Raw genomic sequence first — 57671 nt, forward strand, 5'->3', positions numbered from 1 at the left:
TATGGGACACATTTCTATCTATGACAAAGAGGATTTAGTAAATGTTTCAAACACCGAAGATGCACAAAACCAAAGTTTATTATCAAATAAAGTTAAAAACGATAAATACAGATACTACATTAAATATTCATTTGATGCATCAAACTTAATTGGTTCAGGTTCACAAAATGGGCCAAGTTCTCAAGTTCCTGAAAACAAATATCTTGCAGCAAACCTTTCGCTTGTAAATCCGGGCCTTTTTGCATATAACGTAAATGTTCAAAACGGTTTAATTTCATTGGTAAGAGACTATACTAAAGCATTATTCTCATTAAGAACATTTGGAATTACACAACAAAATTACAAATTCAACATCGGAAATGATAATACAAAGAGAGAAAACTGAAATATCTTAGTAAAAGATAATTCACTTCCAGAAAACTACATGTTAGATGATAATTGAAACAATTTCTTCTACTACTTATCAGATAGTTACTTTTTAGCTGAAACATTCGGTGGAAACATCTTTGATGAAACAAGTCTTAAGCACTACATTAGTGAAATATTCTCAAGTGTAGACTTCGTTTTCCCTATTCCAGATGATATTTACAACGAATTGTTTGCTCCTAAAATTGAGAAATTGAAAGCAAAACAAATTGTTGTTGATGAACAATTAAAAGAATTTGGTAAACAAAGAGAAGAAGCAATGAATGAATTAGTTGATTTCAATTCTGCAAATTCAACAAAATTTGAACTACAACAAATTATTGATTCATACAATGCTGCAATTTCAAAAGCACTTAACTCACAACCACAACCAATTGAAATTGTTGATGGAAAAATTAAACGTGATAAACTTCACTACTTAATTCAAGCCAAAATTGGTTTAATTACTTCAAAAATTACTGAAGAAGAAAATAAAATTCAAACTGCTTCTAGAACATTTAATGATTCTAAGAAAACAGAAGAAGACCAAAATACATTTAAAGAGGCACAAGAAGCATATAAAAACTTTGATGCTAATGTAAAACCAGGTTTAGAATCTCAAATCAAAGAATTAAACACTTGACTTGATGAAGTTTGAAAACCTGTTATCGATATTCAAAACAAAGCACTTGCTGCAACTGATGAAGTTTCAAAACTTAAAGAAAACCTTTTCAAAAATGTATTAATTACATTTACACAAGACAAAAGCAAATAATATATTATGAAAAAAATATTCAATTTAATACTTGCGGCAAGTTCTATTAGTTTTATACCAATGGTTGTTTCATGTTCTAATGAAACAACAAAAAATACAAAAGACCAAAACCCATTAGAAAATGCAAAATTAATTCGAGTTTTTACAGAACATAAAGATATAAAAGAATATGTTGAGAATATGAAAACCCTTATTCATGATTACAATCAAACACAACACGAGATAGTTGTTAGTGTGCTTTATTTAGTTAAACAACAAGATCCTGAAGCTATTCAAGCTGTAGAAACTTTACTACACAAAAATTCATTCATTTACAAACATTTCTTTACACCATACTCAACAAATGATCAATGAATGAATGTTTTTGAGGAAGATTTTAATGAACTAGCTAAAAAAATAGAGCATGGATTGCTTGATACATACTCCATTAATAAAGCGCTAAATAATTTTAATACTAAAATAACATCTAGATTACTAAAAGTTATTAAGGTTTTTAAAAACGTTTTTAACTTAAATAGTGATATAACCGTCAAGGAGAGACAAGAATATTTAAACGCACAATATGCAATTAAAAAATTCTATTTCAGAAGTCTTTCAGATGTTTTTAAATTAAATGCATCTCATTCAATGAAACAAGGTTTAAACGAGTATCTTCAGCAAATAGATCAATATGTTACTGATTTTTTAGATACAACACCAGAGCAAATTACATGAGATACAATAAACAATTTAGAAACTCAATTTAGTCACTTAAGAAATGAATATATGGCAAAATATAATGAACCATATTTAAAGAAAACACAAGAATTACTTAAGTTTAAATTTGAAAATTCAAAAAGTTTTTCAATGTCTAATCGTAGATTAAATGTTTCACTTGATCCACAAAGACCTTTAAGATTTGTACAAAACTTATACTTCAACTACAATGAAGCAATACAAAATAATTTACTCCCTGAATTAGCATTGGGAGAAGTTGAGAGTCTTAAAAATCAATCATACAAAGTTATGACAGAACCATATACAATTGATAACTTAAAATATTTAGCTGTTGAGGGGACTAATAAAAAGTTAGAATTTGATCTACAAACCAACTTATATAATGGAATTGGAATATCATTTAATTTCGCCAAAAGAGACTTTGTTGAAGGCACAAATACATTACAACCATGAGTTTTTGATACCGAAAATAAAGATGAAAATCATAAATATTTAAGTGATAATGAAGAATTTAAACAAAGATTTAATCAAACTCAATATCTTGTTAAAGTTAAATTGCACCAAAGTGAATTTGAAACAAGTGACTTACAACTTGTTAATACATCATCTACAAATGACTTTTGAAAAAATAATTCTGCATTATTAGTTCAATTAACCTCTCTCATAGGTGAATTGAAATTTGTCGATGAAAATCTCACACTTAAATTAGCTCAAACATACACACCAAGATTAATGAATGAAAAATTAATAATTCCATCTGGTTGAGATGCTTATTTAAATGAAAATAAAGAAATTTATACTGCATGAAACTTCCCAACACAAGTTAAAAATACTGAACTTAATTTATATATCTCAGTTACAAAAGAAGAATTTGAAAAAATACTTTCACTTCAAGAAAATAGTTCTACAAGTGAAAAACCAACACAAGTTAAAATTGAAATTATATAAACAAAAAACTGCTTTAAGCAGTTTTTTGTTTAACTCATTTTTAAAAATTTTATTTTGCTTCTCAAAACATCTTTTTGCTTATATATTCAAAAACTTAATTCAAAGACAATAAACAATATATAAGCAGGTAAAATGACTGGAATTATTTTGCTATATTCAGATTTTTCTTGAGCTTGTTGAATGATTCTATATATTCCTAAGTTAGCAAATGCACTATAAGTTATTGAGTTTCTTAGAACATCTTCTAACTCAAAAATAGATACAGATATCATTGATAGTTTGATTTTAGGAATAATATAGTTTGTATAAATTTTAAATTTAGATCATCCTTGAACATATAAAAAGTTGACTTTTTTTGCATCTATCGTATTAATAGATGAAGTAAATTGCTTACTTAATGATCTAAACGATCCAATCATTAATGCTAATGTAATGGCGCTTTCAGAATACATCATTGGACCAAATATTAAATATCAAAAATACACTGGTGTAATCTTAATGAATATAAGAATTATTTTAGATGATATTGATAAATAATTATTAACAAGCTTTTCAGATAATACAAAAGCAAATAATAGAGCTAAAATAACCGCAAAACTCAATGCTACAAATGATTCTTGGAATAAGATAAAGTAATCTCAAGCTATTGATGTTTTTGATAAATATGAAAAGTCAGCATTAAATATTTGTTTAAATCATTCCTTAAAAACACTACCATTTACTTTTCAACCACTAAATAAATCGATAAAGGAAATGATACTAATAATCAATAAAATTAGAACTAGACAAACTTTAACATATAACCTTCAATTATATTTAAATGAGTAAATGTCACTTATATTAGACTTTTTAATGCTAGGAGCAGGCAATAAAAATTTGTTAAATATAAATAATAAAAACTCAATTAAACCAACAAATAGACCTATAAAGAATAAAGTTATACCAAGGTTATTTTTATATATTTCTATTTCTCCAGTCCCAAAGAAAAAACCTATACCTTGGATTCCCATAACTCCTAAAATTGTTGCTCATCTAATATTAGACTCATAAGCAAGTAGGAAATTCATTAAGAATTTATTTTTTACTTTAAGAAAAACATTCTTATAAAAACTAAGTATTTTGCTTTTACCTTGAGCTATATCTCTTCAATATAATCTTAAGTCTTGTGCTTCAATTAAATCACTTATGTACCGGTTCATTCATAATCAAGTGAATCAAAAGTATAAGAAAAAAATGGCTAAAAATGTACTAAATGTATTTTTGAATAAAAGAATAATGATAATTGCTGGAAAAGCACGAATTAATAAAACTATAATTTTTGCTATAACACTAAAAACTTTATGTTTATGAATATTTGTAGCAGTTCAATAACCACTGACAATTGCAAATAAAAACCCTATTACAGTACCACCTGTTGCACCCTTTAGTGTTATTCAAAAATATTTGGCATTTAATGCTCATATATTTATCCCAGGTAGTTTTTCATTTGTGCTGTTAAAACTTCAAATATTTGCAATTATATTTCAAGATCTTTTAAATCCTGGTCTTGGAACACTACTAAAAAAACGTAAGTTATATAATGAGTAAATTAGAAAAATAAATAAAAGTAATAATGTTATTCAAAAGAATAACTTTTTTTGATTAAGATAGCGATTATTAAATTTGCTTTTCATCAAAATATTTAACTAAAACCTCTTTGTTATAGGTGTTTTTTTCAAAAATATGATCAATTTTATTATCGCTTATTGCGATTAATTTATCACAATACTGCATCGCTAGGTCAATATCGTGAATAGCAATTAAGATCATTTTGTCTGTTTTGTTATTTTCAAAAAAACGCATTACTTTTTTACCATTAAGAATATCTAAATTACTTGTTGGTTCATCTGCTAATATAATTTTATTTTTTCTAAAAAACCCGTGCACTAGGTTTAAACGTTGTTTTTGACCGCTCGATAATAGTTTTACTGGAGTCAATAAAAATTCCGAAACACCAAAATTATCTGCAAGATTTCACAAATCATTTAATTGCTCTTTACTTAAAATTCTGAACATTTTAAAAAATGGATTTTTATAATTATTGAAATCCAACAAGATATTTTTATATGTATCTAATTCAACTACATTAAGTCCGTCTGGATCAACATACGAAATAATATTTTTATATTTCTTTTGTTCGTGTTTTGATAAATTTAGAATGTTACTATCATTGATAAGAATTTCACCTTTTAATACTGTGTTGTAGTCAAAAAGAGACTTTAACAAAGTAGATTTACCACATCCACTTTTTCCAATAAAGCCTATTAATTCACCGTTAACTAATTCTAAATTAACGTTATTTAAGATATTACTCTTTTTATCATAACTGATAGATACATTGCTAAATTGTATTTTCATAATTCTAATTCTTTGGGTTTGTTATTTGATCAATTAAATTTCAAAATGTTTGATCAGGATTTTCAATAAATTCATATCCAACGAAACCATTTCTCGGTCCAATTGGATCTTTGTTTTCATTTGCTACTTCTACAAATGCTTTTGAAATTACATCTGCAATTTCAGGTTTGACATTTTTACCAAAAACACCTACGTTATAAGGTAATGGGTTTGTCACAGATAAAAATTTAAATGTTTGGTTTGGTCTAACTTCCGGGTTTGCAGCGAATGCAAATTGTTTTTTATCCTTGTAATGTGTTCATGTGTATGAACCTTCATTATCAAAGAAAATATGTAAATTAGGATTTGCATTGGCTTCAGTAACTTTAGCTGCTTTAATATAATCTTTATAATCTACTTTTGCTTTTTCTAATGAAGTAAAATCATCAAAGTGAGATTTGAATAGTGCTTCAGGTAAGATGTATTTGCTTCCTGAACTAGCTTTTCCAATTCCGATTCCAAATTTTACAAATTCTGAGAATTTCTTTGAATTTCATGCAGACATAATTTGACCATGCATATCTTGATCGGCAATCGCAATTACTAATCCCCTTTGATAACTAACTTTTTCACCTACGTTGTAGAACTTTTGGTAAATTGAACCATTTCATCCATTACCATTTGTTTCATCATTTCATTCTTCGCCTCAAGGCAATCTACTAAATTCTGCATACTCATTTGATGCAATGTCTTTTAATGTTTTACCATTGTCTGTTGCATACGTTGCATTCACTACATCGCCTTTGAACATTGGGGTTAGTGTTTGAAGTTTTATTTGTAATCCTTCTGTTTTAACGTCATCTTTTTTTGACAACATACTTCCTGATGAAATGAAACCAAAGTCAATTGTTCCATTTAATAAGTTGTTTGAGATTGTTGTATAGTCATCATTTCCATTATTAATGAAATCTACTTCAATCTTTTTATCTTTAAGTTTTGTATTAATTGTATTTTTAAATTCATCAATTAAATTTTGTGGAATAACTTCGCCATTTGAATCTGTAAATGATAAAGCCATTTTAACAACTGTTTTTTGAGTTGTTTGCCCATGTTCTTTTGAACATGAAATAGGTAATGATGCAATACCTATGATTGGCGTAATAGTCGCCATTGTTAATAACAATTTCTTAATTTTAAACATAAATAAAAAACCTTTCCGGACAGGAAAAGTCAATAAGAGAAGACTCGCTACGCTGGTATTAACCAGATCAGCTAATAAGAGTATTTCTCAACAAGCTTTTATAAAATAAAAGCAAGTACCTCTGTCCTTGCTTAAAATTATAACATATACTATAACAACTTATCTAAAAGTGTTTTATCAATATTGTGTTCTGTGTGATTCTCTTCTAATTCTTTTACGGCTCAGAATAATTCATGATCCTTTTTATCTTCTGGTTCAAGAATTGCTTTATGTTGTTGGTCTGTTAAAACAATTTCTTCATCATCAAAAACCGAGAAATAATCATCTGAGCTCACAATAGTTGTTTGCGTTGCTGTTAATGCTGCTTTTTCAGCAGTATTAGCATTTTTATCAAAAAAGAAATCAACATTAGAATTATTTAAAGTTCATTTTTGAAACTCTTGTAAAGTTGAATACACAAAATGTGAATTCCCATTACCTTTATAATAAATACCTTCTTTAATGAAAAATTGTGTGAAATCTAAATTCTTTTGGAAGTTGATTGTATCAATTCTTTGATTTAAAAGCGCCTTTAATGTTGGGTTAATTGGATTTTCAAATACTTGTTTAACTTTTCCACCCTCTAATAATTGGGTGTCATCAAATATATAAACACGATCAAATTGTCTCTTAATAACATCTAAATCTGATGTAATAAAAACAATTGGAATTTTTTGTGTGTCTGAAAACTTAAATAATACCCGAAGAAACTCATTTCTAGTTTCCTTCGAGAAATCATTAGAAGTGTCATCCTCGACAAATAAAACCGAATCATTCTTTAAACGATACTTTGTGAGTTTTAATTTTGCTTTATCAATTGTCTCGAGTTGTGAGAATTTTATTAAGTAGTTATCAGGTGTAACCGAAATAGTTTCAAAGATTTCAGCAAACTTAATAATACTTGCACATTGGATTAAAAATTTATTTGACGGTGATGTTTTAGAACTAGAATAATTAATTAATTCAAAAAGTGCATTATTCATTCAATTGTTTTTTAAAAAGAATGATAAGTCATTTAAAGTCTCGTCTAAACCAGCCGGGAGTACTGAAGTTAATGAATATGATTTAGCAACATAAAAGCGTTGTGTTTTAGCAATTTCATCTTGTAATTCTGAAATACAGTTTTTTATTTTGGTAATAAATCTTGATAGTCTAAACTCTTTATTCTTTAAATAAGTGCTAAAAAGTTTTTGTTCGGAATATCTAGCTCATTCTAATTCTGCTGTAGCAAGTTTAATTTGTTCTTCAAACTCATGCACAGCAACAATATTTTTATAACTTGAAATGTGGTTGAATGGACGATATTTAATATTCCTGATTTGTTCTTTACATTTTAAAATTTCTTCATTGATCTTTTCGCTCGCCATTTTAGACTTAATAGTGTAAGTCTTAATATCAAAAACAAATTCACGAGATATGAATTCCTTAATTTCTGAGATATTCTTGTTTTTATATTTTTTAATATTTTGAGTGAAATTGTTACTAATAAAAAGATTTATTTCAGAACTAATGCTATTTTTTAAATTTATTAACTCATTAACATTTAAATATAAAAGAGAATTATAGTTCTTGTTTCAAATTTTTAACTCTAATTCCTTGAGGAAAATGTCTTTGATAATGTCAAAATAATCATCATTAACATAATCAATTAACTTTTTCTTAAGTTCGAGTGTTTGAATTTCTTTTTTAATTAAAAGAATAAAATTATTCATCATTTTTTTGGAGATTTTAAGGATTGAATTTTTGTAATTTCTATAATATTCAATCTCAAAATTTAGATCCCTAATTTTTAAATCATTCTCAACTTTCAAGATACTTGAAGTATTAATTTGATTCATGTAATTAAGTTTGATCTTAGATTCCTCAATTAAGCGAGTTTGATTGTTTAAATGGTTTTGTTGGAAGTTATCATTTAACTGATTAAAATATGTTTTGAATTCTCTAAATAAACTTAAATAAGGTTTTAGTGTTTGATTTTTAAATTCATTGATTGTGTTTTTTAAATCATTGATTAAATTAGTCTCATCATCTTTTAGTGTTGCATCACCATAAAGTGCCTTAATTCTAGCAGTTGTGATCTTGAATTTCTTAACAAATTCTTCAGTGAGAGTGATTAATTCTGAAGTATTGTTTCTAACAATGGTGTATATGATGTTTTTAAGTGAGTATTCATGAACTTTAAATTTGTTAATAAATTCTTTATCTTCAACAAGTTTTTTAGCTATTTTAAAACAGTCATTTCAAATCTCAAATAATGGAAGATTTATATCATTTTCATTAACAATTTCACTAACATTAAAGTAAGAAGTTTTTGCAATAACCTCTTTTTTATTAGTTAAAAAGTTTGAGTAATCATAATATTCATTTTCATTAACTTTATTAAAATAAGTCATTGATGAAAGTTTATCACCAATAACATATTGTGCTATGTTTCTAAAATTTAAGTTTTTATTATCTTTTGAAATATATAAAGCTAATTTCTCGTCACGTCTTACTTTTAGCATCGGAATAGAAATAGTTGCTTTTGGTCATGATATACCATTAATTTTTTTAGCATTCTTTTTAATAAAAATGTTTTTAACAACTAAAATAACGTTATTTTTGGCCATATCAAATAAATCCTCCTAATATGAAAGATTTTGTCCTTTTGTGATTAAACGAGAAATAATTGAATATGAATAATAGATAACAAAAACATTGAATCAAATTTTTACAGGCGAAGTAAGAATATGTTGTGTGATTCAAACAAACATATTTGAAGTATCACCATCACCAAGAGTAATTAAATCTGCATAAGATAAAATCGGTACATTAATCAATTCTAAAAAGGCTGAGAAAACAATAATTGGTACAAACACTAAGAAATGATCAGTATTCATTTTGAAGCGTGCAACAGTAATAAATACAATAAACAACATCATTCCTGCGGTCATAATTGCTAATAATGAATATTTGTCTTTAATAATACCTTTTTGAATTGCTTCATCAACTTTAGGGTGATCACTTAAAATTACTGATACAATGATCGCAATTGCAAGCAACATGAATAAAATACCTGTAATAAAATAAATATTTTTTAACTCTTTTTGTTGTGCCTGATCATCTTTAACAAAAATACGTTTGCTATTTAATTCAATAATTTTTAATGCAATTCTAGTTGCTTTTTTATTATCTTCCTTAGCTTTAGCAATTTTGTACTTATCAGCATACATATTGATTTTAATTGCAATTCTTGCAAGTTTGTATTTTTTTGAAAATGCATATCTAAGAAAATGCATAAAGTACATACCAAAAATACCTGCAACCAAACCATTAACAGCAGTTGCTAAAGTATAAACAGGAGTGTACCCGGCCGGCGGAACAAACAATAATGAAAGTAAATCACTAATAATTCCAACAAAAACACCAATAACAGGCCCAAAAATAAACCCAGTAATTTTAACCGGTAGACCTATGAAGGCAAATTTAAATGAAGGAATATTAGCTATAGGAATAATTTGCGCAGCAACAACTGTAAAACTAACTGAGATAGCAATTAAAATCGCAACAAATACCATATTGCGAATTGTTCATTTTGGAATTAATCCTATTTCTTCTAACTTGTTTTTTATTTTGTTTACTCTTTTTACTGCTACGCGTTTCATAGTCTAATTTTATAATATTCTTTTACTTTTTTATATTTTTAATATAAAAGCATCAAAAAAGCAAGATTTAACTTGCTATTTTGATATAAATTTTTTAAACAATTTTAAAAATTTGTCATTCTTACCGAAAACTTGATATCTAAGTTTTTCCTTAAATCATAATCTTTTATTAACAACAGGTTTAAAATGTGAAAATGTTTTAAACCCTTCATAACCTTGATATTTACCAAAACCAGATGAACCAACACCACCAAAACCTAAATTTTGATTACTTAAAAATGTCACAGCGTCATTAATCATTACATTTCCACATTTAACATTTTCAACAAGATATTTAATTTCAATATTATTTCTTGAAAATACATACATTGCTAGCGGATTAGCTTTTTCGTCTAATTCTTTAACAATTTCATCAACTTCTTCAAAAGTTAAAATAGGTAGAATTGGAGCAAATATTTCATCTTGCATTGACTTAGAATTTCAAGTTGCTTCTTCTAAAAGTAAATGCATTTTTGTTTTTTCATTATTGAAGGTAATTTTATTTGAAAGACCTTGAATTCTATTAACATGATTTTTGTTTATTACTTTGGCAAAGGCATCGAATTGATCAGTTTCTGCCAAATTAGAAATATAATCATATGCAAAATTTATTGCTTCTATAAGTTCGTCTTTCTTTTCTTTGTGCACATAAATATAGTCTGGTGCAACACAAGTTTGACCTTGATTTAACATTTTTCCTCAAACAATTTTAAGTGCAGTATCTTCAATATCAGCCGAATATGCCACAATCGTAGGTGTTTTACCTCCTAATTCCATAAGACAAGGAATCATTTTTTCAGCTGCTTTTTTGTATATTATTTTTCCGACACGTTCAGAACCTGTAAACATAACAAAATCAAGTTTTTTTGCAAAAATTTCTTCAACTACTTCAGGGCCACCTAAATGAACTTCAATTTCTTCTTTGTTAAAAATACCTTCTAAAATTTCTTTAACAAGTAACGAAGTTTTTGGCGCTAATTCAGAAGGTTTTAAAATAACTTTGTTACCTGCACCATAGGCATTAACGAATGGAATCATTGTTAAATTAAATGGATAATTTCACGGTGAGATCACTAAAACATTACCTAATGGTTCATGTGCATAATATGATTTTGCTGGAAATAATTTTAATGGTGTTGATACATTCTTATTTTTGCTTCATTTATTTACTTTCTTAATATACAAATTGATCTCAGAAATAACCGGAGCAATTTCTGTTAATTCAGATTCAATTTTATTTTTACCCAAATCTTGATATAAAGCTTCATAAATTTTTTCTCTATTATCAAAAATTGCTCTTTTTAATCTTTTTAAGTTGTTTTTTATTGTTTTTGGAGTATTTAATTTCATTTTTTCTCTTTTCTTTTTCTACATAAAATTATATTAAATTAAAAGGTAAATTAAAATATAGAATTATTATCTGTGGGTTATATCATTTAATCAAAAATATATACAATAATTTATTTATCCCTTGAAATAAGGCATAAAAAAACTTCACATATGTGGGATGTGAAGCTGCATGTTAATAAGGATAAAAATTTTAGTGCTTTGGTGCGCGAAGAGGGACTCGAACCCTCATGCCGGAAGGCACTAGAGCCTAAATCTAGCGTGTCTGCCAATTTCACCATCCGCGCATGTTGCAAAAAAGTTATAAAAAAAAGCCTTTAAATGCTTTCTGGTGCCGTTTATAGGACTCGAACCTACGACCTACTGATTACAAGTCAGTTGCTCTACCAACTGAGCTAAAACGGCATGGTGGAAGATAAGGGACTCGAACCCATGACATTCGCCTTGTAAGGGCGACGCTCTCCCAGCTGAGCTAATCTTCCATAATGGCAGTCTGTACGGGGATCGAACCCGTGTATGCATGGATGAAAACCATGTGTGTTAACCGCTTCACCAACAGACCATAAATGGCGCCGATTATTGGGATTGAACCAACGACCAACTGGTTAACAGCCAGCTGCTCTACCGCTGAGCTAAATCGGCATTTGCTATTTGCTTAAATATTATACACTAAAATAATTTTTCAAAACAAATTATTTTTTTATTTTTTTGCTCTCAGCGTTTAATTGATTAAATACGAGATTATTATAGCATACAAAAAATTAAGTCAAGTATATTTTTAAAAATATTTCAATGTTTATTGTGTTTCTAAAATAATTAAATAAAACATATTTTAAAACAATGTCATTTAATATAAAAAACACATAGATATTCTACATTATAAAATCACAAATTTAAAAGAATTTAATATAATTTATATATAAATAAAATAGTTATATGCACTAATGGTGGAATGGTAGACACCGTAGACTCAAAATCTACTGGAGAAATCCGTGCAGGTTCAAGTCCTGTTTAGTGCACCATATGCGTTATAAAAAACGCATCTTTTTTATAACAAGGAGAAAAAATGAGATTTGTTACATTAGCAGGAACAAAACATAAATTAGTTGATAATGCACCTCAAATTGGTGATGTTATTAATATTAAAGCTGCAAAAGCAGGAAGTTTTGAACAAACTTCAATCACAAGAGAACACAAATATTTAGTTCTTTTAAGTTTCCCATCAGCTGACACTTCTATTTGCGACATGCAAATTTTAAGAGGTGCTGAATTATCAGAAAAATATCCAAATTTTGACTACGCATCAATATCAATGGATTTACCACCAGCTTTAAAAAACTATCAAGAAGGACATAAAGTTGGAAAAATTCAATTATTTTCAGACTACTTAGATCGCCATAATGCTGTTGATTTAGGAGTTTTAATTGAAAATATTCAATTATGTGCTAGAGGAATGTTTATTTTAGATGAAAATAATAAAATCGTTTACATGCAATTAAATGATGAGATTAAAAAGCAAGTTGATTTCGATGAATTCGAAAAGAAATTAGCAGAATTTAATAATTAAGGAGAAAAAAATGGATAAAAAATACGAAAAATTAGCAGAACGTTTATCAGCATACATGGCAATTGAAGCTATGTCACGTCATGAAGAACCAGTTGTTGATGAATTAAAAGCTAATATCAAACCTGGTTTTGAAATTTCACGTGATAAATTAGGATCAGTAATTTTCTACAAAAAATCTAAAAAACCTAATGCACCAAAAGTTATGTTAGCAGCACACATGGATGAAGTTGGTTACATGGTGCGTGAAATCGCTGATAACGGTAATATTTTAGTTTCAACAATTGGTGGTGTATGACCAACAGTTGTTATTGGTACAAAAGCAGTTGTAGTTTCTTCACAAACAGGAGAAAGATTCACAGGAGTTTTTGGACACACATCAATCCATATTCTTGAAAGAGAAAAAGTTTCAGTTGCGCTTAAAGAATCAGACTTATATGTAGATTTAGGTTTTGCATCTAAAAAAGAAGTTGAAGAAGCTAAAATTGAAATTGGAGACAAAATCTTCATGAGTGGTGAAACAATTCACTTTGCAAACAACATCATTGGTGGTAAAGCAATGGATAACCGTGCAGGTGTTACTGCATTAGAATTTATAGCAAACAATATTGTTGATTTAGACTTAGGTTGTGATGTTTACCTTGTTGGAACTGTTCAAGAAGAAGTCGGAACACGTGGTGCTAAAACATCAGTTTCAATCATTAATCCAGAAGTTGCATTTGCAGTTGACACTGGTGCTTCACATGATACAACAGGATGTAAACCTGGTACAACAGTTTTAGGAAAAGGTGCTGCTATCTTAGTTAAAGATTCAGGAACATTACCTGATCCAAAATTAATCGATGTATTAACAGATCTTGCAAAAGAAAAAGAAATTCCAGCATATAAATATGTTGCTGGTGGTGGGGGAACTGATTCACACGAATTACAATTCGCTCCAGGTGGTGCAGCCGTTACAACATTAACAATCCCACAAAGATACTTACATAGCCCAATTGGTTCAGCATCACTTGTTGATATCCAAGCAGTTATTGATATTATGACTGAGTTCATTAAAGCGTTTGACGAAAAAATTTACAATGAAAAAATGTCATACAAATAATCCTGTGAATAATATGAGAAGTTAGTTTTCTAACTTCTTTTTCTTTTAACCCTAAGACATTGGCATTTTATTATTAAAAATAGATGGAATAAATATGAAAACAATAAAATATTTCCATATTTTGTGAAAATATAGTTTTTACTAAAAATAAAAATATGAAATTCAATACTTTAAAAACATCTAAAGAGTTATTAATACAATTATGTCTATGTGCTAGACATAAAAGTAATTTCTAATAGTGATTTTGAAACAAAATAAAATAATCAAAATAGTCAATAAATTAACCTGAAAAAACGTAATAAAAAAATAGGTAAAAAATCATCCTAAAAATTTTATTTTTATGATAAAATAAATTTACCTATTATGCAATTATACATTTAATATGTATTTTTTTCATTTTTACAGGTTAATTAGAAAGGATGACATACAATGGAGCAAAAAAAATACAAAATACGTAAATTTGGTCCTATCACAGAGAGAAGAGACTACTCAATCACAAAAGAATCTCTTCCACTTTTTGACATTCTTGAAACAAGTAAAGAAAGTTTTGAACACTTTATTACTAAACGAATTCAAGAATGTTTATTAGAAGTTTATCCAATTGAAGCTGCTAATAAAGAAGTTCGTCTTGACTTTGAAAAAGGTTCAGTAAGATTAGAATTACCTTTTAAAAAGATTACAAGCGAAAGTGAAGAAATCAAAAAATGTAAAGCTAAAGGAATCAACTTTAGTGTTAAAGTTTACATTCGTTTAAAAAGAGAAATCACAAATACAGGGGAAGTTAAAGTAGACGAAGTTTTACTTTGTGAAATTCCTTACATGACAACTGGAGGAAGTTTTATCATTAACGGTTCTGAAAAAGTTATCGTTAGTCAGTTAATTCGTTCACCAGGTGCATACTTCGGACTTAATGTTCGTAACAAACAATCAGATGATCTTTTTAACAAATTAGAAATCCTTCCAAGAATTGGATCATGACTTGAAGTTTCACATAAAGTTACATCATCAAGTCTTGATAGTGTAAAAGTTAAAGTTGATAAAAACAAAAACGTTAACTTAGCAACATTCTTAGGAGCATTTGGTTTCACAGCAAAAACTATTAGAAGCTTATTCGGATCAAGTGATTTATTAGAAGAAACATTAAGAAAAGATAAGTTAATTCTTAATGAAGATTTAACAGACGAAGAAATTCTTGATGCTTGTCAAGATGACTTATTCCGTGGACTTAGAAAAGGAGATCGTGTTTCAGACGAAGCAAAACACTCTCTTTTACCAAGCATGTTGTTTGATAAAAAACGTTATAACTTATCAACAACAGGTCGTTACATGTTAAATAAAAAATTATCACTTGTTGACCGTATTACAAATACATACTTAGCAGAAGATCTTAAATCTAAATCAGGAGAAATTCTTTTCCCTAAGAAAACTGAAATTACAATTAAGATTGCTAAACAAATTCAAGAATACTTTAATGAAGGAATTTGTGCAACAGAAAAAATTCCTGGTATTAACCCAGAAATGGTTTACTACAAACTAATCCAAAACAACAAAGCATTATCAAAACGTACACACATTGTTAAATTACGTGTATACCCAACTAAAAAATGAATGGAAGAAAAGGCAGATAGTCCAGTTCTTGTAATTGGTAACGATCCTAAATCAGTTGAAACACACTTACTTATTTCAGACATCGTTGCAGCTATTAGCTACTACTTCAACTTAATCGATAACGTAGGACGTGATGACGATCCAGATTCACTTACAAACAAACGTATTGTTTCAGTTGGTGAATTACTTGAAGGTCAATTAAGTGTTGCTTTAACAAAACTTGAAAAAGCTACACGTGAACGTATGGGGGCTAAAGAAGCAGATAAAGTTACTGCTAAAAACGTAACAAACAACAAACTTGTTACTAACCAAATGAAACAATTCTTTAACTCATCTAAACTTTCACAATTCATGGATCAAATTAACCCACTTGCTGAAGTTTCAAACAAACGTCGTGTTACATCACTTGGACCTGGTGGTCTTAACCGTGATACTGCACAATTCGAAGTTCGGGACGTTCATGCAACTCACTACGGAAGAATTTGTCCTATCGAAACACCTGAGGGACCTAACATCGGACTTATCCTTAACTATGCAACATTTGCAAAAGTTAATGAATTAGGTTTCTTAAAAACTCCTTACTTCAAAGTAAACAATGGTGTTGTTGATTATTCAGAAACACACTACTTAACAGCCGCTGAAGAAACAGGATATTCATTCGCGCAATCATCAGTTAGAGTTGACGACGACAACAAAATCGTTGAACCTATCTTAACAATTAGACGTGATTACAACTATATCATTGGTAAACCTGAAGATATTGACTTTATCGAGGTTTCATCAAGACAAATTGTTTCAGTTGCTGCTGCTGCTATTCCTTTCCTTGAAAACGATGATGCCAACCGTGCACTTATGGGTTCTAACATGCAACGTCAAGCAGTTCCACTTCTTATTGCCGAAGCACCATTAGTTGCTACAGGTATTGAAGCAGACATTGCTAGATATTCATCATATAACTTAGTTGCTAAAAACAATGGAACAGTTTCATTTGTTGATGGTTCAAAAATCCACATCAAAAACGAAAAAGGAAACACAGACAGATATTCACTTAGAAACTTTGAAAGAAGTAACCAAGGAACACTTATTCAACAAAAACCAATCGTTTCTGTTGGACAAGAACTTAAAAAAGGTGACTTACTTGTTGATGGTTCATCATTTAAAGATGGTGAAATGGCACTTGGTAAAAACGTACTTGTTGGTTTCACAACATGAAACGGATACAACTTCGAGGATGCCGTAATCATCAACGAAAGACTTGTTAAAGATGATGTTTATACATCAATTCACATCGAAGAACAAACAATCCAATTTAGAACATCACGTGCTGGAGATGATGTACTTACAGCAAACATTCCTAACGTTTCAAAACATTCATTAAGACACTTAGATGAAGATGGTGTAGTAAGAGTTGGTTCAGAAGTATTACCTGGAGATATTCTTGTTGGACGTTTATCACCAAAAGGTGAAGACAACCCATCTCAAGAAGAAAAACTTCTTATGGCTATTCTTCAACAACGTGCTACAACACAAAAAGACACATCATTAAAAGTTAAAAACGGACATAACGGAACAGTTATCCACGTTGAAACACTTTCTCGTGAAAACGGAGATATGCTTGAAGAAGGTGTTGATAAAATCATTAAAGTATCAATCGCACAAAAACGTAAAATCAAAGTCGGAGATAAAATGGCTGGACGTCACGGTAACAAAGGGGTTATCTCAATCGTGTTACCAGAAGAAGATATGCCATATTTAGAAGACGGAACACCACTTGACATTATGCTTAACCCACAGGGGGTTCCATCACGTATGAACATCGGACAGGTTCTTGAGTTACACCTTGGTATGGCTGCAAGAAAATTAGGTGTTAAATTCGTTACTCCTTCATTTGATGGGGTTAAAAAATCAGACATCGAAGCTGCATTAGAAGAAGCAGGATTAGATAAATCAGGAAAACAAACACTTATTGATCCAATTACTGGTAGAAAATTTGATAAACCAATTTCAGTTGGAGTTATGTACATGCTTAAACTTAACCACATGGTTGATGATAAAATGCATGCTCGTAGTGTTGGACCATACTCACTTATCACACAACAACCACTTGGAGGTAAATCTCAAAATGGGGGTCAAAGATTCGGGGAAATGGAAACATGAGCTATCGAATCTTATGGAGCTACAAATGTACTTCAAGAAATTCTTACATATAAATCGGACGATATAGTTGGACGTAATGCATTGTATAGTGCTTTAGTTTCTGGTAAAGAACTTCCACAACCTGGAATTCCAGAATCATTTAATGTTCTTAGTTATGAACTTAAAGGTCTTGGAATGAAACTTGAAGCTTCAGAAGAAGCTGTATCAGAAGATGATATGTCAGAACAAGATTACCAATACATAGATTCAAACGAAATGGGAGGAGAAGGTTATGAATAATTTTGATCAAAATAATAAAAATGAAGAATTGATCGCACAAAAAATCAATAAAATTACTCTCTCATTAGCAACTGATGAAGATATTTTAGAATGATCTCATGGTGAAGTAACAAAACCTGAGACAATTAACTATAAATCATATAAACCAGAAAAAGATGGTTTATTTGATGAATTAATTTTTGGACCTACAACAGATTACAAATGTCCTGTTTGTTCAACAAAATATAAGAAAAGTGATGAAAACACAATTTGTACTAAAACACCAGCTTGTGAAAAATATCAACCTGTAATATTACCTAAAATCACACGTAGAAGCAGAATGGGACACATTAAATTACACAACCCAGTTGTTCACTTCTGATTCTTCAAAATTGATCACTCAATTATTTCAAAATTACTTGGACTTAGAGTTAATGATTCTTCTAAACAAGTTACAAAAGGTGATCTTGAAAAACTTATCTACTATAAATCACACATCGTTTTAGAAAGTGGAAATTTAAAATCACTTAAGAAAAATACAATTATTGATATTAATGAAGCTGCAACAATTTATGAAGCTGCATTAGTTGAAATGCAAGGTCTTTATGAAACTGACACAGATGAATATGAAGATATTACATTTGCATTAGAAGAACTTAGAGAATACGCACAATCAAAAATCGGAAAAGATTTCGGGATTGATTTCTACCAATACAACGAAATTATCCATGAATACTCAGATGCCAAAATTGACACTGGATCACGTGCTATTGAATACTTATTAAATAACATTAATTTAGAAGAAGAAGCACAATTAATCCAAGATGAAATTAGCATCATTAATGCACAAGCAGAAAGAGATGGATTAACAACATCTAAAGAGCAAGACAGAAGCAAACTTTACAAACGTTTAACTGTTATTAACTCATTTATTAAATCTGGTCAAGACCCAAAAAGTATGTTAATCTACAACCTTCCTGTTATTCCTGCAGATTTACGTCCACTTGTTCAATTAGACGGTGGAAGACACTCAACAAGTGATGTTAACGAACTTTACCGTCGTATCATCATCAGAAATAACCGTTTAGCAAAATGAAATGAATCAGATGCTCCGATGTTAATCAAACAAAATGAGTACCGTATGATTCAAGAAGCAGTTGATGCTTTAATTGATAATGCTAGAAAAAAACCTACACCAGTTACATCAAAAGATTCACACCCACTTAAATCTATTTCAGATGCACTTACTGGTAAAAAAGGACGTTTCAGACAAAACCTTTTAGGAAAACGTGTTGACTACTCAGGACGTAGTGTTATTGTTGTTGGTCCTTCTCTTAGAATGCACGAAGTTGGTATTCCTCGTGACATGGCTGCTAAATTATTTGAACCATGAATCATTAAAGAATTAATCAAGAGTGAACCATCAATCACAAGTGTTAAATCAGCTAAGAAAATGATTGAAAGCCTTAACCCAATCATTTGACCATATGTAGAAAAAGCAATTGAAGGAAGACCGGTTCTTCTTAACCGTGCTCCTACATTACACCGTCTTTCTATTCAAGCATTCCAACCTGTATTAATTCGTGGAAAAGCTATTAAACTTCACCCACTTGTAACAACAGCGTTCAACGCCGACTTCGATGGGGACCAAATGGCTGTTCACGTTCCAATTTCAGACCAAGCAGTTAGAGAAGCAAAAGAACTTATGCTTGCTTCAAAAAACATCCTTGGACCTAAAGATGGAGAACCTATTATCAACCCTTCACAGGATATGATTTTAGGACTTTACTACCTTACAATTGAAAAAGCAAACCAAAAAGGTGAAGGTAACTACTATGCATCATATGATGAAATGATGGAAGCATATGAAAATGGACACATTACACTTCACACAAGAATTGTTTTACCAGTTGCTGCATTAGAAAAAGAATCAGTTTCTAAATTTACTAAAGCACCATATTTAGTATCAACAGTTGGTAAATTCATCTTAAACAAAGCATTCCCATCAGACTTCGAATTTATCTTCGGTAAATCAGTTAATGTTAAAGAAACAATGTTAGATGATGGAACTGTAAAAACTACAACAACAGAAAAAATCGATACATCAGCAGATGACTTATCTAAATACACATTAGAATACGGAACAAACTTCATTGAAGCAATTGCTAAAATGCCAGTTAACATTGCAGTAACTAAAAAAGATATTGCAAAAATAGTTCGTAAAGTTTACGAAAAATACGTTGCCGTAGTTACAAAAGAAGATGTTGCTGAAGTAGTTGGAGAAACAAATAGAGATAACTATTTAGATCGTTTTGAAGACTGTGCACAATTAATCGATTATAAAGGTGAAACAATTTCACCATCACACGCAAAAATCCTTGCTAACTTAATCAAAGATGAATGTGAAGCAATTGAATTTGTATTTGGTAAAAAATACAAACACATCAAACCTGCTAGCGCAATTGAAAACGGTGAAGATATCACAACAATTGCATCACAAGAAAACCCTTGAACAATCAAGGAATACACAAAAATCTTAGAAACAGTTTGATTTAACTATACAAACTTAGTTGCATCAATCCTTGACAGAATTAAAAACCTTGGATTTAAATTTTCAACAATTTCAGGTACAACTATCTCAATGAACGATATTACAACATTAAATACAACTGCTGAAAAAATTAAAGTTGGGGAAGAATATACAGATCAACTTAAGAAATATTTTGAAGAAGGATATCTTACAGATGATGAAAGATATTCATTAACAATTTCAAAATGATCAGAAGTTAAAGATTCTATCGAAAAAGATCTTAAAGAAGTTACTAAGTCAGACTTAGATAACCCATTATTCATGATGTTCACCTCAGGAGCTCGTGGTAACTCATCAAACTTTACACAGCTTGCTGGTATGCGTGGACTTATGAATAACAACACTAAAATTCTTAAAGCCGATGCTGAAAACGACCGTGTTGTTCGTTCAACAGTTGAAATCCCAGTTAAATCATCATTCCTTTCAGGACTTACAGCATATGAGTTCTACTCATCAACTCACGGGGCCAGAAAAGGACTTACAGATACTGCGCTTAACACAGCTAAGTCAGGTTACTTAACACGTAGACTTGTTGACGTTGCTCAAGGTATCGTTGTTAGACAAGATGATTGTGGTTCAGACTTCGGATTCGTTGTTAAAGATATTAAAGATACAAAAACAGATACAGTTATTGAATCATTAGTAGAAAGAATTGAAGGAAGATTTACAAACACTCCAATCCTTGATGATAATGGAAATGTATTAGTAGAAGGAAACACACTTATTACACCTGAATTAGCAGATAAAATTGTTAATGAATATGGTAAAGATCAAGTTGAAATTCGTTCAGTACTTTCATGTCATACAAGAAACGGTGTATGTAAACACTGTTATGGAAAAGACCTTGCAACAAACAGAATTGTAAACATCGGGGAAGCTGTTGGGGTAGTTGCTGCCCAATCAATCGGGGAACCTGGTACACAGCTTACAATGCGTACATTCCATACCGGAGGGGTTGCTGGGGTTGAAGATATCACAGGTGGATTTGGTCGTTTAATCGAGCTTATCGATGCCTATGATGCTCCATGAGGAAAACCTGCTGTTATTTCAAAAGTTAACGGTATTATTAAATCAATTAAACCTGCTAAAGATAAAAACGGAAAAGATACTGATATCGAAATCGTTGAAATTGAAACAAGAAACCCAGATGGTTCAGTAGAAACAGTATTCGAAAACGGAAAAGTTACACAGAAAAAACGTGTTAAAGTTGGTGACAGAGTTGTTGCTGGTCAAAAAATTTATGAAGGTCCAATTGTGCTTAATGATCTTCTTAAATATGCCGATCCACGTGCAGTTCAAAACTACTTATTAAAAGAAATTCAAAGACTTTACCGTTTACAAGGTATTACAATTTCTGATAAATATATCGAAATCATCATCCGTCAAATGCTTTCAAAAATCATGATTACAGACAGTGGGGACTCACGTTTCTTCACAGGTAGTCTTGTAGATACATTTGTGTTCCAAAAAGAGAACGGAAAACTTCTTGCACAAGGTAAAAGACCTGCATATGGAGAAGTTAAAATTCGTGGGGCAAAACAAACACCATTACTTAGTGACTCATTCCTTGCTGCTGCGTCATATCAAGAAACAGCTAAAATTCTTGTTAATGCATCTATCGCAGAAAGAGTTGACCACTTAGAAGGACTTAAAGAAAACATTATTCTTGGTCACAAAATTCCAGCTGGAACAAACTCAAACTACGAACTTAAAGGTAAATATGATATTCGTGATCCACGTTCATACTTTACAAGCAAGTTCCCAGTTATTTCAAATGCTGAAGGTGAATTAAATGGTATGGAAGTAACTTCAGAGCCATTTAACCCAGAATTTATTGATGAAGTTGATTTTGTCGATGTATTTGATGAAATTTCAGGTGGAGCCGACATGGATGCTAACGAAGAAATGTTCGTTGATGACATGTTTGGTGATGAAGCAGACTTCGAGTAATAATCTCAATTTAAAAAAGTAGCCTTTAAGAGCTACTTTTTTATTACTTTTAAATTAAAGTATTATAATAGAGGCATGAATTTAACACACATCTTTCAAATGCAAAAAGAGCTTGATGAAAAGATAGCTGCAAAAAGCAAAAAAGCAAATCCAGATCTAACAGAAAATGACTTTTTAGTCCAAAAAACACTAGCTTTAGTTATTGAAGCAGGTGAATTTATTAATGAAGTTCAAAGTTTTAAATATTGAAAATTAAATAAAAATATCGACAGTGATGCATTAACAGAGGAATTTGCCGATCTACTTCACTTCCTTGTTAACTTTGCTTATTTATATGAGTTAAGTCCAATTATTGAACCAGTAATTGCATCAGAAGATATTAACATTCAATTCCAACAATTAATTATTGCAACAGCAGAATTAATGAAAGAAATCAACAAAGATAATATTAAGAAAATTTTTGAACTTGCTCTAGGAAGTTTTGTGATGTTAGGTTATGACTATGATGATCTTTATCAAGCATACTTAAGAAAAAATACTAAAAATCATTTAAGAATCAAAAATAATTATTAAGAGCATTTTGCTCTTTTTTCATACAAATTTACAATCTTTTCGAAAGATATATAATATAAGTATGGAAACAAAAGAAACTAAAAGAATTTGGTTTTCGTTAATATCGATAATTAATACACTTGTAATTTTAGGTTTTACATCATTATTGATAATCGCATATTATGACTTATATAAAGATTTTCAAAACTATAACACAGGTGATTTCCCACCTTTATTGCCATTTTTTGGATTAAATAATTGACAACAAATTCTTGTATTTATTCCTGGTCCATTCTTACTTGCATTATTACAATCGTTTTTAGCACGTAAGGAAACGCCTAGAATTTTAGCAAGAATATCAAGGGGAATGAACACTATTGCGACATATGTATCAATTACTGTTTTAATATTCTTCATTGTTACAATAACAATTAAACTTGCAAATAGTCAAGCACTTGCTAATACTTCAGATGCAAATGTTTACGACTATAGATTAGATTTATTTGTCAATAATACTCTCTTATATGGTGGTTTTGGATTAGTGTTAGTTTTATTATCATCTATATGAGTAATCAAATTCAAAAGAAAACGTTAAAACCTATGACATAGTGAAAAATAAAAATTCAAGCCTGGGACTTGAATTTTTTGTTTGTGCTTAATATCTTTTTTTGATACTTGCAAACATCGAAATTTCTTCATTATATTTTTTTCGATTTGATCTTACAAATTTTTCAATACTTTTATCACTGATTAATTTATCTTTATATAAAACTTCTAAGTAGTAGTTAATTACGTCTTCACTAAAGAAATATTTGTAATCATTATAAAGTATCATAATGCTTTTTAATTCTTCGTAAATATTCTCTTTTATTTTTGATGGATAGCTCATCATTCTTGAATGAATATTAAATTCTTCTCGATCCACAATTTGAAGATCACGATCTGGATAGCATTTTACATCTAAGTCGTAATCAATAAATTTAATGGTTCCATCTTCAAAAATTGGTTTAGAAGCCATATTAATGTAATAATATGCTCCTTGGTCTTTTAATAAAACTATCGCATTATAAAAAGAGTTCTTAGGAATAAATCAAATTGCATTTTCATTATATCTTCAACCATTAATGTCTTTTTCATACTCGGCGACAACTGTATTTTTTAAGAATAATACGATATGTCTTTTGTTATGAAAAATTACTTTAGCATCATTTCATTGACGATATAAGTAACCATTATGTTTATATGCTTGAACATTAATCATTTGGCCGACTTTAATTTTGCTAAAATCTCATTCCATTGTTTCTCCTTTCTATATTGCGGTTATATATTCATTTTATTTAATAAAACTTAAATTTACATATGGAGCATTTTCATTGTCTTTTGATGCCACATAATATTTTGATGTATTTGTTGAACGAGCAGAAGTTGCAAGTCTTGAATCAGGAATTGTCATTTTTATATCTCTGACAATTTCATCCTCTTGTACATTTCCATCGTGATTTTTATCTTTTCATAAAAATACTTTTGTATTTGGTTTTGGTTGCACATATTTGTCCATAATATATGAAACATATTGTTTAGCATAATCTTGATTTTCTGTAATATCTTTTGGATAAATTCTATTTTGGATTTGGGCATTTCTATTTTCTGAAGGTTTATATTGATTTCCTTCTCTTGTTGCTAATTCTGCACCTTTATCAAAACCTTTGTGTCCAAAGAAATTAAATGTAGGTAAATAAGAGATAGTAGATTGATCATATACACTACCAGTGTTATCTCCATTATCTTCAACAAAAGCTAAACCTGTATAATCTGAAGTTTCTAAGTAACCACTTAGTCTAATTTTTAAACGTGTTTCCTCATTTGTTTGGACTTCTGAGAATGTACTTGATGATGAATTACCAATTCAATTTCATTTCCCCAAATCATAATATATTTGAGAGATAGTTTTTCCATACGCCATTGACTCTAAAAATGTTTTATAAAAATCTCTAGATCTATCAGTTGATATTTTTGCTTTAGCTTCGTCTGCTTCTTGATTTTTTGCTCTTGCCAATCTGTTATTTGGTACATATTTAGTTGGTTCATAACTTGGTAAGGCAAATGGGGTTAATGGTAGCATAACTGAACCATCTAAATATCATCCTTGACGAGTTGTTGTGTCAAAGTTATTCATAAACACCTTACCGTAGTCATCAGATAATGCAGATGGTGAGAATGAATATGTATAATGCGAACCGTTTTCACTAAAGTTAAATTTATATGTTCCAAAGTAACCAATTGCAGCATTATCAGATCTATTGTAATGACCTTGATCGATTTTATCAATTAAAATAGATGCCGGATTTTTATGATCAATGTTAAAGTATGATTCGAATGCATACTTTGTATATTCTCTTGGAACTAATTCAGTTAAAGAAAAGTAGTATTTAATTTTCTTAGCATTAAGAGAGAATTTTTGATCAGGTGAGTAATACATATCACGTTTACTGATTGCTTGTCTAAGTTTTTGTGCATTTTTTGGATCTAATGGGTCAGAATTCGCTAAACCTCAGATGTCACGAGGACTATAAAGTTGATATAAATATTTATCTAAATTTGTAAATGCGTTTACATCTGAACCAACACCAAAAGTGCCATCTTCAGCTCATCTCTCTCTTAAAATCTCTATAACTTCACTAGATACTCTTGCTTTTGCATCTATGTCATAGTTTAATAAGTTCTTGAAGTTATTTGTAAAATTAGTGTTTCAAAATTGTTTAAATGCAGCGGTGTCTCTAGTGGTATCATAGTCAACCCCACCATAGTAAATTGGTGTTACAGTTGATGCTTCAAATTTTTTGTTTGCTACAGTACCTATTTTTTCATCATCAATTAAATTGTTATTAAAATTAACACCTGTTTCAGCATAAGATGTCGCTCAATGGTGCATATACTCATGAAATAATGTAGACATTAATTGAGCAACTTTGTCATATAAATTAAGATTTGTTTCTAATAATGTGTAACCATTTAAGTAAATTTGTTTTATTTGCGGAATATATAATCCGTTTGATGCGCGTGTAATAACTTTGTAATTATTTACTTCTACTGCTTTTAAGTCAAAAACTTCTGTTCCAAAAGGAACTTTACGTTTAAATTCTTGAGCTAAATAAGCTAAACCATATGGTCCAAGTAAATATCTTCTAACGCCTTTGCCATCTGTTATATAAGAATAATCTCTAAAAATTAATTTCGTATATGGATCTTGATATTCATAATAATACTGTCCATAATTATTTGAATGTTCTTTTAACTCTTTCGGATCCTGAATTAGATTTACATCTTTTAAAACTTCATTTTCATTTACACCACTAAAAATTTGCATTTCATCCTTTGAAATAGGGAGAAAATTGTGTGTTATAGTAGGTATTTCATAATTTGGTTTTACATCAATATCAGGTCTATCTTCATCATCGTCATCTACTACAACTTTTGGTAATAGATTTAAGATAGAACAAGATGTAGCAATAGCTGATGTAGCCATTACTGATGCTGTTATTCCTAATAAAGCGCGTATTTTTTTCTTATTTTTTTTCATTGTTATTCCTATTTATTTAAATTTTACACTTTTTTCAATTAATTGATATCACTATGAACTCAAATAAAACAGTTTTATTTTAGTCAACTTATGTTCTTTTGTTTATCGGTTTATAAAATGAAATGACATAATGCTTAAAAGCACTATGTCATAGGCATATTAGTAATTAATAAAATTTAAATTATTTAAATGTGATATTGAATTTTAAACCAAAAGTTTCAAACTCAATTGTGTTATATGAACTTTTTAGATTTCATAAGTTGAAAAACATTTTACTTATATTATTAGTTACTTTTTGTTTCATGTCTCTTGATGTAATAAATTCAATTGGTTCAGTAATTTCACCAACATATTTGTAATCATTTTCAAAGATTTCTTTGTACACTCCAACTAGTTGAAGTTTGTTCTTTCTAATGACTTTTTTAATTAATGCAATATCTAAATCTGATAAATATTCATCATCTGTATAAATCTTTTTAAGATTATTAAATCTCATTGTAATTATCATTAATGTATAAACTAATTTATTACCTTTTTCTTTTTCAGTTTCATATTCATAGAGATTTAAAATCTTAACTCTGATTATTGAATACACAATAAATCAAATAAAGAATGAATTTACTAAAAACATCATGATAAATACGAAAATAACTAATGATCATGATATATTCATAAAAGCATCATAATTTATATATGCTAATATCATTCCTGGTATGCATAATACAGCTAAAAACACAGCAATTGATGCTAATATTTTGAATAAAGTCTTTTTACCTTTTAGATGAATTAATCCTATCACATAGGAAACAAAGTTATTTCATATACGATTTTTAGATTCATCTGGTAAGTAAATATTTACAAACATTTCATATAACTGAAATGAAAGAAATGATAATAAAGCTATTTTATAAAAGTTATCACTTAATGCATATGATTTAATCCAAACTATTATTCTAATAATTCATAATAAATTTGTGTACATAAATCCTATTGCAACAAGCGCAAAAAGAAATATTTCGCCTCCTGTTATCTCTCTTCCTCTTGATTCTGCATTTGGAAATTCATCAAAAATAACTTGGAAGAAAAAGTATGATAATAATCCATAAATTATTAAATGAATAAGTATGTGTATCGGACTTTTGATTCTATTGATAAATATTTTCTTGATTTCACTTCTATTAATATTTAACATAAATCAGTCCCCCTTCTTGCAATTACTGTAATTGCTTCAATTATCTTATTTATTGATTTCAAACTTTATGTTTGAGGGTTGATGATTGTGACTTATCTTTTATCTTATTTAATTGTGTTTAAAGAATAAATTCTTAATTTTCTAATGTATCTTGAGGCATCAATTTTTAATTCTTCATCTTCATTAAGTTTTAAAACCTTAACCTTTATTCTGTTTATTAAAAATACTCAAATTGAGATTATTAAGCTTAATGATGAGTAAATAATATTGAAAATAACCATAGGTTTTCCGTATTTTATTATGTAATCAGCATTATCTAATCTTTGTATATTAGCAATTAATGTAACAACCGAACCAATCGCTCAAAGAATTAATAATACATTAGCAAAAGATAAAATTCATCTTACATGATTAACTTTTATTCTATATACATTATTAGCAATATCTTCTGGTCAAATGCTTTGATTTTTTCATCCATCATCTATGTTGTTTGTATTGAAGTTTTTTCTAATTTCCTTGCTAGAAAGTAGTTTTAAGAATTTTTGATATGTTTCATCACTTAAATTCCCACCACTTTTGTAACAAATTATTTTGAATATTAATTTCATTAAAATATAGTATATAAACGCAGCAAATATAAATAATACTAATACTTCAAAGAATCCCACCATTGCAACTCCAACAATTTTTGCTGTTGTTGTTAAGTCTAATGAAGGTACTTTAATTCCAAAAAGTATTACGCTGTAGACTTGAAAAACAAATAATGCAAATGCAATTACTAAAAATATTGATTTTTTAACTATTTCGAAAATAGTCGCATCTTTTAATAAGTATTCTTTAATTTTTGTTTTTGTTAAGTACATCTTTTCTCTCTTTCTAAGAAATTTGTTAGCTAATAGCATTGTGTTTGTCTAGATAGTGTCACAATGCCGTTCTAAATTTCTTAGTTTTGCAAAAGCAATATTAAATAAGATGCTTTTAATGTTTTTCATTAATTTAAAAGCATTAGTAATAATATGATGATCATGTTGGCTTTGTATTAAAAGACCTGTATCAGTTAAATTACAAGCATATCAATTAAGTTTGCTTGAAGTGAAGAGCAAAATAAATCTAGATCTCCTAGATAAGTTATAAATGTCATTAGTTTTTCTTTTCCAAGAATTTTCTTCTAATATTCTTTTTGAAAACATTTGCACCTTCTTATGATTTAATTATATTTGGTTTTGGTTGCTTTATTAACTTTTAGCTCTAAATAGTAGACATTTTCCACATTTTGTTCCACAATATTATGCAAAATAAACATAAAAAATTAATCAACATATTTGATACAAATTGTGTTCTGTTTTTCATGAAATATGGAAATATATGAAAATGTTACCATCTACATTCCAAACTTGATATCATATAAGTGTAAGAAAACGGAGGCTTTTATGTATAAATACAAAGCAAAATTAATTTCAAATAACGAAGTCATTGCGCAAGCAAATACAATTGAAGAAATTGAAGGACTTATTAAAGGATTCCGTCGTGGTCAAAAACACGGTGAACACACACGTATGAATGAAAAAATCGAAATCATTCACGTGGAAAGAAACGATTTAAGAGGTAAACATCACTCAAAAGAAGTTGTTATTAAAACAGTTTAGTTCACATTTTACAAATATAAATACTTAAATATACAACATTAAATTTAATGTTATAAATACACAGTTTCGTTTAATTTATTAAATTAAAATACAGCCTTAATCAGCTGTATTTTTAATTATTGATTTTGATCACTTTTTTCTGCAATTTCAGTTTTTTCATATGTTTCGTTATTTTGCTTTGTGTAATTGTAAATTAACTCAGCAAGTTCTTCTTTTGGAAGAGATTGATACTCAACAATATTTAATAATTTTGCCATTTTGAAAAGTTGATCATTTGGTAATGATATTAATTTTTCAATTGTTTGACGTTTTTGAAGTTCTTCTACTGTTTCTTTTGTTGATTTTGTAGTTTCATTATTTGATTTTGAAGCAGATTTGTCAAATGAATTTTCACTATCATTTTGATCAATATCGCTTGCACGTAGATCTGATGGAACTTGACCTGCTAATAATTCATTTAATCAATTATTACCACCATTTGTATTATTACCATTAAATGCTTGACTTAATGATTTAAGAATTTTGGCGCTTTCTTCTTTTCTTTTGATATTTTCAAATAAGAATTTAATTCTTCTAAATTGTGTTCCTGGGAATAATTTGGTTAAAAGACCTATAACAGCTGAAAGAATTGATAATACTATAAAAGCAACTCCCAATTGTGAATATCCTGTTTGAATTGAAAACGAGGATGAAAATAGAATAATTTGTATAAATGAAATAAACCCAATTGCTGTTAATAATGTGAAATTTTGTTTATTAACATCAATGTATGTTCTGTCTTCATTGGCTTTTTTTCAATCACGAACAACACTATAAACAAGGTAAACAGAAAGAACTAATGTTGTAGTTGTGAGAAGAATAGTACTTATAAAACTCATTATAAAATTGTTATATAAACTTGTTGCATCTGCATTTTTAATATTTTTTGCTAATTCATCAAATGTTTGAGTTCAAATACCTTTCTCTTTAAAAGGTTCAGAAATACCAATCGATCCAATTATTAATGTAGAAACAGTTAAGATAATTGTTAAAGCAATTGCAGCTAATAAAATAGCTATTCAATAATTAAATGTTTTCTTACCTTTTTCGTAAAGAGAATCAGATGTATGATCTTCTCTTAATAATTTAACTAGTGGAATCATATTCCTCCTTATTTTTCTTCCTCAAAGAATTCTTTGAAATCAAAACCTGATACCTCAAATTCTTTTGGTGGTTTAGCAAAGAATGTCATTGTTTCTTTTGTAATTGGGTGTTCAAAAACTAATTTATATGCATGTAAACGTTGTCCAAAATCATCAATCGGTTTGTTATAAACTGGATCACCATAAATTGGGTTTTTTATGTGTGATAAATGAACTCTAATTTGGTGTGTTCTTCCTGTTTCTAATTCACATTTAATTAATGATTTAGGTAAGTTATCTAAATAAAAACTTTTAAGTAAAGTTATATTTGTGACTGCATGTTTTGAGTTATTATTTGTAACTTCCATTTTAAGTCTATCTTTTTGACTGCGACCAATAGGAAGAATCAACTTCATTTTGTTACTTTCTAAAATCCCATCAGCAATCGCTATATATGAACGGTGAATGCTGTGGTCTGCAAATTTTTCAGCAAGTAATTTATGTGCTTCATTGGTTTTAGCAATTATTAATAAACCACTTGTGTCTTTATCGATACGGTGAACAATTCCTGGACGCAATAATCCATTTTCATTCGATAAATTATTCTTGAAATGATACAATAATCCATTTACTAAAGTATTATCTACGTGACCGGGCGCAGGGTGAACTGTTAAGCCACTTGGTTTGTTTAAAACACATAAATAATCATCGTCATAAAGGATTTCTAACTCCATTTCTTGTGGAATAACATGTATCTCTTTATCAATTACTCTTGTAACTTTGATTATTTGTCCTTCTTTAACTGTGAATTTTGGTTTATTCACTACAACACCATCGACAAAAACTGCTTTTTCTTCGATAAGTTGCTTTATATCGTTACGCGAAATTTCTGAATGATTACTAATATATTTATCAATTCTTTCGCTGTATTTTACTTCTAATTCAATCATATATTTAATTATATTAGATTTTCCTGATTTTATGGGGCGTATCTAATTTTATTTATTTTATAAATAACTTATGCTATATAATTTATATATGTTAGATTTTTTAGAAAAAAGAATACAAAAAACAATGGCAAAAATGTCTAAAAAGACAATGTTAAATGAATCAGATATTCTCGAAGTTACAAGAGAAGTAAAAATTGCTTTATTAGAAGCCGATGTTAATTTACATGTAGTAAAACAGTTTATAAATAATGTTAAAGAAAAAGCTTTATCAAGTGAAATTATCGGAAAATTAAATCCATCACAACAAATGATTAAGATTTTTCATGAAGAACTTGTTCATATTTTAGGAGATAAAGAGCAAGCAATTAAGATTACAAAAAAACCATTTATCATCATGATGTGTGGTTTACAAGGTTCTGGTAAGACAACAGCAACAGCAAAACTTGCTTACTACCTTAGAAAAAAACAAAATATTAAAAAACCATTAGTTGTAGCAGCAGATATTTATCGTCCAGCAGCTGTAGATCAGTTAGTTACGCTTGCTAAATCAATTCAAGTTGATTACTATGAGCAAGGTGTAAACGTACCAGCAGAAACAATTGTTGCTAATGCTTTAAAACATGCATATGAAAATGATAATGATTTAGTAATCATTGATACTGCAGGACGTTTAGCTATTGATGAAACCTTAATGGAAGAACTTGTTAACATTAAGAAACTAGCACACCCAGCAGAAATTTTATTTGTGGCTGATGCTTTAAGTGGTCAAGATGTAATCAATGTTGCTAAAACATTCAACGAAAAACTTAGTCTCACCGGTACAATCATCACAAAATTAGATTCAGATGCTCGTGGTGGGGCTGCATTAAGTATTCGTCAAGTACTTAATATACCAATTAGATTCATTGGTACTGGTGAAAAAACATCAAACCTTGAATTATTCTACCCAGATAGAATGGCAGACAGAATTCTTGGTATGGGTGATGTTATGACACTTATTGAAAAGGCACAAGAAACAATTGATGAAGGTAAAGCTAAAAACATGATTGAAAGAATGTTTTCAGGTAACTTCTCACTTGACGACTTAATGGAACAAATTAAACAAATGAAATCATTAGGAAAATTCTCTAAATTATTAAAAATGCTTCCTGGGGGTCTTGCTAATAAAATTAATGAAGAAGATATTGATAAAGCAGAAGAAAAAATGAAACTTTATCAAATACTTATGTCATCAATGACAAAAGAAGAACGTAAAAACCCTAAATTATTAAGAAACGCTTCACGTAAGGAAAGAATCCTTAAGGGAAGCGGTAGAACTGCACAAGAATATAATAAATTACTCAATGATTTTGACTCTATGTCAAAACGTATGACAGAAATGGCTAAAAAATTCAAAAATGGTGCAGGTTTTGGTGGAATGTTTTAAACTCCGTATTGGAGTTTTTTTATAACTTTTAAATTGTTTGTGGTATGATGTTTTTATATGGTATTTGCCGTTATAGCTCAGCAGGTAGAGCACTTCCATGGTAAGGAAGGGGTCGCTGGTTCGAGTCCAGTTAATGGCACCATATTTTTTTATATTTTTCATAAATATGCAAATACTTACCTCTCATCTAATATTTGATATAACAAAATTAAGGAAATTGTTTTAATAAGAGGAAAAATTAAACATAATAATAAAATTAATCGCAGAATTGGTTTAATGTTAAATTTGATAAAAAATACATCAGAAATTTTTAAATATGGAACATTTGTATTAGCAATCATATTTTTACTTATGATCAGAGTTGCAACATCTAAAATTACTTTGTTCAAGTGCGAGTTGTTAACTCGTGTTTTTTGATTTTGTAATGAAACATAATATGCATATTCCTACACACCTTAATTTCACCGTTCCATAAATTTAAAAAACGCAAACCACATAATTGTGATTTGCGATAATAGATGTTTAATTATCATTTGAATCTATATCTAAGTCATATTCGTTAAGTAACTGTTGTTTTATATTCTTTGATAAATTTGCATCCGGTAATTTAATTATTGTTACTAAAATGACATAAAATATTGCCTCTAGATCTCGTTGATCTTGAATATCCTTTTTAAAATGACTAAAATCCCAAATGTCTTTTACTAGTACACGTTTATTAAGTTCAATTGGTTTTTCGCTAAATTTTTGAAATGATTCACTTAACTTAGATGTAAATTTAGCATCTAATTCAGTGTTGTTTTTCATTTCTATTAAAGATAATCTTGATTTTCCTTTTTCAATCAATTGCTTGAATTTTTTCTTATAACTAAATCAAAAATTTCATAATCCAAATAATGAAAATAATATTACCATAGGCATAATAATATAAATAAATCATAATCCTCTGTATTTATTGAGTATTTAGGAGCTATTATTAAAGCAAAAATCAAAAAACTAGAAAAACCGAATAAACTTAATGAAAGCATAATTGACTGCGATATTAAACCTTGTTTATATATCTTTTTAAATCAATTATTTTCATAATCATCAATAATTAAATTAAAACCTTTTACAAAGGTATTATTTTTATTTAATTTATTTAATGTTTGTACTTTAACATTATCAATATATAACAATATTTTGTATATATGGTCGATTTTATTAACCATTTTAGTTTGAAAAATTATCATTATGAAACCTGGTAGCAATGGCAAGAATACCATTATAAAAATCGAAAGTATTACGTATATTGAATCCATATTTACCCTAAATTATCCTTTTTATTTTTATTTGTTAATGGTGAATTTCAATGTCAAAAAATTCTTTAATTTGTATTTTGATCCTTTTAAATTAAATATTTAACAAGATGATTATAACATTTTGTAAACGTTTCACACCGCAACATAGTTTATAAACAAAAAATTTAACAAACAAGTCATAAAAACACATCCAATCAGTTTTCTTGTAAATGGTATCAAAAATGCAAACCGCATAATTGTGGTTTGCAATAATATATAGTTATTTGTTTCTATCGTTTGTATCTATACCCAAGTCATATTCATTAAGTAGCTGTTGTTTTATGTTCTCTGATAAATTCGATTCTGGTAATTTAATTATTGTTACTAAAATGACATAAAATATTGCCTCTAGATCTCGTTTATCTTCAATATTCTTTTTAAAGTGACTAAAATCCCAAATATCTTTTACCAGTACACGTTTGTTGAGTTTAACTGGTGTTTCATTAAATTTTTGAAATGATTCACTTAATTTAAATGCAAATTCAGCATCTAATTCAGCATTGTTTTTAATTTCTACTAAAGATAATCTTGATTTTCCCTTTTCTATCATCTGCATGAATTTTTTCTTATATGTAGATTTAATATATCATAAACCAAATAATAAATTAAGTATTATGAATGGGACAAAAATAAAAATGAAGAAATCAGGTCCTAATGTATCAATTGAATATTTAGGTGCAATAACTCGAGAAAAAACTATATAAAGTATTAAAACAAAAACACTTATTAAAATTGCAACTCATAATGTTTTTAGAGCTTGTCTATATATTTTTTTAAATCAAACATTTTTAAAATCATCGATTATCAAATTAAAACCGTTTACTAGGGTATTATTTTTATTCATATTTTTTATGTTCTGTATTTTTTCATTTTCGATATAAAGTAAGGCTTTATATATGTGATTTATTTTACTTGTCATTTTTATTTGAAAAATTGATATTATAATACCGGGCACTAATAATAAAAATATAAATAAAACAATCAAAAATATTAATAATGTAGTTCTATCCATTTTTATCCTAAATTATCCTTTTTAATTTTATTTGTTAATGGTGAATCTCATATTCCAGATAATTCTTTCATTTTTATTTTGCTCCTTTTAAATTGAATATTTAATGAGATGATTATAACATTTTGTAGTCACTTCCATAAGAGCGACAATGTTTTAGATTAAATTAAAAAAACCAGAAAATCTGGCTTCTTTAAAATCTATTATTATAATGCTTCTACTTCATCTTTTAATAATGCATATGGTTTGAAACCAACTGTTTCACCAACAAGTTCACCTTTTTTGTAAACTTTTGTAAATGGAATTGATGAAACACCTGCTTCTTGAGCATATTCTTTATTTGTGTCAATGTTAACTCTATAAATATTTACATTGTTTTTTGTTGCTAATTCTTCTAAAGATGATTTGTACATTCTACATGGACCACATCATTCTGCGTAGAAAACAACTAAATTTAAATCTTCTTTTTTCTCTAATGCTGCTAGAACATCATTTTTTGTAGCTTCGTGTAACATTTTTGCCTCCGATATTTGTTTTTTGTATATCAATTATATATTAAAATATGAAAAAACTTATTTAATGCTGTTTTTTTTATTATTTTTTCACTTTTTGTTATTTTCTTAGTTTTTTTAGAATTTTTAAGATTTTAAAAAATTGTAAAAAAACAGCGATGCCCTATTTTCACCATGCGGCTATCGTCGGCACTGAAGGGCTTAACTACTGAGTTCGGAATGGATTCAGGTGATCCCCTTCGCTATTATCGCTACAAATATTGTAGCACAATTTAAAAGAGTTGAAGCAAAAAAATTATTTTTTTATTTTTTATAAATTAAAAAAGCACGGTCCCAGGTTCGAAATCTGGTTCCGCGCTTTTAAGCTTCCTTTAAAATATATTTACACACTAAACAAAAGGATCTCACACTTACTATAATGAATATAACAAGAGATCAAACTAAATCCCTGTTTACATCAAGATTTTAGTTCGATTTTTTAACTTTAAACTTTGAAAGAATATGGAATATCAATTTAATTAATTCAGAATTATAACTTTCTAGCTCTTTCGGTGTTAATGAAGATTGATTATTGAAAAAGGCACTTGTTGTCTTTTTTAAACTATTTAAAAAAGCAAATAAGACTTCTTTTTGTTGAGTAGTTAAAGAACTTTTAACTAAATGTAGATTAATTTCAAATTCAATTTGTGTATTAATCTCAACATCAACCATTCTATCTGGTCCTTCAAGTTCTAGTGTTTGTACTAAGTTTAATAACTCATTTTTAATTGAGCTTAAAAATTGAATTGGATTGTAATTATTTAAATTTAAATTTGGGACATTGAACGCTATTTTCTTATCTGTTTTTATAATATCAGGAAAACCACCATACGGATAATTTGAAACAATATAATTACTACTATTTTGTTTTACATCACTATAAAAACGTTCAATAAGTTCATTAAAAATATCATTTTCAATAACAACTTTATTTGCGGTGTCATAAACACCAAACATTTGATTTAAAGCTTGTACAAATAAAGAATCTGTTGCATAATAACCTTTATTTAATAAACTAAAAATAATATTTAAAGATTTAGATAAAGAATTATTATCGTAATTTTGTATTTGGTTGTCAATGTAACTAATTACATTTTTAATAATTTCTTTTTGCTTTGTTGCGATTTCGGCAATATTAAATGGTGCATTTTCATTATTAGGATTAAATGACAACATTGGTAGTTCATATACAAGATTAAAAATATATTTCTTGGCTATTGTTTTATTTGAAGCATTGTCACTTTTAAAATACTCAATTAGTTCATTTAATTCTTGATTTATTTCTCTACCTATTGCTAATAAATTATTATTGTTAAATTTATGAATTTCAGGTGAAGTTGATTTTTTATAATATAAATTTATAACACTTGTTTCAGGAGTTGTATATTCTGTTTTTAATGGTAATTTTGGTAAATCAGGATTAAAATACTCTGGAACATTTTCTAAACCACTTTTATCTTTCATTTCAGGTTCTGGTGTTGGTTGAATTGTAGAAGGATTTTTGATGCTTGGATCACTTAGAATTGGATCTTTTGGTTTTTCTGAGTTATCTGAATCATCATTTTTTGTATGGTTATCAATTGGGTTACTTGTATCTTTTTCATTATTTAAATCATCATTATTTGGATTTGTTTCTTTATCACTTTGGTTATCTGCGTTAGTATCTTGATGATCATTTTTATTTTCAACATTTGTTTGATCTTGGTTATCTTTTGGATTATTAGGCGGATTAATGCTTATTAATGGTTTTTCTGAATTATTTAGATTTTCGCTCGGTGAAATACCACAAGATATTGTCATTGCGGGGATGAGTATCATTTGTGACATTGCCACTAGTAGTGATTTCCTAATAATTCGTTTCATACTTAAAATTATACTAAACCCATATAAACAAGAGCAAAGAAAAAAGGGAATTTTCCCTTTCTTTTTCTATTAAAAGTCAAGATATTTTTCAATTTTTGCATATGCTTCTGGATAGTATTTTTTAGCAAAATATTGCCCAACTTTTTTAAATAAAACGATGTTTGTAACTTGATATGTTGAAATATTTACTCACTCATTTTTAGGAGTAACTGCTTTTAATAATCTCATCTCATTATTAAAGTTTTCTTCAGTAATCGCAATTCCTAATTTCTTTTGGAATACATTTGTTCAGAAATAATTTGCAATAAAACTTTCTGCGTATGCATACATTTGCATAATATTATCTTGATTTACTGGTACCTCAAATAAGTTTGCTTCATAATCTAATAGATCTGATGGGATTTTTAATTTTGATCCATTTGTTTTAAGAATTTCACCAACTACTTCTTGACCATAATCAAAAATTGCTCTTGTAGAGTTTGCGTAATATGCATCGTGTTCAATGAATTTAATTACATCATCAAATGTTTTGAAGTTATCAATTTTTAATAAATGGAAGTTGTCTTCAGTAATAGGCATGTATTCTTCCTTAAAGATTGATACAGGTTTAATAATATAGGTGTGTTCTTCAATTACATATTCATATTCTTTGTTAATTTCTTTACCAACAACAAATCTTTCATATTCATTTTCTGAATCATTATTCGCATGAGCCACATATGTTGTTTTTTGATTTGCTTGGTTTGCTTGGTTAAGTGGATAAATTTCGAAATGAATAAAATCACCAGCTTCAATTGTTGTTTTATCTACATCAATTAAAAATCTGTGTTTTGTTAAATAACCTTTAACAAAGTCTTGAACTATTGAATCAATATTCTCATTAATTTTAAATTCTGCAGTTGGTTTTTGGTCTATGTCATAAATTGATAAATCATCTACATAATAACTTCTTAAATCAACTGTAATTTCGCTTAATGAAATAACCGGATTTTCTTCAACTCCCATGAAATAAACTCTATCTTCATGTTCTTTGATGTTTTCTACTAATAATTGAGCTCTTTTTTCTCTAATGAATAATTTTTTAGCAGCTTCAAGAATTGATTTTTGATCAATCTTAATATCTTTTGATACTTCTTTTTGTGCTTCTAATTGTTTTAAAGCTTGATTTTGTAAGTTAATTCAGTCTAATCCGTCTAAATGAATTGTTTTAACGTCAAATTTCATCATATCTCCTAGGTGTTATATATCTATGTTTAGATTATAAAGTTTTATTTGTAACATTCTAAAAATTACTAATAATTTCCATTTTTGAGTTTCATAAATTTAATATTTAGTTAGTTTAAAAAATGCAATAATTTATAATTTAATTATGACTAAATTAGACGAAATTCAACAAAGAATTATTGAACTTACAAATGAAATTAATAAACTAAATCATGCTTATTATAATTTGGATAAACCTTTAACTGAGGATTATATATATGATCGTTTATTACGTGAACTAGAAGAATTAGAGATTAAATATCCTAAGTTCATCCAAGAAGATTCACCAACTAAAAAAATTGGTGGTGTACCAAGCATTGATTTTTTCAAATATACACACAAAAAACCTATGCTTTCTCTTGCTAAAGCTTATAGTTTTGAAGAAATTAAAAAATTTGTACAAGACATACAGGATTCAATTCCAAATAATCACGAATTAACCTATAGTTTAGAACCAAAAGTAGATGGATTATCTATTTCATTAATTTATCAAGATGGTAAATTAGAACGAGCAGTTACACGTGGTGATGGAAAAATTGGTGAAGATGTTACAAAAAATGCATTATTAATCAATTCTATACCTAAGAGAATTGATTATTATGAACCATTAGAGGTTCGTGGTGAAATTTATATTTCTAAAACTCAATTTAATAAAACAAATGCACAACTTTTAAAAGAATTTGATGATAAAATCAATCATTATACACATGTTTTATTGCCAGAATATAATCAAAAAATGTTTCTCTTTAACAATGGCGAATTAAAGAAAGAACCTAAGGAACCGAAAAAACCAACTGAAAATCTTTTTGCAAATCCAAGAAACATGGCTGCAGGAACATTACGTCAAAAAAACTTTGAATTATTAATTGAACGTGACTTGCAGGTAGTCTTATATGATTTAGTTGACCCATTAGAACACGGAATCTTAACACAGATGGACGCTATCGAATTTATTAGCAGATTAGGTTTTGCAACAAACCCATATAAATATATTGCGAAAAATTCTGATGATATTATTGACGCAATTAAAAAGTTTGAAGATCTTAAAGATAAATTTGAATATGAGTGTGATGGTTTTGTTATTAAACTAAATAATCTAACTTATTGAGAACAACTTGGTAAAACAGCAAAATTCCCAAAATATGCAATTGCATTTAAATATCAAACCGAAGAAGCCTATGCCACAGTAAGGAAAATTACAACAACCGTTGGTAGAACTGGAAAAATTACATACGTTGCAAACTTTGATGAAGTAAATTTAAACCAAACAAGAGTTTCTAATGCAACGCTTCATAATTATGATTTTATTAAATCTATTGGTTTGAATATTGGAGATGTTGTTACAGTGATTAAATCTGGTGAAATTATTCCTAAAATCATTATGCTCAAGGAGAAAAAAGTAGAAGGAATATATCCTAAACAACTCAATTGTCCAATGTGTCATAGTCTTTTAATTGAATATGATGGTATAGTTGATCAATTCTGTGTTAATGATGAGTGTAGTGAAAAACTTATTAAAAATATGATTCACTTTACATCACGTAATGCAATGAATATTCAAGATTTAGGTGAATCAATTGTTCGTATCTTGTTTGAAAATAATCTTATTAGCGATTATGCTTCAATTTATGAATTACATAATTATAAAAATGAACTTTTAAACCTTCCACGCTTTGCCGAGAAAAAAGTTGATAACTTATTAAACTCAATTGATCAGTCACGTAATGTAATGCTTTATAAGGTTCTTTTTGCCCTTGGAATTAAGCACATTGGTTTACAAGTTGCTCAAATTATTACTGAAAATATGTCTAAATTGTCCGATTTAACTAATAAGACTTTCTTAAATAATTTAATACTAGTTAATTCGATTGGTCCAGAAATAGTAAATTCTTTAATCGAATATATTTCTGACGAAAATAATGTTGAACAAATCCACAAATTAGATAAAGTTTTAAATTATGTTAAAGATACAACAGAAAAAACAAATAAATTAAATGGTTTAACTTTTGTAGTTACAGGTAAGCACTCAATAGATCGAGATGACTTTAAAAAACTCATAGTTGATAATGGTGGAATTGCTTCGTCATCAATATCTAAGAAAACAAACTATCTCATTGCAGGTGATAATTCAGGAGATAGTAAACTAACAAAAGCAAAAGACCTTGGCATAACAGTAATTAATGAAAATGATTTTCTAGAAATGATTAAATAAAAACAAATCCACAAAAGATTTGTTTTTTAATTTGAATTATCTTGGTTCCATAGGACCAAAAAATGGTAAAGCACTTTGAGATGTTTGTGATAATAAATAAGCACTATTCGCAGCATAACTGTCTGCTGCTTCATTTAAACTTCTAATTCCTTCATCTTGTAATGGGTTTGGATTATATGTTCTATATTGCGATGAAGCTAAAAATGATAAAGCTTCGTCATTAGTTAAATCGAGAATTTTATCCATTGCTTCTTTTGATAAGTTCATTGTTTTTTCAAAAAGAGAAACTAATGTATCGATAAACTCAACACCTTTATCTGTTAATTTTGTATCACTTAATTTTGGTATATGAATTGTAAATGTTGCTTGGATTTTACTTTTTGTTGGATAAATGTGTGTTTTATTGTCATCATTTGCAATTTGAATTTTCTTCATTTCTTCATTAATTTTTTGGAGTGATCTTTTGAAATTTTCTGTACCATTTCAATTTGATGTTCCGAAGTCGATAACATGATCTTCTAATACATATTTATCACTATTTGTAAAAATATCGTGGAATTTTAAACCTTTTAATTTGGTTTTGTCACCATTTAAAGTCGAAATAAATTCTGCGTATTGTTTTGTTGAAAATAATTCATTAACATCTACTGATGCAAGGTTTTCATTAGCATTTTTAACAAAACTTAATATTGGACTTGTTTCAAGAGCAAGATTTAAAATTGCCACAGGATCAATTTGTTGATTTTCAGGAATTCCAGCACCATATGGTGAAGATTTTAAAATTTCTTGAATATTTAAGGTGTAACCTTCAGGTGAAGTTAAAGCATTAAAGATTTCTTTAAAATTTGGTAATAATGATCCAAGAACATTACCAAAAAGAGTGTTGAAGTTTTCTTCAGAAGCTTTGATTGTATCCTTGTCAATGAAAACGAATGAATGAGTTTCTACATCTAAAGGTAATTGTAATGTAACTGCATGTGAATTTTTAATTCCATCAGCTATTTTTTTAATTGAGTCGGTTAAGAAATCAAAAAATGCATTAGTAACCTTTTTCATTTCATTTGAAATTGTTTTCCTTCTCCTTTTGAAGGTGTTTTAATAATTTCGCTTAAATTAATGTTTGCTTTTAATTCTGTTTTTTGTTTTGTTTCTGATGAACATGCTACTGTTGTTGCAATAAACCCTGTAGCACTAACTGCGGCAAAAGCTGGTAAAATAAATTTTCTAATTTTTCTTTTCATAGTACTTTAATTATAAAATAATTAAATACTCTTAATTTAATTTTCCACAAATATGCTTTTTACGCCTATTATATAGGCATAAAAAATATGAAAATAATTTTATTAACCACTTAATTTCGATATGAAAACTATAAACTTAATGTCAAATTATTGACTAATTGAAAAAACAAAAAATAGCTAGACTAGCTACTTTTTTTAGGGCAAATTGATTTATTATTTTGTTCTTTTAATTTCTTTAAGACGTGCGCTTTTACCTCTACGGCTTCTCATGTAGAATAATCTTTTTCTACGAACTTTGTTTGAACGAACTACTTCAATGTGAGCGATTAATGGTGAGTTAACAGGGAATGTTCTCTCAACACCTACACCATATGAATCTTTTCTAACTGTGAACATTTCTCTTGTTCCAGATTCTTTTTTGCTAATTACAAGCCCTTCAAAGATTTGAATACGTTCTTTTTCACCTTCACGGATACGAACGTGCACTTTAACGTTGTCACCTGTTGTAAAAGCAGGTAAGTCTGTACGTAATTGTGATTTTTCAACAACTTCTAATAATTTATTTCTCATTTTTCTTTATCCTTTCAAGAATATCAGGTCTATTCTTACGAGTTTTCGCAATTTGTGCCTGTTTTTTTCATTCTTCTATTTCCTTGTGATTTCCACCAAAAAGCACTTCTGGAACTTTCATTCCTTTATACTCGCGTGGTCTAGTGTATTGTGGATAATCTAATAATCCAACACCTTGAAATGATTCATACACATGCGATTCTTCTCTAATTACATTAGGAAGTAATCTAGTAACTGCATCAGCCATTACCATCGAAGGTAATTCGCCACCAGTTATCACATAATCACCAATTGATAATTCAATATCAACTAGCTCAACTACTCTTTCATCAAAACCTTCATATCTCCCAGAAATAAACGTAATTTGATCATATTTGGTCATTTCTTGAGCGATTTCTTGAGTAAATTGTTTTCCTTGAGGAGTTACAAGAACTTTATAACCACCTCTATCTTTTAGCGAATCTAAAGCTAAATCAATTGGTTCTACTTGTAAAAGTAAACCGTGACCACCACCATAGATTTCATCATCTACTTTGCGGTGTTTATTTTTGCTGAAATTTCTAAAGTCAACAACTTCAAAGTTGATAAGGTTTTTATCTTGAGCCTTTTTCATAATGCTTTCATTAATAAAAGGTTCAAAGTAGTTAGGAAATAATGTAAGAAAATTAATTTTCATTATTTTTTAAGTTCAGCTGTTAAGTTGTGAGCTTTGAATAAGTTAGCAACTGTAATTGTAGGTTGTGCACCTTGAGCGATTCATTTAGCTGTAAGTTCTTTATTTAAAACAAATTCTTTTGAGATTGGATTGTAGTGTCCTAAAGCTTCGATAAATTTTCCGTCACGTGGTGCTCTTGAGTCAGCAGCAACAATTTTGTATACTGGTCTGAACTTGTCACCCATTCTTTTAAGTCTGATTTTAACCATATTTGTCCTCCTTTGTCTGACAAGCATAAGTGCTTGACAGTAATCAATTTATGTATATATTATACTAGATAAAAATCGAGTTAGATAAATTATTTTTTCCAAAATTATTGTTAAATGAATAACACTATATTTTAGGTGAAAACATAAAAAAATCAGCTTATTTTGCTGACTTTAAAACTATGTATAAATGTTAAATTAAATAATATATGATGCAATATATCAACTTGGTAAGTAATCTGGGTAATAAATATTAACAATTACAAATGACATTAAACCTAATAAGAATATTACATAAAGTAAATCTCTTCAACCTGGTTTAATAACTCTGTATTTAACTCTTTTTGCATAAGGATCATAACCGCGAGTTTCCATTGAATTAGATAAATCTTCTGCTTTTGCGAATGATGAAACGAAAAGTGGAATAATTAAAGTTGTAAATGCTGCTATTTTTTCTTTTAAATTACCGTGTCTAAAATCTACACCACGCGATGTTTGAGCTTTGATAATTCTATTTGCTTCATCAATTAATGTAGGTATAAATCTAAGTGCAATTGAAATAATCATTGCAATTACGTGTGTTGGTACAAATAAGAATTTTAATGGATATAAGATATCTTCAATAGCTTTTGTTAATAAGATTGGTCTAGAAGTATTTGTTAATAATGCAGTAAGAATAATCATAATATAAATTCTAAGGAATAGAGATAGTGTTCTATTAATTCCATCTCAGTTTATTCCATAAGCAATATTTAATTTTGTTTCAATACCATTAATTTTCACTGTTGTGCTAGTTGATGATGCGACAATGGTTCATAGCATTTTTCCACCATTCTCTTGACCATAAAGGTATTTGATTGCATTGTTTTGTGATAATGCGTCGACTTTTAAAATACTTTGATAATCATTTATTCCAGTGATATTTGTAATTGTATACATATTCACCAGGAATATAACTACAGTAATGAATATTGGTAGTTTCATTAATCTAAAAACTGGTCCGATTTTTTTAGTTGTTCAGATGTACATGATTACTAACGGCGTTAATAAAATCAACATATCAACATAATATCTAACTAAAAAGACCATCACTAAGTAAAAAATAACTGATAGTAATTTAATTCTAGGATCAATACGATAAAGAATACTACTCCCAGGAATGTAACGACCGAAAACACTTTTCATTAGTTACCTCCTTTTTCTTTTCTGTATTGGTTTAAAAATACAACCAATTCATCTTCTGAAAGAACCTTAGGAACTGGAATATTATTTTTTCTTAATTTATTTACAAACTCAAGCAATTGAGGTGGTTGTAAGTTGTTTTCTTTTAAGAAATCAACATCATTAAGAATTTCATATGGATCACCATCTTTTACAATAGTTCCTTTTTTAAATAAAACAATTCTCTTTGAATACTTAAGAACATTATCTAAATCATGAGTAACATTAATAATTGTTTTACCTTGCTTATTTAAATTATTAAGAATTTCTAAAATTTCTTTTACACCAACCGGATCTAATCCAGCTGTAGGCTCATCAACTACAAGAAAATCAGGTTGCATTGCTAAAATACCAGCGATTGCAACTCTTCTTTTTTGCCCACCGCTAAGCTCAAAAGGACTACGATTAAGATATTCTGGTGGTAAACCAACCATTTCTAAAACTTCTTCGGCAATTTTATATGCTTTTTCTTTTTCGACACCAAAAGCAATTGGACCAAAGGCAATATCTTCTTTGATTGTACCTTTAAAAAGTTGATATTCAGCAAATTGAAACACAATACCAATTCTTTTTCTAATTGGTTTTGGTGAGTTTTTCTTAAATAGTGAATATTTACTTGTTTTCATAACTTTAGCTTCAGTAAACTTTAATCTATCAATTTCTTTTTTTGTTTCTGATGCTTGGGTGTAGTTATAAATGAAAATTTTCTTTTCTTTTGTTAATTGTTTATTAAAAGCACGTTCATCAGTAAATTTATCTTTATTTTCTTTAGAAAAGTCTTGAATAAACTTTTGTGTCTCTTGCTTTAATTCATTTTTGAATTGTTTTTGGAGTTCTTTGATTTTATATTTATTATCTTTAAACTTAATTTTTAATTCTTTTGTAACTTGTTTTAAGGCATTTTTATATTCTTGCGAGTTAATATCATATTTTGATGCAAGCACTTCTTTTTGTCTTTCAAGTTCAAGTTTAAAAGTTAAAGAAATATTATCAATGAATTCTCAATTAATTTCACCAGATGAAGGTTCTAGCAATTTATTTAAGTGTTCAATAAAAGTTGTTTTCCCTGAACCAGTTGAACCAATAACACCAACATATTCACCATCATTAATTTCACAGGAAACATCCCTAAGAGCAGTGAATTCTCAAGGTGTTTTAGGATTAAAAGTATGACTTATATTTTTAACTTTTATTTGCATATTTCTTTAATTAATTCTCTTTCATTATATGTTGGTTCAATACCATCTAGCATTTCAGAAATTCTATAAATAAACGGTGAATCAATTTTTGCTATATCAATAATCTCTTTATTTCTAAGAATTTCTTTTGGTGATCCAGATGCAACTAATTTACCTTGCGCAAAGACAAGACATTTATCAGCCAAAATAGCTTCATCCATGTCATGAGTAATTGAAATTAGAGTTTTGTCTTTAGATTTTTGGATTTCTTTAATTATTTTTAAAACACTGTCTTTTCCTTTAGGATCTAACATCGATGTAACTTCATCAAAGATAACTATTTCAGGATTTAACGCTAATACAGATGCGATTGCAACCCTTTGCTTTTGTCCTCCAGAAAGATTTTCAGGTTCACGTTCTAGATATTCGTTCATATCTACTTTTTCTGCAAATTTAACAATTAAATCTTTCATTTCAGGTTGTGGAATACATCTATTTTCAAGTCCAAAAGCAATATCATCTTCTACAGAAGAACCCACAAATTGATTATCTGGGTTTTGGAAGATAATCCCAATTTTTTTTCTAATTTCAGATAGGGTTTCACGTGCATATGTTATTCCATCAATTGAAATTGTCCCTGATTGAGGTTTCAATAATGCTACAAGTACTTTTGATAAAGTGCTTTTACCACTACCGTTGTGCCCTAAAATAGCTACATATTGACCTTTTTCTATTTCAAAGGAAACATCATCCAATGCAGATTTTTTATCATCGGGTCTATATCTAAATGTTATGTTTTCAACTTTTATCATATTTAAATTTTATTAAAAAACTAATTCTGAAATAGTTTTTTATCCTTTACTCATTTTATCTTTGTGTAATTGTTCAACCACAGGTTTATATTTTAATCTATGGATTGGTGTTACTCCATATATTTCTAATGCGGTTTTGTGTAATTTAGTGAAATAACCTTTATGCTTTTCAAAACCATATTCTGGATATATTTTTGCATATTCATCAAGCATATTGTCCCGTACAACTTTTGCAATAATGCTTGCTGCTGCTATTGAAATCGATTTTGTTTCACCTTTTACTAAATTAAGTTGTTTAATATTTGTCTCAATTGGTTCAAAATCAGTTAATACTAAATCAGGTTGGTGCTTAAGTTTTTTAATACAGTTAGCCATACCAATTCTTGATTGAGCTTTTGGGTTAGATGAGTTTAATTCATCTAAACTTCTAACATCAATTGCTATCTCGATTGCATCCCTCATGATTTGTTCGTATAACTTTTCACGTTTTTTATGACTTGTTACTTTTGAATCTTTGATGTTGTCATCAACATAACCGGTCGGTAAAATCACACAAGCAGTAACTAATTCTCCTGCTATACAACCTCTTCCGACTTCATCGCATCCAGCAATAACTTTGTATTCATTAGAATACAATTTTTCATACATTTGGTCATTTCAATACATATAAAAATTATATTACTAATTGAAAATATTTCTACACCCTTATTTTGTATACAAAATAAAAGAAAAAGCAGTATTAAACCACTTTTTCGCTTTGGAATATTTTTGCTAGAAACTCACCAGTTGAGCTATTCGGAGTTTTTGCTACTTTTTCAGGCGTACCAGTTGCTAAAACTCTACCACCTTTGATACCGCCTTCTGGACCTAGATCAATGATATAATCGGCACATTTTATTAAATCTAAGTTATGTTCAATCACAACAACTGAATCCCCACTATCAACGATTCTGTTTAAAATTGCAATAAGTTTTTTGACATCATGAGTATGTAAACCTGTTGTCGGTTCATCTAAAACATAAACAGTACGTCCTGTTGCTTTCTTTTGTAAGTAAGTAGCTAACTTAACACGTTGCGCTTCCCCACCACTGAGTGTTGTTGACATTTGACCTAATTTAATATAGTCTAAACCTACATCAGAAAGTATTTGTAATTTTTCGATAATTTTGGGTTTATTCTCAAAAAAATCAATCGCTTCTGCTACACTCATTTCTAAAATTTGTGAAATATTTTTGTTGTGATATTTAATCTCTAATGTTTCACGATTATATCTTTGCCCATCACAATCATCACATGGTACAAAAACATCTGGTAAAAAGTGCATTTCAATTTTTATAAAACCATCGCCAGAACATTTTTCACATCTACCACCAGGTACATTAAAACTAAATCTACTTTTTGTATAACCTCTTACACGTGATTCTTCGACGTTTTCATAGATTTCTCTAATATCATCAAAAACACCTGTGTATGTAGCAGGATTACTACGTGGCGTTTTACCAATCGGACTCTGGTTAACTGCAATAACTTTGTCAATATTTAGTAAACCACTAATTGAATCAAATTTAGCTTTTTTACGATTATTTCCATCTACAAGACCTAAAGTGTATTGAATACCTCTAACAAATATTTCATTAATTAAAGTACTTTTACCACTACCACTAACCCCTGTAATTGCAGTTAAGCATCCAAGCGGAATTTTTACGTCAATATTTTTCAAATTATTTTCTCTTGCGCCATGAATTATTACTTCTTTTCCATTACCTTTACGTCTATGTGTAGGAGTTGGAATGGTATATTCTTTTGAAAGATATTTACCTGTAATAGATCTATCTACAGAAACAATATCTTCTAGTGTACCATGTGCAACAACTTCACCACCATTTACTCCAGCATTTGGGCCGATATCAACAATGTAATCAGCTGAATAAATTGTATCTTCATCGTGTTCTACTACGATTAAGGTATTTCCGATATCAACCATATGTTTAAGTGTGTTGATAAGTTTTAAATTATCCTTTTGATGCAATCCAATTGAAGGTTCATCTAAAACATATAAAACACCTGTTAAATTTGAACCAATTTGAGTTGCAAGTCTAATTCTTTGCGCTTCCCCACCACTAAGACTTTCAGCACTACGATTAAGAGTTAAATAATCTAAACCAACATTTTTAAGAAATGTTAATCTATCAATTAACTCTTTTGTAATTAAGTTTGAAATTTGTTTTTCATGGTCAGAAAGTTTTTCAACTAATTTTTTTATGTTTTCTAATGCATTATCAATTGAAAATTGAGTAAATTCATAAATATTTTTACCATCGACTTTAACCGCTAAAGCGCTTTGATTAAGTCTTGAACCTTTACATTCATGACAAACAAATGTTCCCATATATTTTTTTAAATAATCACGTCTTCTATCACTTGAAGTTGAATAATAATAATTTTCTATTTTTGTAACAATACCTTCAATTTCACGATATCTTCTAGTGTAGTTTCCGTTTACCGATAATAAACTATATTCAATTTCTCTATCTGAACCGTATTTGACTATATTTAAGTCTCTTTCGTTCATTTCATCTAATGGCAGATCTTTGTCAATATCATAATAAACTAATAGTTGATTAAATTCTTGTCATTCTAAATTTGTAGTATTAATTGTATTTTCAAAATATTTTATTGCACCATTATTAATGCTTCTTCATTGTTCAGGGCATATTGCATCGAAGTCAGCTTTAAACTCAACCCCAAGACCCTTACAGTTTTCACACATACCAAACGGAGCATTAAAAGAAAACAAACGTGTCTCAATTTTAGGCATTTCAAAATCTTTATGAATACATGAGTGCAATTTTGAGAAAGTAAGTATTTCATCGGTGTCGACATTTTCGACTTTTAATAATCCACCAGATTTTTCTGTAGCAATATCAATCGCTTCAGCAATTCTATTGTAATTTTCTTCTTTTAATGGAACACGATCAATAACTAAATCAATGGTGTGTTTGTGATTTTTTGATAACTCAATTTTATCTTCCAACATCATAATTTGACCATCAACTTTAACACGCATATAACCTTCATTTTTTAATTTTTCAAATAAATTAGCATGTGTTCCTTTTTCGTTATCAACTAAAGGAGAATAAATAATTAGTTTCGATTGGTCTTTTAATTTAAAAATAGTTTTTAAAATATCTTTTGATGTTTGTGATGAAATTGCAATATTATGATTTGGACAATATGGAACCCCAATTCTAGCAAACAATAAACGTAAGTAATCATAAATTTCAGTTACCGTACCAACAGTTGAACGTGGATTATTATGAACTGTTTTTTGCTCAATAGAAATCGATGGACTTAAACCTTCAATTTTATCAACATCAGGTTTTTTGGTTCCACCTAAAAACATTCTTGCATATGAACTAAGTGAATCAACATACCTTCTACGACCTTCTTCATAAATGGTGTTGAATGCAAGTGAACTTTTACCGCTACCACTAATACCTGTAAAAACAATCAATTTATTTTTTGGAATGACTAAATCAACGTTTTTAAGGTTATTTTCACGTGCTCCTTGTATTATTAATACATTTTCTTTTGACATAACCCTCCTATTTACTTTCAATTTCAATTAGAATATCTCTTAACTGAATCGCTCTTTCATAATCTAATGCTTTTGCAGCTTCATTCATTTGTTGTTTGATATCTGCAATTAATTCTTGTTTTGATGATGATAATGCTTTTTCTTTTTGTTGTTTCTTACCATCTTGTGATTTGCTTAATAATAATTCAACTGCATTCATAATGTCATGACCGTGAATTTGTTCAGTAATTGGCTTAATAATTGTTTGTGGTGTGATATTGTGCTTTTTGTTGTAGGTGATTTGAATTTCTCTTTTCTTTTGATTATCATCAATACACTCTTGCATTGCCTTAGTAATTTTATCAGCATAGAATATCGCTTGTCCATTGGCATTTCTGGCGGCGCGACCAGTAATCTGAATCAAACTTTGTGTATTACGATTGATACCATTTGTATTATCTGCTTCAAGAACAATAACTTTTGATATCTCAGGAACATCAATTCCTTCACGAAGTAATCCAATTCCAACAACAACTTCATAAATTCCCATTCTTAACTTACGTAAAATTTCATTACGTACAAAAGTATTATGGTCTGAGTGCATATAAGCAGATTTAATTCCACGTTCTGAAAGATATGAAGATAATTCCTCAGCAACTCTTTTTGACACTGTTAAAACAAATGTTCTCTCATTGCGCTCGCGTTGTTCTATGATTGTGTCATAGATATCTTCGATTTGTCCCGCCGTTGGTTTAATAATGATTTCAGGATCTAAAAGTCCAGTTGGTCTAACGAATAATCTAGCAACATTTTCTTTTGCTTTTTTCATTTCATATTCATTTGGCGTTGCTGAAATAAATATTTTTTGAAACTTAAAATCATTTTCAAATTCTTTGAATGTTAATGGTCTATTTTCATAAGCAGATGGTAATCTAAACCCGTAATTAACTAATGCATCTTTACGGGCTTTGTCTCCCTTGTACATTGCTCTAGCTTGCGGAATGAACATGTGAGACTCATCAATTATCATGAGTGCATCATCTGGTAAATAATCTAATAATGTATATGGACGTTGACCAAAATCTCTACGATCAAGGTACATTGAGTAATTTTCAATTCCCTTACATACACCAAACTCTTTCATATCATCAATATCATTTTTAACTCTTTGAGATATACGTTCTGCAAATAATAATTTCTTGTCACGTGTAAATTGAGCAACTTGCTTTTGTAATTCATCTTGAATTTTGGGAATTATAAGATCATAAATCGAATTTTCTGTTGCATAAGCGTTACCAGGCGGAATGATAAAAGAATTATCTTTTTTGATAACTTCTTTTGTTGTAGGATCAATAACTGCAATTTCTTCGATTTCATCACCAAAGAAACTAACACGTAGTGCTATTTCTTCATCATCAGCAGGCCTAATAATTACCACATCTCCCTTTACAGTAAATTCACCAGGAACTTGATCGGTATCATTACGATCATATGAAATTTGTACAAGTTTACTTGCAAAATCTTTGACAGAAATATTTTGAGTACGATAAATTCTATAAAATGACTCTTTATAAATATTTGGATTTAATGCTCCATAAATCGCACTAACACTAGCAACAATAATTACATCACGTCTAGTTAGTAGAGAATTATATGCACTTAATCTTAAAATTTCAATTTGCTCATTTGTGCGAGAATCTTTATCAATATAAGTATCAGTACTTGGTTTATACGATTCAGGTCTATAGTAATCAAAATAACTAACAAAATATTCAACAGCATTTTCAGGGAAAAATGATTTCAATTCACTATACAATTGACTTGCTAGAGTTTTGGTGTGAGATAAAACAATAACCGGTCTATCAAACTGTTTTATTACGTTAGCAATAGTAAAAGTTTTACCCGATCCAGTAACACCGTGTAAAACTTGATTTTTTTCGCCTTTTTTGATAGTGTTTACCATTTTTTCAATTGCTTGAGGTTGATCTCCAGCAGGTTTATAATTTGCTTTTAATTTAAAGATTCCCATAATGTCAAAATTATACATTTTTTTATTTTTTAAATATCTTTGATGTTGCAAATATTTCATAAAAATAACATTTTTTTACCTTTTTAAGTCTGAAAATTCTTTTTTTTGTATAATTTTCACATGATTGAAAACACTACAAAGAATTCCCTATTTCATGATTGAGATAGAAAAAGAAAAATGGCTTTTTGAGCAGGTATTGCAATCTTGGTAATTATAGTTTTATGTACTATTTGAACATGAATAATTTATAACTATGATGAGTTGATTCCTGCATTAAAATACACAAATAATTCCAGTCATTTTGGACAACCTGTTTATGCTCGTTATTGAGCAGTGACTTATACTTTTACTTGAATGAGTAATATTTTTCTAGCATTTGCTTTAATTCTATATGCAATTTGACCTAAAAATTGAATTACACAACGTATGCTTTTCTTAGCTACAATTTACATAACAATTACAATGTTGATTTTTTGAGCACTTGTATTTCCATCAGTTTTTAAAGGTGAACCGGCACAAAAAATTATCGTAAGTACATTTGTGCACTTTGTAACACCAATTATTGCTTATGTTGCTTTTGTAAAAAATCGTAAAGAAATTGAAATTTCAAAAAAAGTTATTTGATACTCATCTATAGCATTATTCATTTACTGATTATTTGCATTAGTATTATTCCTTGTCTCAATTCCATACTTGAATGAAGTATTCAAAGACACAAGCAAAGAATGATTAAATTCACCAGAAGGTAAAGAATACTATAAGTATATTAGACCTTACATTTATCCATTTTTAGATTTCTCAAGACCATTATTTGTAAAAACAGATAATAATGCATTAAAAGTATTATTAAATATGGCGATTGTGGTTATTGGATTTTTTATCCCACCATTTCTTGGTTATGTATGAAAATGATCATGTAAGTTGCAATATGCTGTAAAAAATAATAAAAAAATAGAAATCACACAAACCCAAAACTCCTAGGATATTGGTATAAATGAAAATAAGCAACTTTTTAAGGTTGCTTATTTTCTTATATTTTCTTTTTCTTATCTTCTTCAAGATTTTTATTAATTCTTGCAAGAATATCACTAATTGTTTTTGCAGTTTTTGCTTCTGTTTGTTTTACTTCTTCTATGAATTTTCTATCTTCCATTATTTGTTCTTTAGAAAATTTAATCGCTTCAATTTTTGTTGCTTTATCACTTCAATAAATATTGAAACTTGTTTTTTCCGGATTATCAGCATTTAAATGGTAAATTCTAGGTTCATTACTTGAAACAGAATATTGTTTAACTTCTTGAATATCAGTTTGACCTAACTGATCTTTTATTATTATATTTAAATCATTTACGTCTTCTGAAACTGAAGAAATAGTGAATTTCTTAGCAGATTTATTATATGGTCTACCTTTGATGTTTTTAGGTATAAATGGTAATATTGATGCTTTAAACCTTTGAATTTGACCATCATCAGAGATCATATTGATTAAACCATTTGGATCAACAGTAATAAATGTTCTAACCTTATCATCAAGCGATAAGTACACACCTTTATTTCCCTTTGCCTTAGTACTATAAATTGCCACGTCATTTTCAGAGTATTTTGAAGCAAGACCATTTTCAGTAAAGATAACAATATCTTTCGACCCATTTGTTAATGTTGCATTAACTACATAGTCATCTTTTGCTAATGAGATAGCTGTATATGCTTTATTTAATCTTGAAACATTAAAGTCTTTTAATAAGGTTTTTTTGAAAACACCGTTTCTTGTTCCTATATTTACATAAACTAAACTATCTCAATTTGAAACTTCGATTATAGATACAATTTCCTCTGAAACTCTAAAATCTGCAAATGATGATAAATATGTTCCTAAATCTTTTCATTTAGATTCTTGAATTTTATAAATAGGAACAATAATATAATTTCCAAGATTTGTAAGTATTAATAAATTGTTTAATGTATTAACTTTGTTTGTATAAATTAAGTAGTCATCATCTTTTAAAGCATAAGTATCTAATGAGTTTGAATCAACAACCCTTTGTGATAGACGTTTTATATAACCCATACGTGAAATGTAAAGATTAATCATCTCTTCTTTAATAAGATCAGTTTCATCATATGAGAAGTCAAATTCTTTTTCTTCTACTTTCGTCTTTCTAGGTGTGGTAAAAAGTAGTTTCATTTGACTTAATTGGTCAATGATAAATTTATTAAACTCATTTTCGTTGTTTAATAAAATTTGCATACGTTTGATATCTTTTTCTAGCTCTGCTTTTTCAAGTAAATATGCTTCTTTATCAGTTTTACTTAAACGGTAAAGTCTAAGTTCTGCAATCGCTGTAGCTTGATTTTTTGTGAAATCAAAAAATTTGATTAAGTTTTCAATAACACCCGATTTTGAACCTTCAGATTTTATAATAACTTCAATAACTTTGTCTGTAATTTCTGAGACTTTTATAAAACCTAAAACAATTTCTAAACGTAATTTTTGTTTTTCTAAATCAAAGAACAATGTTTTTGTTTTTACATCTTTTACATGTGTAATATAGGCATCAATCAATTCCACAATCCCCATTGTTTTAGGTGAATTATTCTTGATGCAAGTGTTGTTGTAGTTATAACTTATTTTTAAATCTGTTTTTTGGAATAAGTAACTTAAGATACTACGTTCATTTGCTCCTTGATCAAGTGTGATAAGAATATTAATACCATCACGATCAGATTGATCTTTTATTTCTAAAACACCATCAATTTCTTTATTTTGAATGATTAAATCAATGTCATAAACTAATTTAGATTTAACTACACCATAAGGAATTTCGGTAATTTCGATAAATTTATTTTTATCTTTTTCATACACTTCATATTTACTAAATAAAAGAATTTTATTCTTTTGGTTTTGACCTAATTCAAAGGCTTCATAAATACCTTTATCACCCTTTATCACACCACCAGTTGGAAAATCTGGCCCTTGTATTAAGCTAGCAATATCATTAAATGGTGCTTTAGGATGTAGAATACGATAAATTGTGGCATCGATTATTTCACCTAAATTATGAGGCGGCATATTTGTCGCCATACCAATGGCAATACCCATTGAACCATTAACTAATAAGTTAGGAAAAATCGATGGTAAAACAACTGGTTCCATTTCTGAATCGTCAAAGTTAGGAACAAAACTTACCGTCTGTTTTTTAATATCATTTAAAATTCATTCAGCAATTTTACCCATTCTAACTTCTGTATAACGCATTGCAGCTGCTGGATCATTATCAATTGAACCAATATTTCCGTGCATATCTAATAATGGTAAATTCATTTTTCATCATTGAGACATATTAACCATTGCCTCATAAACAGATGAATCACCATGTGGGTGATATTTACCAATTACATCACCAACAATACGCGCTGATTTTTTATATTGTTTATCATTAAAAAGACCAAGTCCATACATAGAAAATAAAATTCTTCTTTGAACAGGTTTAAGACCATCACGAACATCTGGTAAAGCTCTTTGTTGAATAACATACTTAGAATATTTACCAAATCTATCAGACATAATTTTGTCTAATGATTCATTAATTATTTTCTCAATCGCTTGATTTTTTTTCATACTTTTACCACCATTTCTAATTTGTGAATAACTATATATATTTTAAATTATTTTATTTTCATGATGTTATTTTTCAACAAATGCCATAAAAAATAGCAAAATCTTAAGATGATGCAAAAAATTAAAATTTCATAAAAAGTTGCTTTTATAGTAAAATACATTCATAGTATATACAACAACATTACATTCTAAAGAAATATTAATTAATATGAAAAGGAAAAAATATGCGTAAAGTAGTAAGACTTAAAAACAAAATGCGTGCTGAAGCTCGTGCAAAAAAACTTGCAAAAGAACGTGCACGTGATTTAAGAAGAGCAGAAAAAGCAGCTCAAGAACAAGCTTAATAATTAGGACCTTTAAAGGTTCTTTTTTATTACTTTTTCTCTTATTTATAATGGTTTTTGAACAAAGATAAACTTGAAAAAACTCAAAATATGAAAATTTTGCATATGTTTAACTTTTACACCTATATTTAAGGACTAAAAGTAAAAAATAAAAATATTTTTTGTTATTTAAAAATGCTCATTTTTTATTATTGTATAATACTAATTAGAATAGTACAGGAGTGAAAAATGAGTTACAAAGCGCTTTATAGAAAATATCGCCCACAGACCTTTAATGATGTGGTCGGTCAAGATAATATAATCACTACATTAAAAAACATTTTGCAATCAAGAAAGATTGGACACGCTTATCTTTTTAGTGGTCCAAAAGGAACAGGTAAAACATCTGTAGCTAAAATCTTTGCAAATGTAATTAATTGTATGCATCAAGATGATGTAACTATTGCTTGCGACTACTGTAGAAAAACTTTTAACACTAACCTTGATGTTATTGAAATGGATGCAGCTTCAAACAATGGTGTTGATGAAATTAGAGATTTAAAAGAAAAAATTGAACAAGCACCAATTAATTCTAAATTTAAAATTTACATCATCGATGAGGTTCACATGCTTACAAAAAGTGCTTTTAATGCATTATTAAAAACACTTGAAGAACCACCAAGACATGCAATCTTCATTTTTGCAACTACTGATCCACAAAAAATACCTCTTACAATTCGTTCTAGAGTTCAAAC

At 28.5% G+C, this 57671-nt stretch carries 42 protein-coding genes, 7 tRNA genes, 1 rRNA gene and 1 riboswitch (2 of these 51 running past the window's edge); of the genes, 15 read left to right on the forward strand and 35 right to left on the reverse strand.

The annotated features are described in order from the left end of the window. Together H9M94_RS03210 and H9M94_RS03215 are read left to right on the forward strand one after the other, a co-directional pair. Positions 1–1180, forward strand: the 3' end of a protein-coding gene (locus H9M94_RS03210; RefSeq protein WP_187469494.1) for a hypothetical protein. Its footprint begins 1385 nt before the window's first position; 1180 of the gene's 2565 nt are visible here — the last part of the coding sequence; its start codon lies beyond the left edge, outside the window; it ends in the stop codon at positions 1178–1180. A gap of 6 nt (positions 1181–1186) precedes the next feature. Then, complete coding sequence (locus tag H9M94_RS03215; protein WP_187469495.1) at positions 1187–2845, forward strand: hypothetical protein; 1659 nt, start codon at positions 1187–1189, stop codon at positions 2843–2845. A 29-nt stretch (positions 2846–2874) separates the two neighbouring features. Here the strand turns inward: H9M94_RS03215 and H9M94_RS03220 are convergent, their stop codons facing one another. The 11 genes from H9M94_RS03220 to H9M94_RS03270 form a co-directional block, all read right to left on the reverse strand. Continuing rightward, positions 2875–4518: an ABC transporter permease gene (locus H9M94_RS03220; protein WP_187469496.1), complete on the reverse strand. Its 1644-nt coding sequence runs from the start codon at positions 4516–4518 to the stop codon at positions 2875–2877. Then, entirely contained in the window at positions 4502–5242 is a 741-nt protein-coding gene (locus H9M94_RS03225) for an ATP-binding cassette domain-containing protein (protein WP_187469497.1), read from the reverse strand. The genes H9M94_RS03220 and H9M94_RS03225 overlap by 17 nt, the downstream gene beginning before the upstream one ends. A gap of 4 nt (positions 5243–5246) precedes the next feature. Then, on the reverse strand, positions 5247–6422 hold the full coding sequence (cypl, locus tag H9M94_RS03230; RefSeq protein ID WP_187469498.1) for an ABC transporter thiamine pyrophosphate-binding lipoprotein p37/Cypl: 1176 nt from the start codon (positions 6420–6422) through the stop codon (positions 5247–5249). 27 nt (positions 6423–6449) lie between these two features. Next, a riboswitch (TPP riboswitch) is annotated at positions 6450–6555 on the reverse strand. Positions 6556–6571: 16 nt separating this feature from the next. Continuing rightward, on the reverse strand, positions 6572–9070 hold the full coding sequence (locus H9M94_RS03235; protein WP_187469499.1) for an MAG1360 family OppF-related protein: 2499 nt from the start codon (positions 9068–9070) through the stop codon (positions 6572–6574). A 15-nt stretch (positions 9071–9085) separates the two neighbouring features. Then, positions 9086–10105 carry an ECF transporter S component gene (locus tag H9M94_RS03240; protein WP_187469500.1) on the reverse strand — a complete coding sequence of 340 codons (1020 nt, stop codon included), beginning with the start codon at positions 10103–10105 and terminating at the stop codon, positions 9086–9088. Between the two features lie 75 nt (positions 10106–10180). Next, positions 10181–11494, reverse strand: a complete 1314-nt coding sequence (locus tag H9M94_RS03245) for an aldehyde dehydrogenase family protein (RefSeq protein WP_187469501.1) — start codon at positions 11492–11494, stop codon at positions 10181–10183. A gap of 199 nt (positions 11495–11693) precedes the next feature. Continuing rightward, positions 11694–11778 (reverse strand) — tRNA-Leu (locus H9M94_RS03250). Positions 11779–11820: 42 nt separating this feature from the next. Then, positions 11821–11896: transfer RNA gene (locus H9M94_RS03255), tRNA-Thr, on the reverse strand. A 1-nt stretch (position 11897) separates the two neighbouring features. Next, positions 11898–11973: transfer RNA gene (locus tag H9M94_RS03260), tRNA-Val, on the reverse strand. Between the two features lie 4 nt (positions 11974–11977). Beyond that, positions 11978–12053: transfer RNA gene (locus tag H9M94_RS03265), tRNA-Glu, on the reverse strand. 5 nt (positions 12054–12058) lie between these two features. After that, a tRNA-Asn gene (locus H9M94_RS03270) sits at positions 12059–12133 on the reverse strand. 296 nt (positions 12134–12429) lie between these two features. On the opposite strand from H9M94_RS03270, the gene H9M94_RS03275 reads away from it, so the two are divergent. The 7 genes from H9M94_RS03275 to H9M94_RS03305 all read left to right on the forward strand — a co-directional run bounded on the left by H9M94_RS03275 (position 12430) and on the right by H9M94_RS03305 (position 23867). Then, a tRNA-Leu gene (locus H9M94_RS03275) sits at positions 12430–12513 on the forward strand. 44 nt (positions 12514–12557) lie between these two features. After that, positions 12558–13058, forward strand: coding sequence for a redoxin domain-containing protein (locus H9M94_RS03280; RefSeq protein ID WP_187469502.1), 501 nt, complete (start codon positions 12558–12560; stop codon positions 13056–13058). Positions 13059–13068: 10 nt separating this feature from the next. Next, positions 13069–14157 carry a M42 family peptidase gene (locus tag H9M94_RS03285; protein WP_187469503.1) on the forward strand — a complete coding sequence of 363 codons (1089 nt, stop codon included), beginning with the start codon at positions 13069–13071 and terminating at the stop codon, positions 14155–14157. A 429-nt stretch (positions 14158–14586) separates the two neighbouring features. Continuing rightward, on the forward strand, positions 14587–18201 hold the full coding sequence (locus H9M94_RS03290; protein WP_187469504.1) for a DNA-directed RNA polymerase subunit beta: 3615 nt from the start codon (positions 14587–14589) through the stop codon (positions 18199–18201). Beyond that, positions 18194–22720, forward strand: a complete 4527-nt coding sequence (locus H9M94_RS03295; protein ID WP_187469505.1) for a DNA-directed RNA polymerase subunit beta' — start codon at positions 18194–18196, stop codon at positions 22718–22720. The genes H9M94_RS03290 and H9M94_RS03295 overlap by 8 nt, the downstream gene beginning before the upstream one ends. A gap of 75 nt (positions 22721–22795) precedes the next feature. Beyond that, on the forward strand, positions 22796–23293 hold the full coding sequence (locus H9M94_RS03300) for a dUTP diphosphatase (protein ID WP_187469506.1): 498 nt from the start codon (positions 22796–22798) through the stop codon (positions 23291–23293). A gap of 61 nt (positions 23294–23354) precedes the next feature. Next, on the forward strand, positions 23355–23867 hold the full coding sequence (locus H9M94_RS03305; protein WP_187469507.1) for a hypothetical protein: 513 nt from the start codon (positions 23355–23357) through the stop codon (positions 23865–23867). Between the two features lie 60 nt (positions 23868–23927). Here the strand turns inward: H9M94_RS03305 and H9M94_RS03310 are convergent, their stop codons facing one another. The 4 genes from H9M94_RS03310 to H9M94_RS03325 form a co-directional block, all read right to left on the reverse strand. After that, complete coding sequence (locus H9M94_RS03310; protein WP_187469508.1) at positions 23928–24569, reverse strand: DUF402 domain-containing protein; 642 nt, start codon at positions 24567–24569, stop codon at positions 23928–23930. A gap of 36 nt (positions 24570–24605) precedes the next feature. Next, positions 24606–26852 carry an MYPU_1760 family metalloprotease gene (locus H9M94_RS03315; protein ID WP_187469509.1) on the reverse strand — a complete coding sequence of 749 codons (2247 nt, stop codon included), beginning with the start codon at positions 26850–26852 and terminating at the stop codon, positions 24606–24608. Positions 26853–27033: 181 nt separating this feature from the next. Continuing rightward, positions 27034–28044: a hypothetical protein gene (locus H9M94_RS03320; protein WP_187469510.1), complete on the reverse strand. Its 1011-nt coding sequence runs from the start codon at positions 28042–28044 to the stop codon at positions 27034–27036. Positions 28045–28148: 104 nt separating this feature from the next. Then, on the reverse strand, positions 28149–28907 hold the full coding sequence (locus H9M94_RS03325) for a hypothetical protein (protein WP_187469511.1): 759 nt from the start codon (positions 28905–28907) through the stop codon (positions 28149–28151). A 567-nt stretch (positions 28908–29474) separates the two neighbouring features. Here H9M94_RS03325 and H9M94_RS03330 point away from each other — a divergent pair. After that, positions 29475–29690, forward strand: coding sequence for an MAG6790 family protein (locus tag H9M94_RS03330; RefSeq protein WP_187469512.1), 216 nt, complete (start codon positions 29475–29477; stop codon positions 29688–29690). Positions 29691–29806: 116 nt separating this feature from the next. On the opposite strand, the gene H9M94_RS03335 is transcribed toward H9M94_RS03330, so the two are convergent. Both H9M94_RS03335 and H9M94_RS03340 read right to left on the reverse strand, forming a co-directional pair. After that, positions 29807–30832 carry a hypothetical protein gene (locus H9M94_RS03335; RefSeq protein WP_187469513.1) on the reverse strand — a complete coding sequence of 342 codons (1026 nt, stop codon included), beginning with the start codon at positions 30830–30832 and terminating at the stop codon, positions 29807–29809. An 8-nt stretch (positions 30833–30840) separates the two neighbouring features. Then, a complete protein-coding gene (locus tag H9M94_RS03340) occupies positions 30841–31761 on the reverse strand; it encodes an RluA family pseudouridine synthase (RefSeq protein ID WP_187469514.1) in 921 nt (306 codons plus the stop codon). Positions 31762–31849: 88 nt separating this feature from the next. On the opposite strand from H9M94_RS03340, the gene ffh reads away from it, so the two are divergent. After that, complete coding sequence (gene ffh, locus H9M94_RS03345) at positions 31850–33187, forward strand: signal recognition particle protein (RefSeq protein ID WP_187469515.1); 1338 nt, start codon at positions 31850–31852, stop codon at positions 33185–33187. A 66-nt stretch (positions 33188–33253) separates the two neighbouring features. Further along, positions 33254–33329, forward strand: a tRNA-Thr gene (locus H9M94_RS03350). Between the two features lie 380 nt (positions 33330–33709). Here the strand turns inward: H9M94_RS03350 and H9M94_RS03355 are convergent. The 6 genes from H9M94_RS03355 to H9M94_RS03380 form a co-directional block, all read right to left on the reverse strand. Next, positions 33710–34102: a hypothetical protein gene (locus H9M94_RS03355; RefSeq protein ID WP_187469516.1), complete on the reverse strand. Its 393-nt coding sequence runs from the start codon at positions 34100–34102 to the stop codon at positions 33710–33712. A 645-nt stretch (positions 34103–34747) separates the two neighbouring features. Further along, positions 34748–35371, reverse strand: a complete 624-nt coding sequence (locus tag H9M94_RS03360; RefSeq protein ID WP_187469517.1) for a hypothetical protein — start codon at positions 35369–35371, stop codon at positions 34748–34750. 371 nt (positions 35372–35742) lie between these two features. After that, positions 35743–36051 (reverse strand): co-chaperone YbbN, encoded by a 309-nt coding sequence (locus H9M94_RS03365; protein ID WP_187469518.1) that lies wholly within the window; start codon positions 36049–36051, stop codon positions 35743–35745. Positions 36052–36198: 147 nt separating this feature from the next. Next, positions 36199–36304 (reverse strand): 5S ribosomal RNA (gene rrf / locus H9M94_RS03370). A 209-nt stretch (positions 36305–36513) separates the two neighbouring features. Beyond that, positions 36514–37905, reverse strand: coding sequence for a hypothetical protein (locus H9M94_RS03375; protein WP_187469519.1), 1392 nt, complete (start codon positions 37903–37905; stop codon positions 36514–36516). A 114-nt stretch (positions 37906–38019) separates the two neighbouring features. Further along, complete coding sequence (locus H9M94_RS03380; RefSeq protein WP_187469520.1) at positions 38020–39177, reverse strand: trigger factor-related chaperone; 1158 nt, start codon at positions 39175–39177, stop codon at positions 38020–38022. Between the two features lie 142 nt (positions 39178–39319). Between H9M94_RS03380 and ligA the strand changes: the two genes are divergently transcribed. Next, positions 39320–41425, forward strand: a complete 2106-nt coding sequence (gene ligA, locus H9M94_RS03385; RefSeq protein WP_187469521.1) for an NAD-dependent DNA ligase LigA — start codon at positions 39320–39322, stop codon at positions 41423–41425. A 36-nt stretch (positions 41426–41461) separates the two neighbouring features. On the opposite strand, the gene H9M94_RS03390 is transcribed toward ligA, so the two are convergent. The 11 genes from H9M94_RS03390 to uvrB all read right to left on the reverse strand — a co-directional run bounded on the left by H9M94_RS03390 (position 41462) and on the right by uvrB (position 52992). Then, positions 41462–42481: a hypothetical protein gene (locus tag H9M94_RS03390; RefSeq protein ID WP_187469522.1), complete on the reverse strand. Its 1020-nt coding sequence runs from the start codon at positions 42479–42481 to the stop codon at positions 41462–41464. Continuing rightward, entirely contained in the window at positions 42445–42666 is a 222-nt protein-coding gene (locus tag H9M94_RS03395) for a hypothetical protein (RefSeq protein WP_187469523.1), read from the reverse strand. Before H9M94_RS03395 ends, H9M94_RS03390 begins: the two co-directional genes overlap by 37 nt. A 213-nt stretch (positions 42667–42879) precedes the next feature. Further along, positions 42880–43236, reverse strand: coding sequence for a 50S ribosomal protein L19 (gene rplS / locus H9M94_RS03400; protein ID WP_187469524.1), 357 nt, complete (start codon positions 43234–43236; stop codon positions 42880–42882). Next, positions 43226–43912, reverse strand: coding sequence for a tRNA (guanosine(37)-N1)-methyltransferase TrmD (trmD, locus tag H9M94_RS03405; RefSeq protein ID WP_187469525.1), 687 nt, complete (start codon positions 43910–43912; stop codon positions 43226–43228). The genes rplS and trmD overlap by 11 nt, the downstream gene beginning before the upstream one ends. After that, complete coding sequence (gene rpsP, locus H9M94_RS03410) at positions 43912–44160, reverse strand: 30S ribosomal protein S16 (RefSeq protein ID WP_187469526.1); 249 nt, start codon at positions 44158–44160, stop codon at positions 43912–43914. Before rpsP ends, trmD begins: the two co-directional genes overlap by 1 nt. A gap of 195 nt (positions 44161–44355) precedes the next feature. Beyond that, a complete protein-coding gene (locus tag H9M94_RS03415) occupies positions 44356–45342 on the reverse strand; it encodes an energy-coupling factor transporter transmembrane protein EcfT (protein ID WP_187469527.1) in 987 nt (328 codons plus the stop codon). Next, complete coding sequence (locus H9M94_RS03420; protein WP_255483451.1) at positions 45342–46577, reverse strand: ATP-binding cassette domain-containing protein; 1236 nt, start codon at positions 46575–46577, stop codon at positions 45342–45344. Before H9M94_RS03420 ends, H9M94_RS03415 begins: the two co-directional genes overlap by 1 nt. Beyond that, positions 46568–47368, reverse strand: a complete 801-nt coding sequence (locus tag H9M94_RS03430; RefSeq protein WP_187469528.1) for an energy-coupling factor transporter ATPase — start codon at positions 47366–47368, stop codon at positions 46568–46570. The genes H9M94_RS03420 and H9M94_RS03430 overlap by 10 nt, the downstream gene beginning before the upstream one ends. A gap of 39 nt (positions 47369–47407) precedes the next feature. Further along, a complete protein-coding gene (locus H9M94_RS03435) occupies positions 47408–48034 on the reverse strand; it encodes a ribonuclease HII (RefSeq protein ID WP_255483452.1) in 627 nt (208 codons plus the stop codon). 73 nt (positions 48035–48107) lie between these two features. Further along, complete coding sequence (uvrA, locus tag H9M94_RS03440) at positions 48108–50966, reverse strand: excinuclease ABC subunit UvrA (RefSeq protein ID WP_187469529.1); 2859 nt, start codon at positions 50964–50966, stop codon at positions 48108–48110. A 7-nt stretch (positions 50967–50973) separates the two neighbouring features. Further along, positions 50974–52992, reverse strand: a complete 2019-nt coding sequence (uvrB, locus tag H9M94_RS03445; RefSeq protein ID WP_370576684.1) for an excinuclease ABC subunit UvrB — start codon at positions 52990–52992, stop codon at positions 50974–50976. Positions 52993–53094: 102 nt separating this feature from the next. On the opposite strand from uvrB, the gene H9M94_RS03450 reads away from it, so the two are divergent. Further along, positions 53095–53955, forward strand: a complete 861-nt coding sequence (locus H9M94_RS03450) for an MAGa3780 family membrane protein (RefSeq protein WP_187469530.1) — start codon at positions 53095–53097, stop codon at positions 53953–53955. 49 nt (positions 53956–54004) lie between these two features. Here H9M94_RS03450 and H9M94_RS03455 read toward each other — a convergent pair whose 3' ends face one another. Further along, the gene (locus tag H9M94_RS03455) at positions 54005–56593 is read right to left on the reverse strand and encodes a DNA topoisomerase (ATP-hydrolyzing) (protein WP_187469531.1); all 2589 of its coding nucleotides are present in this window, start codon (positions 56591–56593) and stop codon (positions 54005–54007) included. A 572-nt stretch (positions 56594–57165) separates the two neighbouring features. On the opposite strand from H9M94_RS03455, the gene dnaX reads away from it, so the two are divergent. Beyond that, positions 57166–57671, forward strand: the start of a protein-coding gene (gene dnaX, locus H9M94_RS03460) for a DNA polymerase III subunit gamma/tau (RefSeq protein ID WP_187469532.1). The gene runs 1846 nt beyond the window's last position; the window shows 506 of its 2352 coding nt (coding positions 1–506); its start codon is at positions 57166–57168; its stop codon lies off the right edge, out of view.

Origin of the sequence: Mycoplasma sp. Pen4, from assembly GCF_014352955.1 — a bacterium.
In the GTDB taxonomy this organism is placed as follows: Bacteria; Bacillota_I; Bacilli_A; order Mycoplasmatales; family Metamycoplasmataceae; genus Mycoplasmopsis.